Here is a 53,017-nt window from a genome sequence, read left to right on the forward strand (position 1 = left end):
TGGCCTGGATGTGCCCGTTCGGATACGGCGAGATCCACACGTTCCGCCAGGCGGGCGGGATCACCAGCTCGCGCAGGCGCACCAGTTCGTCGGCGTCGCGTACCGGCTCGCCCGTCGCGTCCAGGAAGAGCCAGCCCTTGCCGCGTCGCCGGCGCCCGTACCCGGGCCGGCCCGGGTCGCTACGCCGCAACCGCACCGGGCACCCGTTCCACCTCGGCCACCGCCGCCACCACCTCGTCGACCCCGATGGCAGCCAGAGCCGGGTGCGTTCCTACACCCGCCGGGTCCGGGACCGGTCCGGGACGCTCGGTGACGCCGAGCGCCCGGTGCCGGGGCCGGTCCGCCGGCGGGCCCCAGTGCGCCGCCGGCACCGGGCCGAACAGCACCACCGAGGCGGTGCCGTAGCCGGTGGCGAGGTGGGCCACGCCGGTGTCGCCGCTGACCACCAGCCGCGCGTCGGCGACCAGCGCGGCCAACTCGGCCAGCCCGGTCCGGCCGGCCAGCACCGCCGACGGCGGCAACCCGGCGTCCGCGGCCACCCGGGCCGCCAGCGTCCGCTCGTCCGCCGAGCCGGTGAGCACCACCCGGTGCCCGCCTGCGGCCAGCGCCCGGGCCAGGGCGACGAAGCGGTCCGCCGGCCAGCGCTTCGCCGGCACCTTGCCGCCCGCGTGCAGCACCGTCGCCCCGGCGGGTACGCCTGCCGGCGCCGGACGCCGCAACGCCAGGTCCCCCGGGTCGGCCGCCACGCCGTACGCGTCGAGCAGCCGGCACCAGCGGCGGACCTCGTGCTCGTCGCCGTCCCACACCGGGCCGTCCAGGTGGCCGGCCGACGGGTTCCGGTAGGCCAGCAGCCGCCCCGGGCGGGTGGCGGCCAGCGCCCGGTGCGACTCGGGCCCCCGGCCGTGCAGGTTCACCGCCACCTCCGGCGCCGGACCGCGCCACCCGATCCGGTGCGGCCCCGTGGTGGGCAGCAGCCGGTCGACCGCGCCGGTCAGCTCGACCAGCGGCGCCAGCCACGCCGGGGCGGCGAGCACCAGCTCCCGCCCGGGCAGCCCGGCGCGCAGGCCGCGCAGCGCCGGGACCGCGGTGGCCAGGTCACCGACGCCCAGCGCGCGCAGCACGAGGATCACGGGTACGAGGACTCCCGCTCGGCGCAGACCACCATCTCGCGGACCGCGCAACCGGGCGGCTGGGAGAGCGCGAACATCACCGCCGCGGCGGTGTCGGCCGGCTCGTTGAGCGCCGCGTCGGGACCGGGACGGTACTGCGCGTCCCGCTCGTCGAAGAAGGCGGTGCGCATGCCGCCGGGGACGAGCAGGGTCACCCCGACCGCGCCGGCCAACTCGGCGGCGAGCGCCCGGGTGAAGCCGACCACCCCGAACTTGGCCGCGCAGTACGCGGTGGCGTCGCCCACCGCCTTGACGCCGAGCGTCGAGGCGACGGTGACGATGGTGCCCCGGGACTCCTCCAGGAAGGGCAGCGCGGCCCGGATCACCGCCGCGGTCGCCAGCAGGTCCACCGTGACGATCCGCTCCCAGGTCTCCGCCGGCACGTCGGCCAACTTTCCGGGCACGTCCATTCCGGCGGCGGCGACCACGCCGTCCAGTCCGCCCGCGCGTCGCGCGAGTTCCCGGGTGGCGGACTCGGCGGCTCGGGTGTCGGCCAGGTCGCACTCCACCCACGGCACCCCGTCGGCGGGGCGCTGCCGGTCCAGCACCAGGGGCCGGCCACCGGCGGCGGCGACCGCCGTGACCACCGCCGCGCCGAGACCGCTGGATCCGCCGGTGACCAGCACGGTGGGCCCGGCGCCGGGCACGCCGGCGCTCATGCCGTGCCCGCCCGGACACGTGGTGAGTTCATCGTGCTCCCTTCGCTGTGGACCGGACGACCGTCTCCCGGGCGGTCCCCGCACCGGTCACCGTGCCGGCCGGCCAGCCGGCCCGGGCCGCCGCGATCATGTCGGTGGTGGACCGCCCGTCCAGGTACGGCACCACCACCGTGTGCCCGCCCCAGCGGGCCAGGATCTCCGACTCGGGCAGCGTCTGGTCGCCGCCGCCGCTGGCGTAGTCGCCGCCCTTGACCCAGATGTCCGGGCGCAGCCACGACAGCGCCGCGTGCGGCGTCGGCTCGTCGAAGATCAGCACCGCGTCGACGCAGCCGAGCGCGGCGAGCAGCCGGCTCCGGTCACCCTGCGGCACGACCGGACGCTCCGGCCCCTTGAGCCCGGCCACCCCGGCGTCGGAGTTGAGGCAGACGATCAGACAGTCACCGAGCTGGCGGGCCGCCTGGAGGGTCGCCACGTGCCCGGCGTGCAGCAGGTCGAAGCAGCCGCCGGTGGCCACCACGGTGCCGCCGGCCGCGCGTACCCGGGCCACCACCTCACCGGCGGCCCCGGCGCCGATCCGCTCCCCGCCGGCGGCGACAACCGCCGGGGCGACCGTCGGCGGCGGCGCCGGCAGCGCGCTGGCCACGCCCCCGCCGGCCACGTACGCCGAGGCCTCGGTGACCGCCTCCTGCACCGCCTCCGACACCAGCGCGCCCCGGGCCAGCGCGAGTGTGGCCGCGGCGGCGAACCGGTCCCCCGCGCCGCAGGTGTCCCCCTCGGCGGCCGGTGCCGGCACCACCAGTGGGGTGGAGCCGGCGTGGCAGAGCAACGCGCCGTCCCCGCCCAGGGTCACCGCGACCGCGCCGGCCTGCCAGCGCCGCCGCAGCGCCTGCGCGCTACGGGAGGCGTTCGCCAGGCGGGAGCCGCCCGGCGGCGTCTTCGCCAGCTCGCGGGCCTCCGGCTCGTTCGGGGTCGCCAGGTGCACCCCGGGGATCGCCGCGGGGCCGCGCGGGTGCGGGTCCCAGACCACGGGCGCCCGGGTGGCGGCCAGCGCCGCGCGCAGCGCGGGATGGCCGGCCACACCCCGCCCGTAGTCGCTGACCAGAATCGCGGACGCGGTGGCGAGCAACCGCAGCACCGCCTCGCTCGGCTCACCCGGCACGCCGGTCGACCCGCCCCGGTCGTGGCGCAGCAGCACCCGCCCACGCACCCGCAGCCGGATCTTCTCGGGGGTGGCGCCGGCCAACGGCAGCGCGTACAACTGCACGCCGGCGGCGGCGAGCAGGGTGCCGAGGCGGGCCCCGCCGGCGTCGTCGGCGACGGCGGTGACCAGCGCGACCTCGGCGCCCTGCGCGGCCGCGAAGACGGCGGCCAGGCCGGCGCCGCCAGGCCGGTCGACGGACGTGGTCTCGTCGAGCACCGGCACCGGGGAGTCCGGGCAGAGCCGGTTCACCAGCCCTTCGACGTCGCGGTCCAGCAACGTGTCACCGAGCACCACCACGGGTCCCGCCATGCTCGACCTCCTCATCGGGCCTGCACCTCCGGATCCGGGTCGCCGAGCACCACCTCGACACCGGCCCGCACGCCGTCGGCCGGGGCGCGGCCGGCGAGCGCCGCCGGCAGCGCCTGCTCCACGTACTCGCAGAGCACGTGCACCGCGACCAGGTGCAGTTCCTGCACCACCTGGCTGTCCGGCGAATCGACGGCGAGGGTGCCGTGGCAGAGGTCGGCCAACGGGTTGGGGGCGGGGCCGGTGAAGGCCCAGGTGCGCAGGCCGGCGTGGTGGGCGGCGGCGGCAGCGGCGCGGAGGTTGGTGCTGGTGCCGCTGGTGGACATGAGCAGGAGGAGGTCGCCGGGTCGGCCGTGGGCGCGGACCTGGCGGGCGAAGACCTCGTCGTAGCCGTAGTCGTTGCCGATGGCGGTGAGCGCGCTGGTCTCGGCGTGCAGGGCGATGGCGGAGAGGGGTTGGCGGTCGTCGCGGAGCTTGCCGACGAGCTCGGCGGTGAGGTGTTGGGCCTCGGCGGCGCTGCCGCCGTTGCCGGCCACGAGCAGCCGCCCACCCGCGGCGAGCCGGCGCGCCAGCTCCCCGCCCCAGCCCGCCAGCAGATCCTCCGCGTCGCGCAGCGGGAGCAGGGCGGCGGCCAGCCGGGTCAGGTGGTCCGCCAGCACCGTCGGACCGGGTGCGGGGGTGGCCGCCATCAGGCGACCACCCGGGTGGGCCGGCGCACGGTGGCCACCTCGCCGTAGAGCTCGGCGAGCCGCTCGGCGGCGGTGGCCCAGGAGTAGTGGGTACGGGCCCGTTCCAGGGCCGCGGTGGCGTAGGCGAAGCGGCGGATCCGGTCGCCGAGCAGGGCGCGGATGGCCGCGCCGAGCGCCGCCGGCTCGCGGGCCGGCACCAGGTCGCCGGTGCGTCCGGGCACCACCGTGTCGGTCAGCCCGCCGACCGCGGTCCCGACCACGGGCACGCCGCAGGCCATCGCCTCCAGCGGGGTGAGGCCGAACGGCTCGTACCACGGCGCCGCGACCAGCACGTCCGCCGAGCGGTACCAGCGGGCCATCTCCTCGCGCGGCACCGCGCCGACGAGGCGGACCCGGTCGGCGATGCCGAGCGAGTCTGCCAGCGCGCGCAGCCGCAGCGCGTACGGATCGGACTCCAGCAGCCCGGCCGGTGGCCCGCCGACCACCACGCACTCGGCGTCCGGCACCCCGGCGACGGCGCGGATGACGTCCTGGAAGCCCTTGCGCTCCACCAGCCGCCCGACGGTGAGGACGCGGGCCCGGCCGCCGTCGGAGTCGACGACCGGGCCCAACGGACCGAACGTGGACAGGTTCACCCCCGACGGCACGACCGTCATCCGGGACCGGGGCACGCCCAGCCGGACCAGCTCGGCCACCTCGTCCTGGCACTGGGCGACCACCCGGTCCACCGAACGGCCCAGCTCCCGCTCGTGGTCGATGCGGCCCGGCGGGCTGGTGTCCTGGGCGCCCTGGTGGCGACGCTTGACCGTGCCGAGCGCGTGGTAGGTCTGCACCACGGGTACGCCGGTGCGGCGGGCCGCGGTGAGCCCGGCCAGGCCGCTCATCCAGAAGTGCGCGTGCACCACCTCGGGCTGCCAGTCACCGGCGCCCCAGCGGTCGGCCAGCCAGTCGCCGAACGCCGGCATGTAGGGCAGGAGGTCGTCCTTGGCGACCGGCTCGGCCGGTCCGGCCGGCACGTGCACCACCCGGTAGCCGTCCCGGGTGTGGACGGTGGCCGGCAGGTCCACCGCGTCCAGTCGGGTGTAGACCCGGACGTCGTGGCCGGCGGCCGCGAGCGCGGCGGAGAGCTCGGCGACATGCGTGTTCTGGCCACCGGCGTCCTCCCCGCCGAGGACGGCGAGCGGGCTGGCGTGTTCCGAGATCATCGCGATGCGCATACTTCCTCCTCCAGCAGCCGGTCCCAGTCGGCGAGGAAACGCTCCAGGCCGTAGCGGTCACGGGCGGCGGCCCGGGCCACGGCGCCCGCCCGGCGGGCGGCCGCCGGGTCGTCCAGCAGACCCCGGGCGGCGTCGACGAGCACGTCGACCCGGGTGGAGAGCGCGCCGGCGGCCGGTGGTACCGCCTCCACCGCCTCGGTGGAGGCGAGCGCGACGACCGGCATGCCGATGGTCATCGCCTCGACGAGGCTGAGCCCCAGCGACGTCCACCGGCACAGGTGCAGATAGGCGCGCCGTCTGCCCAGCTCGGCGTGCATGGCGTGCTGGGGCACGTCGTCGTGGCTGGTGAGCCGGTCCTCGGGGAGCCCCAGGTGGGCGGCCAGCCCGGCCACCTTCATGCCGTAGACGTCCAAGGGCGCTACCGCCGCGAACCGGGCGAGCAGGTCGGTGCCGGTGACCCGCCAGCGGCGCACCGGCTCGTTGACGACCACGGCCAGCCGGTCGAGTTCGCCGGTCCACTCCACCGCCGGGTCGACGACACCGTGCTCGACGACCGTGGTGCGGGTGGTCCCGTTGTCCCAGAACAGCTCGTTGAAGTGCGTGACGTGGGTGAGGAGCAGGTCGTCGCGGTCGGCCATCGGGTGGCGGGTGTTCGGCACGTCGCCCTTCGGGGTGTTGTGCTCGACGTAGATCGCCGGCACGTCCCGGCCCACCCGGCGGCCCAGCCACTCGCCGGCCAGGTCGAACTCCTCGGGCCGTTGCAGGATCACCAGGTCGACGTCGGCGCGGGCCAGCTCCTGCGGGGTCACCTCGACGGCGTCGTCCGGCCACGGATAGGTGCGCGCCCGCCCCAGGCCGTACGGGCCCCGGTCCGGGGTGACCGGCACCAGGTAGCGGTGCTTGCCGTGCACGAAGGACGTCGTCCAGGAGCCGTGCACGTGCCACAGCAGGATGTTCATCCGACCACCCCGAGCAGACGCAACGCCTCCAGCACCCGACCCGGCTCGACCGCCGAGAGGCAGGGGTGCCCGGGGACCGGGCAGGTGGCGGCGCGGGTGTCGCGGCAGGGCGCGGCGGCGTCGCCGAGCCGGACCGTGGGCACCCGGTAGGGCCCCCACTGGCCGAACGGGACGGTCGGGGCGAACAGGCTGACCACCGGCACGCCCAGCGCGGCGGCCAGGTGCGCGGGCCCGGTGTTGCCGACCACCAGCGCGCCGGCCCGGGCGATCACGGCCGCCAGCTCGTCCAACCCGGTCCGGCCGCCCAGGTCGACGCCGCCCGCCGCGGCGACCCGGGCGGTCAGCTCCCGCTCGTCCGGCCCGCCGGTGACCACGACCCGCAGGCCGGCGGCGCCGAGCACCCGGACCATCCGGGTGGCCAGCTCGACCGGGCAGGCCCGGGTCTCCACCGAGGACCCCGGGTGCAGCACCACGTAGCCGGGCGGCCCGGCGGCGGCCGGTACCGGTGGCATCCGGTCGGTGCGCAGTCGTAGTCCGGGTTCGTCGTCGGTGGGCAGGGTGTAGCCGGCGGCGGCGGCGAGGGAGAGGGCGCGTTCGGGTTCGGGTACGCCGACGGGAACGCGGTGACGCACGTCGAGCAGGGCGCCGGGGTAGTCGTCGCTGATGGCGCTGATGCGGGGTACGCCGGCGAGGCGGAGCAGCAGGGCCAGGGGCAGGGGTGACTGGTGGAAGCTGGTGAAGACGACCGCTTCGTCGGCGTGGACGGCGGCGAGGCGGTCGGTGAGCGCGCGCATCGTGTGCGGGTCGACCGGCGGGGCGGGGGCGTCGATCCAGGGCAGTGGGCATTCGACGATCTCGTCCACGCCGGGGAGCAGTTCGGCGGCGGCGCGGCCGCGGGGGCCGCAGAGCAGCACGACCCGGTCCGCGCCGGCCGCGACCGCCCGGATGCCGGGGCCGGTCACCAGCACGTCGCCCGCCGCGTCGCTGCGGACCACCAGCACCGTGCCCCGGCCCGGCCGGTGGTTGCCGGTCGGCGCGGCCACCAGCCGCATTCTTGCCAGCACCGTGTCCACCGCGTCCGGCAGGTCGACGGCGACGGTGGGCGCGGCGGCCACCTCGACGTCGCGGGTGGCCGGTGTGGGCACCATGACGGCGGCGGCGCCGGCGGCCGCCGCGGCGGCCATGTCGGCGCCGATGTCACCGACCAGCACGCAGCGGCTCGCGGTGGTGTCCAGCGCGCGGGCGGCCGCGTGCACCATCCCCGGCGCCGGCTTGCGGCAGGCACACCGGTCGGACTCCGCGTGCGGGCAGATCTGCCAGTTGTCGAACGGCCCGAGCAGTTCCTCCACCCGGGCGTTGACGCGGCGCAGGTCGTCCGCGGTGAAGTGGCCTCGGGCCAGACCGGACTGGTTGGTCACCACCGCCAGCCGCAGCCCGGCCGCGCGCAGCCGGTCCAGCGCCTCCCGGGCGCCGGGCACCGGGCGGACCTTCTCCGGGTCGCCGTTGTAGGGCACGTCCTCCACGAGCGTGCCGTCCCGGTCGAGCAACACCGCCTGATACAGGCCGGACGGGGGCGCGTCAACCGGCTCAACCCCGGCTGACCTGCACTGATCCCGCTCGTGGTCCCGTCGCACGGGCGGCGGGTTCCCGACCCCCCGAGGAGTAAACGTCAACTTCGGATACCCGCCGTCGAAGAGAAGCTAACCCGGCCGTTGTTAGCGGGGGCCTGGGCGGGGTACCGAACTTCCTGTGGCGGTTGTGGAGAAAGTGATCGACGCGTCTCCGGCGCAGGTCTTCGAGGTGCTGGCTGACGGGTGGACCTACAGCGACTGGGTGGTGGGTACCACGCACGTGCGCGACGTCGACGACTCCTGGCCACGGGTGGGGAGCCAACTGCACCACCGGGCCGGCCCCTGGCCGCTCTCGCTGCAGGACGCGTCCACCGTGCTGGAGTGCCGGCCGTCGGAGCGACTCGTGCTACGCGCCGGTCTCTGGCCGGCCGGCGAGGCGATCGTGGCGTTCGTCCTGGAGCCGCTGCCCGACGGCCGGACCCGGGTGACCATCGGTGAGGACTTCGCGGCCGGCCCGCTGCGCTGGGTCCGGACCAAGCTGAACGACGTGGTGCTGCATCTGCGCAACAAGGAGACGCTGGCCCGGCTGTCGGACATCGCGACGCGACAGAGGCCGGAGCGGTGAGGTGCCGCTCCCGGGGCGTCACTGCGAACCCTGGGAAGCGGAGTGGCTACCCTCTCAGGTGAACCTGTCGGCCGACCGAGGAAGTCCGTGATGATCCAACCCGTGCAGTTGCCCTCTCCGTGGGCGGACGCGCGCCTGACCGTCGTCGTTCCGACCTACAACGAGGCGGGCAACCTCCCGGTGCTGGTCGAGCACCTCCTCGCGCTGCCGTTGCCGGGTCTGAAGGTGCTCGTCGCGGACGACAACTCCCCCGACGGCACCGGCGAGGTCGCCGACAAGCTGGCCATCGAGCACCCGGAGCGGGTGCTCGTGGTGCACCGCCCCAGCAAGGAGGGCCTCGGCCGGGCGTATGTGGACGGCATCGGCCGCGCGATCGAGGACGGCGCGGAGTACGTCGCCCAGATGGACGCCGACCTGTCGCACCCGCCGGAGGCGCTGCCCGGCATGCTCGGCGCGCTGCTGTCGACCCAGGCGTCCGTGGTCATCGGCTCCCGTTACGTGCCCGGCGGGGAGTTGGACGAGAACTGGCCGCTCTACCGCCGTGCGCTCAGCGGCTGGGCCAACCTCTACGTGCACACGTTGCTGCGGGTGCGGGTTCGCGACCTGACCGCCGGCTTCAAGATCTGGCGGGCCGACGCGCTGCGGGACATCGGCCTGGACCGGGTGCAGTCCAACGGCTACAGCTTCCAGGTGGAGATGCACTACCTGGCCACCAAGCTGGGCCACACCATCCTGGAGGTGCCGATCCGCTTCGAGGAGCGCCGCGACGGCGACTCGAAGATGACCACCGCCACCAAGATCGAGAGCGCGCTGATGCCGTTCAAGCTCCGCACCCGGCACCGCAACATCGACTCCTGACTCCACGCCCGGCACCCCTCGACCTGATAGAAATCACGCTGTCACTGTGACGCAGCGTGATTTGTGTGTCCCGGCGTGACTCACCCACCACGCCGCCTTTGCTCTGCAGCCATCGACGCAGCACCACCCTGAGCTGCGCCGACGAGAATCGCCGCGTCGAGCGCACGACCGCCTGATGTCACGATGGGTTACTGCTGCGTATCTGGCTGCAGAGCAAAGGCGGCGACGGGCTCTGCCGTGCCCGGCACGGCGATCACCCTCAGCCACCATCGCGCGGCGGGAACCACAACCCCCGCGGACGGCGGGTCAACGGATCAGCGGTAGACGGTGCGGTGGGCGGCGGCGATGGCGCGGGCGTACATCCCGCCGGTGACCGCCCGGTCGCGGGCCAGGGCGGCGCGGGCGGCGTTCGCGCCCGGCGCGCCGTGCACCCCGCCGCCCGGGTGGGCCGAGGCGCTGGCCAGGTAGAGCCGGTCCACCGGCGTGTCGGCGCGTCCCAGGCCAGGGACCGGCCGCAGGAACAGTTGCTGGTAGGCCGACGCGGTGCCGCCGCCCAACGCGCCGCCCACCAGGCTCGGCTCCGCGGTCTCCAGGTCGGCCGGGCCGGCCACGTGCCGCCCGACGACCGAGGCGCGGAAGCCCGGCGCGGCGGCCTCCAGCACCTCCTCCATCCGCTCCACGTGCTCGGCGATCTCCTCGGCCCGCCAGTTCCGGCGGAACGGGAGGTGGGTGTAGGCCCAGAGCGACTCGGTGCCCGGCGGCGAGTGGCTCGGATCGGCCACCGTCATCTGACCGACAAGCAGGAACGGGTCGCGTGGCACCTCACCCCGGGCCAGCGCGGCGGCGTAGGTGGTGAGCCCGTCGAGGTCCGCGCCGAGGTGCACGGTGCCGGCGCCGGCCAGGTTCCGGTTCCGCCACGGCATCGGGGCCGACAGGGCCCAGTCGACCTTGACGGTGGAGCCGTCCCACCTGAAGTGCGCCAGGTCCTCGACCAGCCGGGGCGGCAGCGCCGCCGCGCCGACCAGGTCCAGGTAGAGCGCCGGGGCCGGCACGTCGGCGAGCACCGCGCGGCGAGCCCGCCAGTCGGCGCCGTCGGCGGTCCGCACGCCCATGGCGCGTCCCCGGGCGGTGAGCACCCGCGCGACCCGGGCGTCGTACTCGATCCGGCCGCCGCGCTCGACCAGCCGGGCCACCAGCGCGTCTGTGATCCGCTGCGCGCCGCCCACCGGCACCGGCCAGCCGACCTGCTGGCCGAGCATGGCGAGCAGCCAGCCGTACACCCCGGAGCCGGCCTCCTCCGGGGACAGGTCGGTGTGCAGGGCGCAGCCGGCGAGCAACGCGGGCCCGCCCTCGCCGTCGAAGAGTTCGGCACCCAGCTTGCGCACCGGCAGCACCAGCCGGCGGGCCAGCCGCAGCGCGCCGGCAACCCGCAGCCGACGCAGCAGCCCCAGCCCGCCGCGCACCGGCGGGAACGGACTGGTGATGACGTCCAGCATCGGCTCGGCCACCTGCTGCCAGTCCGCGTACGCGTGCCGCCAGCGCTCCCCGTCGCCGGGGGCGAACGTCTCCAGCGAGGCGGCGGTGGCGTCGAGGTCGCGGTTGACCACCGCGGCACGGCCGTCCGGCAGCAGATGGGCCAGCACGTCGGGGGCATTCGTCCAGTGCAGGCCGTGGTTCTCGAGGTGCAGCCCGCCCAGCACCGGGGAGGCGTAGCCGAGGGGGTAGAAGGAGCTGTACAGGTCGCTGAGATAGCCGGGGGCGGTCACGAACGCGGAGCGCACCGCGCCGCCCGGCGCCTCGGTCGCCTCCAGCACGAGGACGTCCCAGCCGGCGTCGGCCAGCAGGTTCGCCGCCACCAACCCGTTGTGCCCGGCCCCGATGACGACGGCGTCGGCGGTGGAAGTCATCCGATCCGCCTACCCGTCCGCTGACCGGGCAAAACGCGTTTGCCTCCCCCGAACCGGGGCAAGCAGGGCCGCATGTACACGGTTGCGCAGCTCATGGGTGGGGTGTGGGGCGCCGGGGGCGCGGGCGGCGAACTGGTCGTGCACGACCCGGCCGACGGGACGCCGGTGACCCGGGCGCCGGTCGCCACCGCCGACGAGGTGGCCAAGGCGGTGGAGGCGGCCCGGGAGGCGGCGGCCGAGTGGGCGGCTACCGCCCCGGCCGAGCGTGCCGCGGCGCTGCACCGGGCGGCGGACGCGGTCGCGGCCGCCGCCGAGGAGTTGGCGCGGGCGACCACCGCGGAGATGGGCAAGCCGCTCGACGACGCCCGGGGCGGCGTGGCGGCGGGCGTGGGCACGCTGCGGCAGTACGCCGAGTTGGCTCCGGTGCGGGGCGGCCGGACGCTGCACGGCGGCCGCGACGCGCTGGACTTCATGACCCCTGAGCCGCGTGGGGTGGTCGCCGCGATCACCCCGTGGAACGACCCGGTGGCGGTCTCCTGCGGTCTGCTCGGTGCGGCCCTGGTGACCGGCAACGTGGTGGTGCACAAGCCGAGCGAACGTGCCCCGGCCACCGGCTGGCTGCTGGCCCGGGCGCTGGACTCGGCGTTGCCGGCCGGCGTGCTGTCGCTGCTGACCGGCGGCGGCGAGGTGGGCGCGGCGCTCGCCGGCCAGGACGGGCTGGACGTGGTCGCGCACGTGGGCTCCACCGCCACCGGTCGGTCGATCGCCGCCGCCGGCGCCCGCAGCGGCGCGAAGGTGCTGCTGGAGAACGGTGGCAGCGACCCGCTGCTGGTGGACGCCGACGTCGACCCGGCCTGGGCGGCCGAACAGGCGGCGACCGGGTGCTTCGCCAACGCCGGGCAGATCTGCGTCGCGGTGGAACGCGTCTACGTGCACCGCGACGTCGCCGCGGACTTCGTGGACGCGCTGGTGGCCCGCGCCGAGGCGCTCACCGTCGGCCCCGGCGCCGACCCGGACACGCGGCTCGGCCCGCTCGTCGACAGGCGGCACCGGGACCACGTGCACGGGCAGGTCACCGCCGCGGTGGCGCAGGGTGCCCGGGTACGGACCGGCGGCGCGCTGCCGGACGGGCCGGGCGCGTTCTACCCGGCCACCGTCGTCGAGGGCTGCCGCCACGAGATGGCGTTGGTCCGCGAGGAGACGTTCGGTCCGGTGGCGGCGGCGGTGGTGGTGGACTCGTTCGACGAGGGCCTGCGCTGCGCCGCAGACTCGCCCTACGGCTTGGCCGCCACCGTGCTGACCGGCTCGATGAGCCACGCCCAGCGGGCCTGGCGGGAGCTGCCGGTCGGCACTGTGAGGGTCAACTCGGTGTTCGGCGGCGCGCCGGGCGGGGCCGCGCAGCCGCGCCGGGGCAGCGGCCAGGGCTTCGGGTACGGCCCCGAGCTGCTCGACGAGTTCAGCACCGTCAAGGCGGTGCACCTGGAGGCGCCGGGCGGCGGCCACTGGTGAGGCACGCCCGCGAGCCCGGGACCGGTGGGGTCCCGGGCTCGTCGTCGTGGCGGTGCCGGATCAGCGACCGCCGCGTGCCTTGCGGGTGGCGTTGTTGTTGGCCTTTTCGATCGCCTTGACCAGCTCCGGCTTGGTCATCCGGGAGCGGCCCCGCACGTCCAGCTTCTTCGCCACCTCCATGAGGTGGTCCTTGGTGGCGTTGGCGTCGACCCCGCCCGCGGTCGGCGCGCGTCGGGCCGGTCCGCCGCCGGCGGCCTGCTTGTCGCTGGGCCCCTTGCGACCCTTGGCCTCCCAGTGGTCGCCCACCTTCTCGTACTCGTGCTTGACGGCGGCGAAGGCGACGCGGTGCGCGCGCTCGCCCTCACCGTACGTCTCGACCGCCGAGTCGTGCGTCTTCTCCCAGGTCCGCTGAGCCTTGGCCGGGGAACGCTTCAACGTGCTGGGCAACACCTCGCGCCCGGGCATCTCGTCCACCTCCGTCTCGATCGGGTGTCCCTTGTCGTTCCCGCGCGCTCCCCGGAAAAACCGACCCGCAGTTTGTCGATTTCCGCGGTGGGGTACCGCCCGCCCACGCTCCGGTGGCGCATCCGGCGCGTGGAGGAGGCGGTCATGACGGCGACGACACCACCCGCGGTCGGTGGCCGGACGCGGCCGGGCCTGCCCCGGCGGATGCGGCAGCTCAACTGGCGCACCTGGCGGGGGGTGCTGGCGCGCAGCGGTCAGGGCTTCGTGAAGGACAACTGCGCCGACTGGGCCGCCGCGCTCACGTACTACGGGGTGCTGGCGCTCTTCCCGTCCACCATCGTGGTGGTGGCCCTGGTCGGCCTGGTCTCCGACGGCCCGCGCACGGTGGACACGGTGATCGACCTGGCCCGGGAGATCGGCGCCGGCTCGGTGGTCGGCAACGACGCGTTCGTCGGCGTGGTGCGCGGCGTGGTCGAGCAGCAGGGGCCGGCCAAGGCGCTGTTGAGCTTCGGCCTGCTCGGCGCGCTCTGGTCGGCCTCCGGGTTCATCGGCGCGTTCACCCGGGCCTCCAACGCGATCTACGGGGTCGAGGAGGGACGGCCGTTCTACCGCCTGCGCCCGCTGCAGATCGGCATGGCCGCGGTGACCCTGCTGCTGCTCGCGGTGGTCGCCACCGCGCTGATCGTCAGCGGCCCGGTCACCGACGCGGTGGGCGACCTGCTGCACGCCGGCGCCCTGGCCCGGACCAGCTGGTCGGTGGCGAAGTGGCCGGTGCTGGCGCTGGTCGCGATGACGCTGCTGTCGCTGCTGTTCTGGATCGCGCCGAACGTGCGGCAGCCGCGCTTCCGCTGGCTCACCCCCGGCGGCGCGCTGGCGCTGGTGGCCTGGGTGGCGGCGTCCTTCGGTTTCGGTCTCTACGTGGCCAACTTCGCCTCGTACGACGTCACCTACGGCAGCCTCGGCGCGGTCATCGCGTTCCTGGTCTGGCTCTACCTGTCCAACTGCGCGCTGATGCTCGGCGTGCAGGTCAACGCCGAACTGCAGCGGGGTCGGGCGATGCAGGCCGGCGTGGCGGACCCGGAGGAGCCGGTGCTGCCGCCGCGCTCCCCGGCGGACTCCTGACCCGGTTTACCGCCGGCCCCCCGGGGCATCTCCCAAGACATGGAACGTGGCAGCAGCAAGCACTCGCCCAGGGTCGACGACCAGATGAGCAGCGAGGTCAGCGGCCTGGTCCAGGGCCCGGGCGCCGGTGGCTCCCGGGTCGACGAGTTCCGCCAGCCGGAGCCGGCCGGCGAGGACCAGCCCGAGGCCACCACGGCTCCGGCCGGCGACCTGCGTACCGGTTCGCCGCAGGGGATGAGCTCGGAGGACGTGGAGGCGCGCAGCCGCCTCGGCCGGTTCATCACGATGACCGCACTGCCCGGTGACCGGGACGCGCTGGTGGCGAACGCGCGGGAGAACGAGGCGCCCGCGGACATCGTCGCCGCCCTGGAGGGCCTGCCCGACGACGCCCGGTACCAGACGGTTTCCGAGGTGTGGGCCGCGCTCGGGCACAGGAATGAGACGACGCGCTGGTGAGCGGCGCGGAGCGCGGTTCGCGACCCGATCCCGGCGGAACAGGAGGAGCCCCGACATGAGCGGCGTGATGGAACACGTGGACGTGGACGTCCCGATCCGTACCGCGTACGACCAGTGGACCCAGTTCGAGGAGTTCCCGCACTTCATGGAGGGCGTGCAGGAGGTCCGACAGCTCTCCGACCGGATGACGCACTGGACCGTCGAGATCGCGGGCGTGAAGCGCGAGTTCGACGCGGAGATCACCGAGCAGTTGCCGGACGAGCGGGTCGCCTGGCGGTCCACCGGCGGCACCCAGCAGGCCGGCGTGGTGACGTTCCACCGTCTCGACGAGGGGCACACCCGGGTCACCCTGCAGATGGAGTTCGAGCCGCACGGCGTGGTCGAGCAGGCCGGCGACAAGCTCGGTGTGGTCGACCGCCGGGCCAAGGGCGACCTGGAGCGGTTCAAGCAGTTCATCGAGCGGCGCGGTCAGGAGACCGGCGCCTGGCGCGGTTCCGTCGACCGGCCGACCCCCTGAGCCTGCCCCGGGGCCCGTTTGCGGTCATCCCGCCCGGGTACGGCAGGGGAATGACCGACAACGACAGCCACGTCTGGCGCGACGAGGACCGCACTCCCCTACACGAGTTGGACCAGGCGATCGCCCGCTCGACCCTGGACGGCCAGGCCGACGACGCCACCGGCAACGACGCGGGTGAGGAGGCCGCGTTCGGCCACGGCCCGGAGGCGGTGGATCGGGGCGCCGGCGGCGAGGCCGAGCGCCGGGAGATGACCGACGCGGACCGGGCGTACCGGCCGTCGACGACCGGTCGTACCGGGCCGGACAGCATGTGAGGGACCCGACTCCGGGCGCCTCCACCGGGCGCCCGGAGCCGCGACCCGCATCAGCCGAAACGACAAAAGCTGCGGTACGGGCGGCCGGGAAAGCGGGCAGCCCATCCAGAATCGGCCGAACGGCTGACGGCACACCAGCGGTCTCGCGTAAGACTTTCGGGATGGATCAGGGCTCCTCTTTCCTCTCCACTCGTCAGCGCCGCCTCGCCTGGCTGGGCTTCCTGCTCGCCGCCGTCCAGGCGCCCGTGGCCGCCAAGTTCAGCGACGACAGCTCCTGGTTGTTCAGCGTGGTGGTGGCGCTGATGGTGGCCACTGTGATCATCGCCGACGACGGCGCCCGGCGCCGCCCGGCACAGGCCCGCTCCTCCGACTGATCACCCCTCGGCGGGGCGCGCCTCGTGCCCCGGCCGGCCCCGGCTCCGGCGTCGCTCCTTCATCTCCGCCTCGTAGAGGTGCCGGCGGCCGCCGACCAACTCGTCGCGGGCACGCCGGTCCATCTCCCGGAAGAGCGCGTGGTAGCCGTCGTCGAACTCCTCGACGAGTTGGAACGTCCACCGCCCGGCGACGACGTTGCGGCCCAGCAGGTCGCGGTCGATCCGCTCGGCGATCCCCGGGTGGCCGGCGGCGCGGAACAGCTCCACCGCCTCGTCCAGCGTCAGGTCGGCGTGGCCGATCAGCTGGTGCAGCTCGTAGAGGTGGCCGCGGGCCCGCTCGACGCACTCCAGGGCCTCACCGAGCTTGCCGAGCGCCTCGACCGTGGCGTCACTCACCCCGTCCGGGCGGCGGTGCGCCCGGTCCGGCCCGTCGACCTGGTGGGTCATCGTGTGCCTCCACGGACTCGGCTGCGTCGTCTGCGTGGTTCCCTTCTGCCCCGCGACGGGCGGCTCAATCCCGGCGACCCACGCCGCCCGCACACCCGGACGATCCGGCCATCGTCCGGTCGGCCGAGGCCACCGGTGTCCGCGCGGGGCTAGCCTCGGTCCCCATGCGCGTGCCGAACAACCGGGTCGCGACCCCGTCCGCAACGGTGGTCACGCGGTCGACCCTCACCACGCTCACCACCGCCGTCGGCACCGCCGGCCTCGCCGCCGCCGCGGCGAACCCCGGGCTGCTCGCCGCGGTCGACCAGCACGCCGCCGGGATCCGCGACAGCCTGCACGGCGACCGCCGGCCGCTGACCGTGGCGGCCCTCGCGGGTTACGCCGAGGGCCTGCGCGACGCCGCGTCGGAGCACGGCTGGACGCCCCCCGCCGGCCCGGTCGACTGGGCGGCGGCGGACTGGCTGCTCACCCGGCTGCTCGCGGTGTGTCTGCTGGCCCGCGCGCTCGACCCGCGCCACCTGGCCTGAGACACGGCGCGGGGCGCCCGCGATCGCCCCGCGGACACCCCGTCACCCCGTTCACCGTCAGCCGTTGGGCCGACGGAACTGCTGTGTCTCGTCGCCCATCTCGCCCGAGCGGTAGGTGCCCGCACCGGACATCGACGACTGCGGCGTCGCCGGGGCCGGCTGTCCGCCCCGGTCGGCCATCCGCCGCTCGTAGTCGCCGCGGCCGGTCTGCTGCCCCTGCCGTTGCTGCCGGAACGCCCGGGACTCCTCCGAGACCCGGTCCAGCCAGCCGTCCCAGCGGTTCTGCATCGGCTTGATCAGACCACCGCCGACACCGACGATCAGGATCCCCGCCACGGTGGCGAGGAACGCGATCAGCACCGGCGTGGTCACCGTGGTGGCGATGCCCACCTGGTTGAGCGCGGCGATGACACCGAGCGCCAGGATGAAGAACGCCGCCACGTCGGCCAGGATCCGGCCGTACGAGAGCCCGCCGAGCGCGCCGGACACCAACTGCCGGACGGCGTTGGCGATGGCGGCCGCGATCACCACGATGACGATCGCCACGAAGGCCCGCGGCAGCCAGGACACCACCCCGCGGATCAGGTCGCTGATCGCGTTGGGCCCCCACACCCCGAAGGCGAACTGCAGGGTGAACAGCAGGACCGCGTAGTAGGCCAGTCTGGCCAGGATGTCGCTGGCGTCGTACTTGGTGCGTTCGAGGGCGCGTTTGATCCCGCCGCGTTCCACGGCGCGGTCGAACCCGACCCGTTCCAGTGCCGCGTCCACGATTTTGAGGACGGCTCGGGCGATGAGCCAACCCACCACGAGGATCGCGATGAACGCGATGGCCCTCGGTACGAAGAGCAGCACCGACCTCCAGAAGTCGGTCCAGGCCGCACTGATGTCGACCTGGCCGACCGCGAGGGTTTTCGGCATGATGTCCCTCCTGTCGCGTGAACTGCGCCGCCCGCATACCCGGTGCTCTCGGCAGCACGCGGGTCGGACCAGGGTAATTTCCCGACATGACCCGTCGAACCGGCCCTGACCTGCCCGGACGCCCCGACCGAGGAACCGCGGACCCGGTCGCGTACGCATGATCGGAACCCGCCGGCCGCACTCCGGTTAGGCTGCGGTCATGCCAGGCACCGTCGGTCGGATTCCCACGCCGTCCGCCCCCATCCCGGGAGCGACCACCCACCCGTGGGCCGGTACGCCGCTGGGTTCCCCACAGGGCTGGGACCCGGCGGTACGCGCCGTGGCGGACGTGGTGCTGTCCTCCCCCGTACCGATGGCCCTGCTCCTCGGCGACGACCTGGTCCTGCTCTACAACGACGGCTACGCCGAGTTGATCGGCGACCGGCACCCGGACGCGCTGGGCCGCCCGGCGGCGGAGGTGTTCGCCGAGGTGTGGCGGGAGGCCGGCGCGGGCGACGCGCTGGAACGGGTGTACCGGCGGGGTGAGCCCTTCCTGGAGCGGGAGGCGGTGTTGCCGGCCGACCGGCAGGCCGAGCCGGCGGTGTTCACCCGGGGCCACTCCCCGGTCCGCGACTCCACCGGCGGCATCGTCGGCGTGCTCACCGTCTCGGCGCAGACCACCCAGCTGACCCGGCAGTTGCAGAGCCTGAGCGACTTCGCCGCGGCGCTCTCCGGCACCCTCACGCTCGACGACGTCGCCCGGGTGGCGTTGCGCTACTGCCTGCACTCGTTCGACGCCGACCGGGTCTCCTTCGCGGTGGACGAGGGTTCCGCCTGGCGGCTGGTCCGCCGGATCCGGGGCGAGCTGCTCGACGAGGCCGACGAGCGGCTGCCCCCGCTGTGGCGTCGGATGCCCGCCGACTCGCCGCTGCCCGCCGCGGTGGCCGCCCGCAGCGGCGTGGCCTCGTTCACCGTCGACGGGCAGCCGCTGCGCGACGTCGCGGCGGACCGGCACGACGAGAAGATCAGGTCGCTGGCCGCGCTGCCGCTGCGCTCGACGGTGGTCCGTGGCGCGCTCACCGTGGGCTACCAGGCGCCGCGGCCCTGGTCACCGGCGGAACGGGCGTTGCTGGCCGCGTCCGCCGAGCTGGTCGGGCAGGCCGCCGAGCGGGCCCGCCGCTTCGAGACCCAGCACGGCACCGCCCAACTGCTGCAACGCAGCATGCTGCCGGAGCAACTGCCGGATCTGCCCCGGCTGCGCATCGCCGCCCGCTACGACCCGGGTGTCGACGGCAACGCCGCCGGCGGCGACTTCTACGACGCGTTCCTGCTGCCCACCGGCGCGCTCGGGGTGGTGCTCGGCGACGTGGCCGGCCACGACGTGCAGGCCGCGGCGCGGATGGGCCAGGTCCGTGCCGCGCTGCGCGCGCTGGCGTTGTCCGACCCTCGGCCGGACGCGGTGCTCGCCGGCCTGGACCGGCTGGTGGCCAGCCTCGGCACCGAGGGCGGCACCCACGAGCTGTTCGTCACCGTGGTGTTCGGTGTGGTCGACGTCGACCGGGCGCGGATCACGCTAGCCAGCGCCGGCCATCCGGCGCCGCTGATCCGGCGCGGCCGGTCCGGTGACGGCCCGGCCGCGGCGTTCGTCGACGTGCCGCCCGGCCCGCCGCTGGGCCTCGGCGGCCGGCAGCGCACCGTGACCGTGCCGTTCCGTCCCGGCGACACGCTACTGCTCTACAGCGACGGCGTGGTGGAGCGTCGCTGGCAGGACCTGACCGCCGGGCTGGCCGGGCTGGGCGCGGCGGTGAGCGCCGCGAACGGCAGCGACCCCCGGGCGCTGTGCGCGGTGGCGACCGCCGCCGTGCCGGGCGCCACCGAGGACGACGTGGCGGTGCTGGCGGTGGAGCACGCGGTGCGGCCCAGCCGGTCGGCCGGCATGGAGGTGCCGGCCGAGCCGACCGCGCCGAGCCGGGTCCGGCACTGGATGACGGCCCAGCTCACCGAGTGGCAGGTGCCCGAGGCGGTGGTCGGCGCCGCGGTGCTCTGCACCAGCGAACTGACCACCAACGCCCTGCTGCACGCCGGCACCGCGGCCCGGGTGGAGGTGGACCTGAGCGCGGAGCGGCTGCTCGTCTCGGTCGCCGACTCGGGCACCCGGGGGCAGGTCACCCGCGCCCAGACCGACACGCTGAGCAGTCGGGGCCGGGGGTTGGGCCTGATCGAGGAGCTCAGCGACGCCTGGGGCACCGATCCGACGGTACGCGGCTCGACGGTCTGGTTCGAGATCCTCATTCCCGCCGGGTGAGCCGGGAGTCGGCGACGGCCCGCCCGGGTAGGAGGCAGTCATGGCCGACGACACGCGACACGGCGTCCTCTTCGACGCGGACGGCACCCTTGTCGACTCCACCTACCTGCACACGGTCGCCTGGTGGGAGGCGCTGCGCCAGGGCGACCACCGGGTGCCGATGGCGCGGATCCACAGGTCCATCGGCATGGGGTCGGACAAGCTCCTGGACCACCTGCTCGGCGCCGAGCGGGACACCGACGCCGACGGGCGCCTGCGGGACGCCCACGACACGCTCTACGCCGAGTACTGGGAGCGCCTCGCCCCGCTGCCCCGGGCGCGGGAACTGCTGCGCGCCTGCGCGGAGCGCGGCCTGCGGGTGGTGCTGGCCACCTCGGCGGCCGAGCACGAGGTGGCCGCGCTGCGGGCCGTGCTGGACGCCGACGACGTGATCGACACGGTCACCTCCTCCGCCGACGCGCAGGAGAGCAAGCCCGCGCCGGACATCCTGGCCGCCGCGCTGGAGCAGTCCGGGCTGGCCGCCGGGCGGGTGGTCTTCGTCGGCGACTCGGTCTGGGACGTGGCCGCCGCCGGCAAGCTGGACATCCCCTGCATCGGGCTGACCTGCGGCGGCACCGGCCGGGCGGAACTGGCGGGCGCGGGCGCGGTGGCGGTGTACGAGGACCCGGCCGAACTGCTCGACGCCCTGCCGCGCAGCGCGATCGGATCCCTCGGCTGAGCCCCGCTCGACGCCGGCCGCGTCGAAAGGCTTAGCCGGCCCCGCTTCGGGGCACTGCTGAGCACCTCCGCCCGGCCGACGGGCGGCGGAAGGATGGGGTCGTGGAACCGGTCGATGTCGCGTTCGCTCTGCTGGGCGTCGGTGCGCTGCTGGCGGGGATCCTGCCCCGGGTGCTGGAGAAGCGGCCGCTGTCCATGCCGATCGCGTTCCTCGGTCTCGGCATGCTCGTGTTCGCGCTGCCGACCGGGCTGCCCACCCCGGACCCGCTGCGGTCCCCGGAGCTGACCACCCACCTCACCGAGGTCGGGGTGATCGTCGCGCTGATGGGCGCCGGCCTGAAGATCGACAGGCCGTTGAGCTGGGCCCGCTGGTCGTCCACCTGGCGGCTGCTGGCCATCGCCATGCCGCTGTGCATCGCCGCGGTGGCGCTGCTCGGCTGGTGGTGGGCCGGGCTGGTGCCGGCGGCGGCGCTGCTGCTGGGCGCCGCGCTCGCCCCGACCGACCCGGTGCTCGCGTCCGACGTGCAGGTGGGCGAGCCGACCGACGCGGAGGACTCGGAGGACGAGGTCCGCTTCGCCCTCACCTCGGAGGCCGGCCTGAACGACGGGCTGGCCTTCCCGTTCGTCTACGCCGCCATCGCGATCGCCAGCACCAGCCTCGCCCCGTCCGACTGGCTGGGCGAGTGGCTGGCCGTCGACGTGGTCTGGAAGCTCGCCGCCGGGGTGGGCGGCGGCCTGCTCGTCGGCTGGCTGCTGGGCAAGCTGTTCTTCCGGGCGCCGAGCACGCTGCGGCTGGCCAGGCACTCCGAGGGCTTCCTCGCGCTGGCCGCGACGTTCCTCGCGTACGGGCTGGTCGAGGTGATCGGCGGCTACGGCTTCCTGGCCGTCTTCGTGGCCGCCCGGGCGATCCGGGCCGCCGAGCGCACCCACGAGTTCCACTCCGTGCTGCACGACTTCGCCGAGCAGGTGGAACGGCTGCTCACCGTGCTGTTGCTGCTGCTGTTCGGCGGCGCGGTGATCAGCGGCCTGCTCGCGCCGCTGACCTGGGCCGCGGCGCTCGTCGGTCTGGCGCTGGTGCTGGTGATCCGGCCGTTGGCCGGGTGGCTGTCGCTGCGCGGCGCACCGGGCCGCCCGGCCGAGCACTGGGTCATCTCGCTGTTCGGCATCCGCGGCGTCGGTTCGTTCTACTACCTGGCCTACGCCACCAGCGAGACCGAGTTCCCGCAGGCGGAGCTGCTCTGGGCCACGGTCGGCCTGGTGGTGGTGGTGTCGGTGGTGGCGCACGGGATCGCGGCGACCCCGATCATGCAGTTGCTGGACCGGGCCGGCGAGCGCACCCGGGACAGCGCCGAGACGGGTCGGGCCGAGCAGCCCGTACCGGCCGGCACCGCATGAGCGAACGCACCGAGCGAAGCGAGGGCCGGGAGCGCATGCCAAGGCCAGCACCGCATGAGCGAACGCACCGAGCGAAGCGAGGGCCGGGAGCGCATGCCAAGGCCAGCACCGCATGAGCGAACGCACCGAGCGAAGCGAGGGCCGGGAGCGCATGCCAAGGCCAGCACCGCATGAGCGAACGCACCGAGCGAAGCGAGGGCCGGGAGCGCATGCCAAGGCCAGCACCGCATGAGCGAACGCACCGAGCGAAGCGAGGCCGGGAGCGCATGCCGGATCAACTGAGCGGGCCGGCTCAGGAGCCGGCCAACCGGGCGGCCAGGGCGCGGCCCAGGTCGTGGCCGGAACGCCAGGCGCTCTGCACCCGGGGTCGGCCGTAGGCGTCGCCGGCCAGCCCGATCCCGTCGCGGTCCAGGTGGTAGGTGCCGCCCTCGCCGACCGCCGCCGGTCGGGCGTACGTCCAGCGGTGCACGTGGGTCGACGCGGCCGGCTCGCCCAGGCCGAGCAGGTCCCGGACGGCCTGCTCGATCGCCGCCCGGGCGCCGGTGGGTTGCAGCAGGTGCCCGGCGGCGAACTGCGGGGTGGTGTGCGCGACGAGCACCGGGGCGCCGTCGCCGCGGCGGTCGCCGTCGTCGCAGACCAGGCTCAGCACCGGGTGGTCGTTGACGAACGCGCCCCGGAAGTCGGGCCAGCGGCGCGACGGGAAGCGCAGTACCGCGGACAGCGTGGAGGACCAGCGTTGGGCGGCCACCGCGCGGGTCGCCTCGGCCAGCGCCGGATCCAGCAGCAGGGCGGCCTGCGGGCCGGGCATGGCGAGCACCACCGCCTCGGCCGTCCGCCCGTCGGCCCGGGGCCCCGGCTCGACGGTCATGACCAACCGGTCGTGCGTCACCGGCACGCCCGCGGCCAGGTGCTCGACGAGTGAGCGCAGCCCGCGCGGGGCGGCCCAGCGCATCGGCCCGCTGACCTGTTCCCGCCCCCGCGGCCCGTACGCGACGAGTGTGTCGGTCCATTCCCGGGCCAGCCCGGCGGCCTGCCAGTCCGCCACGACGGCGGCGAAGTCCGGGTCGTCCACGGTGAAGTAGGCGGCGCCCAGGTCGGCGGGGCGACCGTCGAAGCGCTTGCTGGCCATCCGTCCGCCGGTCACCCGGGCGCGCTCGCGCACCTCGACCGGGATGCCGGCCCGGACCAGCTCGGTCGCGCACGCCACCCCGGCGATGCCCGCGCCGACCACCACCACACCCGCCCGGTCCGCCGTCATCGCTCGATCGTAGGTGCCGGTCGGCATGAACCCGGCGGCGCGGGGGTACTGGCACACCTGTTCGAGGAGAGGTGATCAGCATGGCCGACCGCGCCAACGACAACCGCAACGTGAACCCGGACGCCGCCGTCAAGGATCCGGACGACTGGGTGACCGGCGACGAGCCGCCGACCGCGGCGCAGGAGTCCTACCTGCACACGCTGGCCCAGGAGGCGGGTGAGCCGGTGCCGGACGGGTTGACCAAGGCGGAGGCGTCCCGGCGCATCGACGAGTTGCAGGCCGAAACCGGCCGGGGACGCTGAACGCCCCGTCAGCGCGGGGGCAGGCGGTGCAGCTCGACCCGGTCGAGCCGCCCCGCCGCCACCCGGGCGGTCAGGTAGGTCGCGTGCGGCTGGGCCCGCCGGTCGGTGGGCGAACCGGGGTTGAGCAGTCGCAGCCCGCCGGCCGCGACGCTGTCCCACGGGATGTGCGAGTGCCCGAAGACGAGCAGGTCACGGTCGCCGTACGCGGCGGCGCAGCGTTCCTCGCGGCGCGTCTTCGGACCGGTCTCGTGCACCACCGCCACCCGCAGCCCGGCCAGGTCGACCCGGGCCACCTCGGGCAGTCGGGCACGCAGGGCCGGCCCGTCGTTGTTGCCGTACACCCCGACCAGCCGGCGCGACCGCGCCTCCAGCGCGTCCAGCAGCGCCTCGTCGACCCAGTCGCCGGCGTGCAGCACCACGTCGGCGGCCTCCACCGCGGCCCACAGCGGCGGCGGCAGGTCCCGGGCCCGCTTCGGCACGTGGGTGTCCGCCATGATGACCAGCTCCACCGCGCCATCCTCCCGCACCCGGCACGGCGGCGCCGCTCAGGCGCCCTGACCCTGGTTCTGCATCAGGCCGCCGTCCATGAAGTAGGTCGACCCGGTCACGTAGTCGGCGTCCGCGCTGGCCAGGAAGACGGCGAGCTTGGCGATCTCGGCCGGCTCCGCGGCCCGCTTCCACGGGATGCTCTGCACCTGCTCGTGGAGGTAGTCAGGGTTGTCGATCGCCTCCTGGTTGAACGGGGTGAGCACCATGCCCGGGCCGATGTTGTTCACGTTCATCCGCATCGGGGCGACCTCCAGGGCGAGGCTCTTGGCCAGCTCCAGCATGCCGCCCTTGCTGGAGTCGTAGTCGGCGCCGCCGGCGCGGGCCACCTCCTGATGGATCGACGTGATGTTGATGATCTTGCCGCCGCCCCCGGCGTCGCGGCGGTGCCGGACGAACCGCCGGCAGCAGAAGAACATGCCGTAGAGGTTGGTCCGGATGCACCGGTCCCAGGTCTCGGTGTCCAGGTCGGCGACCGGGATGCCGGAGGCGTCCACCCCGGCGTCGTTCATCAGCACGTCCAGCCGGTCGAACTCGGCCAGCGCCTCGTCGAACATCGCCTCCACCTGGTGCTCGACGCTGATGTCGCCCTGCACCACCACGGCCCGCGAGCCGGCCGCCTCGATCTCGGCCCGGGTGTGGTTCGCCCCGGCGTGGTCGTGCAGGTAGTGCACCACCACGTCGGCGCCCTCCCGGCCGAACTCGATGGCGGTCGCCTGGCCGATACCCGAGTCCGAGCCGGTGATCAGGGCGGTCTTGCCCGCCAGTCGTCCGGTCATCCGGTTGCTCCCTCCGTGCGGGCCGCGCCGGTCGGCACGGCCGGTCGGTCGGTCGTGCGCGAACCGCGCGGCGGCGTCGGTGATCCGGCCGGCGGTGTTGATCAGCCCGATGTGCGAGAACGCCTGCGGGAAATTGCCCAACTGCTCGCCGGTGACCTGGTCGATCTGCTCGGCATAGAGGCCCAGGTCGTTGGTGCGGGCGGCGAGCTGCTCGAACAGCCGCCGGGCCCGGTCCAGCTCGCCCGCCTCGGCCAGACAGCCGGCCAGCCAGAACGAGCAGATCACGAAGCCGGCCGGGTCGTCGTCCCAGCGCCGCAGCAGCCCGTCGCGGGACAGCTCCCGCTCGACCACCTCCATGGTGGCGCGCATCCGCGGGTCGTCGGCCGGCAGGAAGCCGACCAGCGGCATGGCCAGCACCGAGGCGTCCAGGTCGTCGGAGTCGAACGCCCCGGTGTACGCGCCGACGCGCTCGTTCCAGCCCCGGCTGAGCACCGCCGCCCGGATCTCGTCGCGGGCGGCCGCCCAGCGGGCCACGTCGGCCGGTTCTCCGATCCGCGGCCCGAAGCGCACCGCCCGGTCCAGCGCGGTCCAGCACTGCACCTTCGACGACACGTAGTGCCGCTCGGCGTCGCGCGCCTCCCACATCCCGGAGTCCGGCTTGCGCCAGTCGCGCATCGCCTGGTCGGCGAGCGTGCCCAGCAGGTGGCGCACCTCCGGTGACATCGGGTCCAGGTAGTGCCGCATCAACCAGGCTGCGTCGAGCACCTCGCCCAGCACGTCGTTCTGCCGCTGCCGCCAGGCGTCGTTGCCGACGAGCACCGGCCGGCTGCCGGCGTACCCGGCGAGGTGGTCGAGGTCGTGCTCGGTCAGGTCCCGCTCCCCCTCCACGCCGTACATGATCGGGGCGGGCGCGTCGCCGAGCCGGCCCATCGCCCGGGCCACCCAGGTGAACTGCCGGTCCGCCTCGTCCGGGCAGGCGGCCCGCCAGAGCGCCTGCAGGGTCAGGCTGAAGTCGCGCAGCCAGACGAACCGGTAGTCGTAGTTGCGGTCCCCGCCGAGCTGTTCCGGCAGCGCGGTGGTGGCCGCCGCGACGACCGCGCCGCTCGGCCCGTAGGTCATCCCCTGCACCACCAGCGCGCTGCGCCGGACCAGGTCGCGGTACTCACCCCGGTATTCGTGCAGGTCCGCCCAGGAGCGCCAGCCGGCGACCGCGCCGGCCACCACGTCGGCGGCGTCGGGCAGCACCGGCGCGCCGCCGGCGTACGTCGGGGCGTACCCGAGGGTGAAGTGGTGGGCGCTGCCGGCGCGGGCGGTGAACCGCCCCGCGGCGGCGCCGTCGGCGAACGTCAGCGCGACGTCGCTGCGCAGCTCCAGCCGGCACGCGCCGGCGGTGGCGCCGACCACCCCGTCCTGTTCGGTGAGGTAGGCGCCGACCCGCCCGTACTCGAAGCGGGGGGCGTAGTGCACCCGCATCGGCACCTCGCCGTCGAGGCCCTCGACCACCCGGGCCAGCACCCGGGGCGAGCGCAGGCCGATGTCGTGGCCGCGCGCGCCGGGCTCCAACGCCAGCGCGTCGGTGACGGTCACCGTCCCGGTCGCGGTGGTGAAGACGGTCCGCAGCACCAGCGTCTCGTCCAGGTAGGACCGGGTGCTGGTGAACTCCCCCTCGGGGTGGATCGCCCAGTGCCCGGCGTCGTCGTCGAGCAGCCGCCCGAAGACCGACGGCCCGTCGAACCGGGCCGGGCACCACCAGTTCACCGCGCCGGCGGTGTCCACCAGGGCGGCGCTGCGCCCGTCGGCGAGGAAGCCGTGCTCGCTGATCCGTCCGGTCCGCACGGTGGTGGCTACCCGGCCAGGGCGTCGCCATGCCTGGCCGGATCGGCGTCGGCCGCCGCGTTACCGCTCGCCGGCGGCGGGAACGCGGCGGGTTGACGAAGGAGGATGCTCATGACCAGACCCTCGACTCCGACCGCGGCCTGGCGACCCGGGATGCCGGGCAGCGACAACCTCCCGTCCGGCCCAAGCGGTCGCCCGATGCCGCCGAGCGGGGACGGGCACGGGCCGCAGGCCGGCTCGCCGACCGTCACGATCGGCTCGTACCCGGACTATCCGTCCGCCCAGCGCGTGGTGGACTATCTGGCCGACAACCGGTTCCCGGTGGAACGGACGTCCATCATCGGCACCGACCTGACCCTGGTGGAGACCGTGATGGGGCGGCTCACCACCGGCCGGGCCGCGCTGCTGGGTGCCGGCACCGGCGCCTGGTTCGGCCTGTTCATCGGGTTGCTCTTCGGGATCTTCACCGCCGGCAACTGGCTCGCGGTGATCCTGGTCGGCCTGGTGATCGGTGCGATCTGGGGCGCCGTGTTCGGCGCGGTCGCACACGCCATGAGCGGCGGGCAACGCGACTTCACCTCGGCCAGCTCGTTGCGGGCCGGCCAGTACGCGGTCACCGTGGACGCGGAACTGGCGGAACAGGCCCGGCAGATGCTGGGCCGGATGCACCTGACGCCCACCGGTGCCACCGCCCGCTGAGGCGGCCGGCACCGACACGAGGGAGGGTTCCGCCCGGGGCCCTCCCTTCCGTGTCAGTCGTGCCAGGCCCGCTCGCCGGCGCGCAACGGCACGTCCACCCGGTTCTCCGGCGGGGCGAGCGGGCAGGCCCACCGGTCGTCGTAGGCGCAACTGGGGTTGTAGAGGTAGTTGGCGTCCAGCCGGACCCGGTTCCCGGGCAGCACGGTCAGGCCCCGCCCGAACGTGCCCTTCACCGTGTCGGTGAGGTAGCGACCCCCGCCGTACGACCCGTCCCCGCAGCTCGCGTCGCGCAGCGGCACGAACAGCCCGCCGCCGTACGCGTCGATCCACCAGAGGGTGAGCGGCCCCCAGGGCGTCTCGGCGACCGCCACCCGGCGGTAGTCGACCACCCCGTCCGGGCCGCCGGTGTCGATGCTCAGCCCACCCGAGGCGGGCCGCAGCGGCGCCTCGACCACGGCCGCCGGGTCGGGCGGATACCAGCGCAGCCCGGTGAACCCGGCCCGCTCGGCGGCCGGCACCGGACTGCTCGGGTGGCTGCCGAACAGCGCGTCCCGGGCCGTGCGGAACCCACCCAGGTCGAGGTCGGACAGGTAGAGCCCGGCCACCCGCTCCCGCCAGTCCACCACGTCGAGATCGTCCACCCCCCGACCCTACCCACTCGCTCTTCCCCACCGCCCCACCTCGTCGATCTTGCGGTTTCGGCCCCACCGACGTCGGCTTCGTCCTGTTGCGCCCAGGCCGAAACCGCAAGATCGATGCCGGGGGTGGGGGGTTACGGGTCGGTGGTCAGGCGGGCGTGTAGGTGTTCGTCGTGTCGGTGGCCGTCGCCGTAGACGTGCGACTCGCGCAGGGTGCCCTCCAAGGCATAGCCGGCGCGCTCGGCGACGCGGCACGAGGCAGGGTTGGCCACCGCGTGGCACAGCTCGATGCGGTGCAGCCCGTGCTCGCGGAAGCCCCAGGCGGTGAGCACGGTCACCGCCCGGAGCGCGACACCCCGGCCGCGCGCCTCGGCCGCCGTCCAGTAGCCGATCGACGCGTTGCCGCCGCGGATCTCGTTCAGCGACACCGCGCCCAACAGCGCTCCGGCGTCATCGGTCACCGCCAGCGACAGGCGGGTGCCTGAGCTCCGGTCGGCGCGCCACCGCACCCAGTCCAGGGCCCTCGCCAGATCGGTGACACCCTGGCCGTTCCACCTGTCGATCGCGGGATCGGCGAGCGCGGCCAGCACGGCGGGGGCGTCGTCGTCATGCCAGGCGCGCAGTCGGAGACCCGGCGCGGTGAGCTTCACCTCGTCCATCCGACGGATGATGGCACGCCGCTCCGACGCATCGCGACCAGCCTTTCGCTTCAGATTTCAACGAGGCGTCTTGGCGCTCGGTCTCAAGCTTGAGTCTCGGCAGGCAGGGAGACTTGTTTAAATTTTAATTAGTGCTACTCTTCGGGGCATGACGGAGAGCCTGGACGCGGAGCGGACGGCGTGCTGGCGCGCCTACATCGAGTCGAGCCAGCGGCTGTTCACCCAACTGGAGGACGACCTGCGCGCGGACAGCGAGCTGAGCTTCGCCGACTACCACGTGCTGGTGCTGCTCTCCGAGGCGCCCGGGCAGCGGCTGCGCATGGGCGAGCTGGCCGACCGGCTGGTGTTCTCCCCGAGCCGGCTGACCTACCAGATCACCACCATGCAGAAGCGCGGCCTGGTGGCCAAGGAGTCCTGCCCGGCGGACCGGCGCGGCAGCGAGGCCGTGCTCACCGCGGCCGGCCTGCTGGCCCTGCGCGAGGCCGCGCCGCATCACCTGCGCTCCGTGCGCGCCCACCTGATCGACGATCTCGACGACGCCGAGGTCGCCTGCCTCACCCGGGTCTTCGAGCGGCTCGGCCGGCGCCTGCGCGCCGACCGCGTCGCGTCGTCCACCCCGGCCGACAAGTAAGGAGCCCGCGATGCCCGCGATCACCGTCGACGACGTCCTCGTCCTGCTCCGGCTGCCGAAGCTCGACGAGTCCACCAGCTACCGCCCGGTCCGCCGGGTCACCACCGCGCCGAGCGGCTACGAGGGTGAGGGCTTCCCGGTCCGCCGGGCCTTCGCCGGGGTCTCGATGACCGATCTCGACCCGTTCATCCACCTCGACCAGATGGGCGAGGTCGACTACGCGCCGGGCGAGCCGAAGGGCACCTCGTGGCACCCGCACCGGGGCTTCGAGACGGTGACCTACATGATCGACGGGATCATGGACCACCAGGACTCGACCGGTGGCGGCGGCACCATCACCGACGGCGACACCCAGTGGATGACGGCGGGAGCCGTCATGCGACCAGGCGCACATTAAGAATTGTGCGCGAGCCGACTTACGGGAGTGCGTGAGTCGGCTCGTGCGTGTGGCGTCTCACCCATGCTGCCCACCAACCCGCAAGCGCCCGCCCTCGGCCGCGCCCGGCTCCGCGCGAGCCTGTACGTCCGACTCAGCAAGAGCGCCGACGACGCGAACACCTCGCTAGAGAACATGATCAAGGAATGCCGCGAGCTTGTCGCCCGGGAGGGCTTCGAGGAGGTCGCCCTTCACGTGGACGACGGTATCTCGGGCGGCGTCCGCGACCGCCCCGAGTTCATCGCCTGGCTGAACGACGCCCGCCACGGCCGCGCTGACGTGCTGGTCGCTCACCACGTCGACCGCATGACCCGCGAGGGCCTGAACGTCGCCGCGATGATCCTTGACGTGCAGGAAGGTAAGGACCACGCCACCGGCCGCCAGATTCACGCGCCTGTGCGGCTCATGGACACGAAGGGCATCGACAGTAACAACGGCGTTGCCTTCCGAATCCTGTTCCTGATCAAGGCCGAGACGGCGCGCGAAGAGCGCCAGCGAATCAAGGAGCGGCAGGCCGGGCGGGCGACCCGCCTGCGGCTGGCCGGACGCTGGCCGGGTGGTGAGGTGCCCTTCGGCTATCAGATCGTGGAGGCGGCCGACGGCAAGGGAAAGACGCTCGCTCTGCTGAACAAGGAAGTTGACGCCTTGGAGGGCTGCGCCTCTCGAATTCTCGACGGGCACACCCTGAGTCGCACGGTTCGATGGATGAACACTCACGGCGTCAGGCCGCGCCGCGCGCCCGAGTGGTCACGGGTGACGCTGCGGCAGGCGCTCACCGGCGATCACATCCTGGGCCGCGTCACCATCGGCGGCGTGGTCCAGAGGGACGCCAAGGGCCGCGCCCTGACACCGTTTCCGGCCGCGCTGGACCTGCCGACCGTGGTCGAGCTGCGGAAGGCGCTCGACCCCTCCCCCGACCCGCGCAAGCGCACCGGTCGCAAGCCGGCCCGGCTCGCCTCGCGACTCATCGAGTGCTCGGGCTGCGGGCACCTGCTGACCGTCGCCCGCACGAAGACGGCCTACCGGCCCGCTGGCCGCCCGGAGGAGGTGCGCCGGTACGAGATGGTCGCCTACCGGTGCCAGCGCAAGGCAGAGGGCAAGCTGTGCGACCGCCCGGTACTCGTCTCGGCGCTGCCCTTCGAGGCACACCTAGAAGCCCGCTTCAAGGCGGACTTCGGTCACTCCCCGATGGTCGAGCGGCGGGTGATCGTGGCCGACGACGGGGCCCTGACGGCCCTAGAAGACGATGTCGCCGCTGTTCTGGCGTCCCTGGCGCAGTCGGCCACCCCGGAGAACTTCGCCCGCCTGCAAGCCCTCCAAGCCGAGCGGGACACCCTCGCCGCCGCTCCCCGTGAGCCCGACGTGCGAAAGGTGCTGCTCGGGCACACGCTCAGCGAGGAGTGGGACCTTCGCGACACCGAAGGCCGACGCGAACTGCTGGCCGAGGCGTACGCCGCGCTGATCCTGAAGCCCGGCAAGCGGGGCGGTCGCGGTCACTTCGATCCGGCCCGGCTCGTCGCGATCCCGAACGAGGGCGAGCACGACCCCGACTACTAGCGTGTAAACGCGTGATACGACTCACCAGAGACGCCCTCGGTCATCCGCCGGGGGCGTCTCGCATGTGCGCGGGGTGACGCGGGGGTGACGGGACGCGTCCGAGTCCGGCCCGAGGATGACGGAAAGACGAAAGTTTCGTCATTCCCTATTAGTGCTTCTGGAGGAGGAGGAGCCCTAGAAGCGGAATAGAGAATGACGAAACTTGCGTCACTGCGCCATCCGCCCGCCAGGAACCGTCCCGAACGTCCCCCGAGGGCGTCACCGCCCGATGCTTACGCCCTGGTAGACCCGGGTACCGGCCTGACCAGCCAACCCACCCCCGGAGGTCGCCGTGAGCGCAACCGCACTCGCCCTCGCCCTTGCCCTTTCCCCCACGCCCGCCCCGACGGACGTCCCCGGGCCGCTCGGCCGCGTGGTCAACGGTGTCACGGGCACCGTCGGGGACCTGCTCGGCGCGGAGCCCTCCACCGCCGCCCCTGCACCGTCCACCGCCGCGCCCCGGGCAACGTCCGCACCCGCCCCCGCGAAGCCGGCAGCGACCCGCACAGCGGGCACAGCACCCGCGCCCGCGAACGTCGCCCCGGCTGTCCCTGCGCCAACGCCTGAGCAGCCCGGGGCCGTTCGGCCGGAGGCCGTGAGCGTGCCCGTGCCATCCGGCGCGGCGTCGGGCGGTGCCCCGCTGCCTGTTCGCGCTTCAGCCCCGGCCCCGGAGAAGGTCACCGCGGCCTCCGGCCCGCCGCTGACGGTGGAGTCGACGCGGACGGTCTACGTCGTCGGCCTGGCCGCGCTGGCGCTGCCTGCGGGGTGGTGGGTGCTGCGCCGCCGCCAGTCGCGCGAGACGCCGTCGGCCGCCGTCTACGAAGAGGCGTACGAGCTGGGCCGCGCCGACGAGCGGGCGACGGTCGAGCAGCCGGCCGCGAAGGTGCTTCGGCTCCCGCGTCACCGCGCGTAGCCCGGACATGCGAAAGCCCCCGACGTGTGCCGGGGGCTTTCGTTCGTGCTGGGTCAGCCGACGGGGCCGATGCGCTTCGCGTAGTCCACGAAGCCTTGCCAGGTCGCCGGCTCGAATGCCAGCGCCGGCCCGGTCGGGTCCTTGGAGTCCCGCACGCCAACGACGCCGGGCAGGTTGTCCGCTACTTCAACGCAGTTACCGCCGCCGGAGCCGCTGCGGGATGACTTGCGCCAGTGAGCGCCGATCAGGTCCACGAGTTCACAACTTCCTTCATCAGCTCGATTGACTGGCGGCGGGGTAGGGCCTCGTTGCGGACCGTCTCCCACCTTGACATCAGAGTATCCACATCGGCGGGTTTCTCGACGACCACCCCGCCAAGCTGGTTCTCCATCTCCCCTAGCCACGTGTGCTCGGGCGAGCGCGCGAGGCTGAAGGGCCCGGTCAAGCCGACGTGCATGCTGATGTCGTCTGGCAGCACGTGCACACTGATGTTCGGTCGTTCGGCGAGCGCAATCAAGTGCTTTATCTGGCCGGCCATGACGTGCCGGAAGTCTTCCCGCGCCCGGCGTAGCACCGCCTCGGCGATGACCGCGATGAACTGCGGCGCGTTGCCCCCGGTCAGGATCGCTTGCCGCTCCATCCGGTCGGCAAGCCTACGGTCGACCTCTTCTTCGCTGAGGGTGTCGTCGCACCGGATGACGGCTCGGGCGTAGTCCTCCGTCTGTAGCAGGCCGGGGACGAGCGACGGTTGCCAGCATCGGAGCTGCGTCGCGGCGCGCTCCGCATCCAACCAGGGCAGGAACCACGACGGCACGCCCAGCTTCTCCACCAGGCGCTCATACATGCCCCCGTTGTTGAGCGCTCTGTCGCCGCCCTTGATGAAGTCCATGGTGAGGGCGCGCGTGCCGCCCTCCACGGCGCTGACGTGCGACGCGCTGAAGCCTGCGGCCCGCCCGAACGCTTCTTGCGTCATCCCGGCGGCACCCCGGGCCCGGCGGATCTCGCTGACGATGAACAGCGCGAGCGGGTGCGGCAAGTCAGCCATCAGCGGTCCCCAAACCTTGAGATCAACTATTCACGCCTCTACAGGTCGGCGACTCGGCCGCCCGGTCCTGCCCACCTGCGCGAAGGGCCTTCCGAGGGTAGCGACATCCACACCAGAGTGTCACTAACGGAACCGCTTGCGGAGTACGCGCCGGGGGCGGAACCGAGCGGAGCCGTCTCGGGAAGGGGCGGGGCGGCTCCGCTTTCTCACCGACACGAAGGAGGCCAGCCGTGCGACTTCGGTTCTGGCGCTGTGACCCCGATTCGCCGAAGCCCGGCCCGCGCCCAGCACCGCAGCGCCCGGCGTGGGCGACCGAACCCACCGGATTCTTCCGGCCGCTGAACAACGGCCGCGCGGGCAACCTGACGCCGGCCCAGACGTTCCGGGCGAACGGGGGCCGGTGGTGATCTCGTCCATGCTTCCGTTTCCGTCCGCAGGCCCCACCCCGAACCGGCCCCGCTACCGCACTGAGACGGCCTTGCCGCACACACCGATGCGTCCGGGGTGGGCGTGCCGGTCATGCGGCAACCCGTGGCCGTGCGCAGACGCCCGCCTTCTGCTCCGCGTCGAGTACGAGGACAACCCGCCCGGCCTGTCGATCTACCTGGCTGGCCTCATGTTCGAGGCAATGCGGGACCTGTATCACCTGAACCCGCACGACGGGCTGAGCCCGCCCGAGATGTTCGAACGCTTCGTGGCGTGGGGCCCGTTCCGGCGTTCGATCGTGGGCCGGTCCTGATGGCGCGGCCGATCCCGCCGAGGGAGCGCGGGCCGCCCGTGGAGCCTGAACCGCGCACGCAGGCTCCCAGGCTTCTCCCGTCGCGTTTCAACAACCCCCAACCCGTCTCGGTTAGGAGACGCACATGACTCCCACGAACCTCCGTAAGAAGATCGTCGCCGCAGGCGCGACGCTCGCCCTGTCGGCCGCCGGGATCGCCGCGACCGCCCAGCCGGCGGCGGCGCAGCCCTCCGTCACGCCGGGAAGCACCGTCGCCGGCATGACCTACACCGCCGGAGTGCTCAGCGGCTCGGGCACCACGAACGGTTGGAGCAAGGGCCACATCTACATCCACGGCTACCGCTACCAGCCGAACGGCGCGCTCGACGGCCAGTACGACAACGACTGCACCAACAGCACGTACTGCACCCTGCCCACGTGGGCCTTCTGCCCGGTCGTTCCGGGCACCTGGCGGTGGGTCGTGCGCGGCAGCGGACCGGGCGGCAGCGCCTCGGACAGCAGCTACGCTGTCGTCGTCTTCTGAGGTCAGCCGGCAGGAGTAGAGCATGACGCAGGTACCCCGGGTCAGCTTCACAGTGTGGGACGTGGACGAGGCTTCACCACTGCCGCCGGAGGTCTCGACCATCCGAGTTCACGCGGTCACCGTCGCCGTCGGGCTGACTCGGGGTGCCGACCCCGGCGAGGGGGCCGGCGTCACCGTCTGGTCCTTCGCTCCGCGCACGTCCGACGAGTACCCCGGCTGGTTGAAGCATCACGCGGCGATGGCCTTCGTGGCTCCGTACGCTGCCGCACTGGGTGTCAGTCAGCATGAGGCGTCCGACAGGGTCAACGTCGCCATGCGTGAAGGCGAGCCCACCACTCTCACCGTCGACGGCGCACCCGTGACCGCCGCCGTCTACCGGCTTCATGGCGATTGGCGGGTGACAGCGTCGACGGAGCCGGGCGTGCCCCTGGCCGTCGCGTCCAGTGGGCGCGAGCATCCGGCGTCCTTCCGCGCTACCTGATCCACCCCTAACAGACCGCCCGCCCTGGGCCCGTCTCCTTCCCCCGTGGGAGACGACCCGGGGCGGGCTTCGTTTTGCCCTGAACACCTCGGGTGCCGCTGGCCGACTGGCTTGATGTCCAAGCCACATCGGCCCGAGGAGGCCCCCCATGCTGAAGCCCGCTACCGCCGCGCTGGTCGAGCGTATGCACGAGGCGAACGCCGCCGACCACCCCTTCGTGAACGAGCCGGGCCTGACGCTGGCGCAGCACGAGGCCACCGCGAAGGCTCTGCACGACCTGGCGGACGCCCTGGCCGTGCTGGGCACCGACCGCCGCAGCGCCGCCCGGTTCTGCGGCATGTTGGACGCCATCGCGAGCGCGGCCACGTACGCCGCCGTTCAGGACGCCATCGCCGGGGCCGGTGACAACTGATGCGCCTTGCTCAACTGGACATCGCCGACGAGTTCGACGGCGACGACGACCTGCGCATCACGCCGGACGGCCGCTACAACGTCTATCTACACCGCGACGAGGTCCGCGAGCTGCGCGACCACCTCTCCGGGCTACTCGGCGAGGCTCCCCCTGTCGCCCCGAAGGCGCTCGCGGATGCGGTCCGGCGGGTGGGCGACGAGATGCTGACCGAGGGCAACGCGCTTGCCGCCCGGCCGTTCGTCCGGCTGGCCGCGCTGCTCGACGAGGGTCGCCTGTGATCGCCCGCGTGATGCGCGCCGTCGTGGTCGCCCTGGTCGCGAGTTTCACTCTCGCGGCGGTGCTGCTCGCCATGGCCGCCGCCTGGATCGCCGTCTTCGAGCTGTCCGGGGGTGCCGCATGACGCCTGATGAAGCCCTGATCCGTGGTCGCGAGTACGTCGCAGAGGTCGCGAAGCTCACCGACGAGCCCGCGTCGCCCGACAAGCTCGCTGACGTGGCGCTGAGCGTGGCCGCGTTCCTGGTCGAGTACGGCGAGCCCGAGGCGGACGACGAGGCCCCGGCGCAGCTCGATATCAGCGAGGCCATGCCCGCCGGCCCTGCCCGCCGGGTGATGTGCAGCGCGACGCCCGGGGACTTCGCCTACGTCCGGTCGGGCCGCGTCGGTGCCCGCCCGTTCGTGCACGTCGAGGTGCACAGCGATGGCGAGTTGGCGGCCGTGGCCCTGGCGCTGGCCGAGGCTCGCGCGTACGCCGCCGGCATCCTGGACGCCTGCGACGAGGCCGAAGGCGGGTCGCCGCTGCTGGTTTTCCAGCCTCGCCAGGAGGCCGCGGAGTGACGGCCCCGGACCCGCGTGAGGCCCGCCTACCGAGGTGGGTTCAGGACAAGCTCGTGAGCCTGCGCCGACGAGTTGCAGATGCCGAGGCCGAGCGAGACGCGGCCCGTCTCGCGACCGACCCAGAGGCGTCGTCGGCGGTGCTCGACCAGTACGCCGACATCCCGATCGGCTTGGGCCGGCACGCCCGCGTCACGTTCAAGCTGGCCGACCTGAACGTGACCATCTACCGCGATGACTGGGGCGCCCTTCAGGTCATGGGCAATCAGCCGTTCGCCGTCCACCCTTCCGCCTCCAACACCGTCGAGATCGCCCCGAGGAGTTCTGAGTGAGCAAGGTCGCCGCCGTCATCGGTTCCGCTGTCGCCCTGGTCGTCGCCGCGCTGCTGCGAGTCGCCCTGGTCGCCTTCGTCTTCATGGTCGCCGTCGGGGTGGTCCACGCGCAGTGGCTCACCGACATGCCGACCATCGGCTACGTCGGCGCGCTGGGCGTCTCGCTGGCGCTCATGCTGGTCCGGGTGGTCTTCGCCACCGGGACGGACGACAAGTGACTACCTGCGCCTGCGGCGTGGCCTGGACGGGCCTGAGCATCGCGCACTGCGGCACGTGTCACTGCACCTTCAGCGCCGTCTCGACGTTCGACCGGCACCGCACCGGAAACGTCAACACCCGGCGCTGCGTCCCGCCCGAGTCGGTCGGGCTGGCCCGCAACCGGCACGGCGTCTACCGGACACCGTCGGACCTGGAGCCGGTTTCGTGACGGACCCGCTCGCCGAGCTGGCCGCCGAGGTCGCCGAGCGGTACGCCCTGGACCCGGCCGACTTCGCCGACCGCGTCCGCCGCCAGCTCGCCCGGCGTATCGCTCGGGGCCGGCTCCCGTACAAGGCGTGCGGGGTGTGCCGCCGCGACCTGCCGGCGCGGGCGTTCGCCGAGCGACCAGACCGGCCCGACGGCCTTCGCTCCGTGTGCCGTGCGTGTGCTGCGTCCCGCGACCAGGGCCGCGAGCGGTAGCGCGGTACCAAGCTGGCCGACTTGTTAGGTGTAGGGAGAGACGCGTTTACACGCGCTCTCACCCGCACCCGCTGCTAGCCCCGTTACCTACGACCGGTGTGCCCCTGGGGACCGGCTAGGTAGCGGGGCTGTATGCGTTGAACGCCTCGGGCGCTGCGCCACCGAGGCTCTGACCTGACGCCCCGGGCGTGCGCTCCCGATTCGGTCGAGTGCCCCCGGGGCGTTCTTCGTACCCGGGGGGTGGTTGCTGTGGCATGGGAGGGCTCAGACCGCAGTGCCCGCCTCCCCTCCGACTGGGCAGTACGACGCCTGCGCATCCTGCGCCGTGACGCGTACCGCTGTCAGGTACCGCTCGAATCTGGCCCGCGCTGCCTCGCGCCCGCTGGCGAGGTCGACCACATCGAGCGTGGCGACAACCACGAACCCGAGAACCTGCGCGCCATCTGTCGCTGGCACCACGGCAAGAAGACAGCGGCCGAGGGCAACGCCGCACGCCGGCCTGCCGCGTCGCGCCGTCGTCCGCCCGAGCAGCATCCCGGATCGCTCTGATCTCACGGACGGTGACTGCCGATCGAGCCGCGAGGGGTGGGGGAGGGCCCCCGGCCCGCCGGCCCCGACACCGGGAAGGCATAGCGCCTCCCTGTGCGTACGGGCAGTGAGGTCACAACGACCCGCATCGATATCGCGCACCGTAACCACCCCGGGAAGACCCCGCGCGCCTCGCTTCGACCACTGGGAAACCGCACGGCCGGCCGACCCGGCGCAGCGGGACGAATCACCGACCGGGGTGAGAGGTGCGTTCCCGCCGAGGTGGGAGAGGCGCGCGCCCCATCTCCGTTTACACGCCCTGAGAGGAGGTCCCGCCATGGCCCGAGGCACGATGCACGCCCCGAAGCCCGACGGTCAACGCCGCCGCCGCAACGCCCCCGCCCACGGCGAGACCGTCCTTCCCCGCGATGGCGAGCTGCGCGGCCCCGAGCTGGCCGAGCTGACCGGCGGTCGGGCCTTCAGTGACGGCGTGCTCGCTTGGTATGACGTGTGGCGGCGCTCGCCGCAGGCTGCCGTCTTCGAAATGACCGACTGGCTTCGCCTGGCGCTGCTGGCGCCCATCGTCGAGGGCTACCTGAAGCGTCCCTCGGCCGCCGCGCTCTCCGAGATCCGCATGAACGAAGAGCGGCTTGGGGCGACGGTGGTAGACCGGATGCGCGCCCGGATGCGCGTCGAGGATGACGACCTGGACGAGGGCGACGAGGGCCTGCCGGCCGGCGTGACGAGCCTGGACGAGCGGCGCGGCGACATCCGCCGCCGGCTCGCGTGAAGGCCGTAACCACGATCCCCACCTTCCCCATGGACGGGTCCGTGAAGACCCTCGGGTGGGGCGTCATCGACTGGATCGAGGGGTGGCTACTTCAGCCCGACGGCGAAGAGGCCGGCGACCCCTACCGCATGACGCGGGAGCAACTGAACTTCGTCCTCTGGTTCTACGCCGTGGACGACCGAGGCCGCTTCATCTACCGCCGCGCGGTGCTGAGGAGGGCGAAGGGCTGGGGAAAAGCCCGTTCCTCGGTGCCTTGTGTCTGGCTGAACTGTGCGGCCCGGTCAGATTCTCCCACTGGGACACCGAGGGTGAGCCCGTAGGCAAGCGCCATCCGGCCCCCTGGGTCGTGATTGCGGGCGTCTCCGAGCAGCAGACGGAAAACACCATGGCCGCCATCCGGTCCATGGTCGAGGAGTCCGACCTTCCCGCCGCGATGGGCTGGCCGAAGGACGCGATCGGTAAGACGCGGATCTTGCTGCCAGGCGGCGGCAAGCTGCACCCGATCACCGCGTCTTCGAGCAGCCAAGAGGGCGCTCGGCCGAGCTTCGCCGTGATGGACGAGACGCACCACTGGACAGCGTCCAACGGCGGGCACGCCCTCGCGAAGGTGATCCGGCGCAACCTCGCCAAGAGCCGCGACGGCATGGCCCGCGCGATCGAGACGACCAACGCGCACGCCCCCGGTCAGGACACCGTCGCCGAGATTTCCTATCTCGCGTTCCTGTCGATGACCGAGAAGCGGACGCGCGGCAAGGGCCTGCTCTACGACTCCCGCGAGGCCCCGGGGCATGTCGAGCTGGCCGACCGCGATCAGCTCATGGCCGGACTGGCTTGCGCCTACGGCGATTCGAGCTGGGTCGACTTGGAGCGCATCGCTGAGGAGGTCTACGACCCGGCGACGCCGCCGGAGGAGGCCCGGCGCTTCTATCTGAATCAGATCGTCGCGGCGGCCGATAGCTGGGTCGCCCCTCACGAGTACGACGCGAACCTGCGCGAAGACCTGGCCCCGCTCGCCGACGGCGACACGGTGACGCTCGGATTCGACGGAGGTCGTACGGACGACTCGTCCGCGCTGGTCGCGGTCCGCGTGTCCGACGGGGCCCCGTTCCTGCTCGGCCTCTGGGAGCGCCCGGAGGGCCCGGCGGGTCTGGGCTGGGAGGTCAATCAGGACGCCGTCCGGGACATGGTCGACAACGCGTTTACACGCTTTGACGTGGTCGCGTTCTTCAGCGATGTCGCGCTCTGGGAAACGGACGTGGACCGCTGGCGCGAGCTGTACGGCGAGCGGCTGCTGATCAAGGCGACCACCCGGCACGCCGTGGCCTGGGACATGCGCGGCCACCAGGCCGACACAGTCCGGGCCGTCGAGGCGCTACACCGCGCGTTCATCGACGGCGAGGTGCCGCACAACGGCGACCAGGCGCTACGCCGACACGTCCTGAACGGCCGCCGCCGGCCGAACCGCTGGGGCGTGAGCTTCGGCAAGGAGACGCGCGAGAGCACGAAGAAGGTCGACGCCTTGGCCGCCTTGGTGCTGGCCCGCATGGCGCGAGGTCGCGTGCTCGGCGAAGGCGTGCTCTCCAAGCGCCGCAAGCGCACCGGCCGTCTGTACGGCTTCTGACCACTACCCGCCTTCGAGGAGGCCCCGTGTCCGTCGTCGGCCTCGCCGAAGACCTGATCAGCCAACACGCCGCGCTCACCAGCGACCCGAACAAGGGAAACGGCTACGTCGCCCGCTACCTGCGCGGCGAGCACGATCCGCCGTACGCCCCTCGGGGCGCGAAGGCCGAATACAAGGCCCTGGCGCGGAAGAGCATCACCAACTGGCTACCGCTGATCAGCGAGACGTACGTCAAGGGTCTGTTCGTCGACGGCTACCGCCCGGCGAAGTCGACCACGAACGCCCGGCCGTGGGAGTTCTGGCAGGCGAACCGGCTCGACGCTCGGCAGACGATCGCGACGCGGGGCGCGCTGGAATTCGGCGCGTCCTACGTGCTGGTTCTGCCTGGCGAGCCGGCCCCGCTGATCCGGCCGCTGTCGCCGCTGAAGACGATCGCCTTCTACGAAGACGACGACGACGAATGGCCGGTGCACGGGCTCCGCATCAAGGGCCGCTCGGCGGACGGCGCGCAGCTCTTCGAGGTCTACGACGACCAGGCCGTGCACCTGCTCGCCCGGCCGAAGGACCGGAGCCGGCTCACGCTGATCCGCTCCGACGCGCACGGACTCGGCGTGTGCCCGCTGGTCCGCTTCCGCGACCGGCTCGACGGCGAGAACCGGGGCGTGATCGCCCCGCTGATCGTCCTTCAGGACCGGATCAACGAAGCGGTCTTCGCCCTGATGATCGCGCTTCAGTACGCGTCGTTCCGCCAGCGCTGGGCAACGGGCCTGTCGATTCCGATCGAGGAAGACGAAGACTCGCCCCTGTTCGGCCAGCCGATCGAGCCGTTCCAAGCGGCCATTGACCGGCTCTGGGTTTCGGACAGCCCTGACGCCAAGTTCGGATCGTTCGATCAGACCGACGTGACTGGGCATCTGGAAACGTACGGTTCCGGCGTCCGCACCCTGGCCGCCATCGCGCAGCTCTCCCCTCACGTGCTGCTCGGCGACCTGGTCAACCTGAGCGCGGACGCGCTCGCCGCCGCCGAGGCCGCGACGCAACGGAAGATCGGCGAGTACGAGACGATCTTCGGTGAGAGCTGGGAGCAGACGCTTCGGCTCGCCGCCCTCGCGGCGGGTGACCAGCGGTCCGCGCTGGATCTGTCCGCGCAGGTGCGTTGGCGCGACACCGAGGCCCGTTCGCTGGCCGTCGCCGTGGATGCCCTCGGAAAGATGGTGACCATGCTCGCCGTGCCGGCCGAGGCCGCATGGGAGCGCATCCCGGGTGTCACCGATCAGGACATCGAGCGCTGGCGCGGCATGGCGTCGTCTGCGGACGGCCTGGCGCAACTCGCCGACGCCCTCACCCGCCAGTCCGCAACCCCCGCCCTGCCGGCCGAGCCGGCGCAGCCCGCGATCGGAGCGTGATGATGCGTGGCGGCCCCGCTGACAACCGACGCCCTTGCCGAGAGCTACCGGGTAGGTCAGGCGAAGGTCGCGAGCGAGGCCGCCGCACAGCTCACCTTGGCGTTCCGCACGCTGCTGAACCCGGGCAACCTGGATAAGACCTTCCCGGTCTACGTCACCGCGGCGTCGAGAATTCTCGATGAGGCCCGCCGGAAAACGGCCGGACTAGGCGGAGCGTTCTACCTGGCCCACCGGCAAGCGTCGGGCGTGCTGGGCGCGCTGCCTGAGATCGCGTGGGCGGGCAGCCTTCCGCCGGCGCAAGTCGCTACGTCGCTGCTCGTCACGGGCCCCGTCGCCGTGAAGCGCGCTATCCGCATGGGCGCGACGGTGCCGCAGGCGCTCGCGTCGGCCGAGGTGAAGGCCGCCGGCATGGCTTACCGCCACGCGGCGGACGGTGGCCGGGCGACGATTCAGGGCAGCGTCTACCGCGACAAGAAGGCGCTCGGCTGGGCCCGCTTGAGCGACGGCCGGCCTTGCTACTTCTGCGCGATGCTCGCCAGCCGGGGCCCGGTCTACAAGTCGGCGACGACCGCCGGCCTACGTGACGGGGTCGCGAAGTATCACGACAAGTGCGGGTGCTTCGTCGTCCCGGTCTACGACATGGCCGACCCGTGGCCGGGCATCGGGCCGCAGCTCCAAGACCTCTGGACCGAGGCCACCGCCGGCAAGTCGGGGCCCGAGGCCGTGCAGGCGTTCCGCAAGGCGTACGACGCCAAGCATCCGATCGGCACGAACCCTTCCGAGGCCATCGCGCACGCGCAGGAAGAGGCCGTGAAGGCGTTCGCCGCGAAGGCCCGCGCTGCTGCCGCCGAGGCGGTCGCCCGCGCTGCCGCTGACGCCGCGAAGGCCGCTGAGCAGGCCGCCGCCGAGGCCGAGGCCATCGCCGCCGCCGAGGCCGCCAAGGTCGCTGAGGAGGCCGCCGCGAAGGCAGCCGCCAAGGAGGCCGCGAAGGTCAAGAAGTGGCAGGGCAAGCCGGCCCCGGCCGCCCCGAAGAAGCCCGAGCCGCCGCAGGTCGACGGCGCGCGGTTCTTTGATGGGTGGTTGGCGAAGGTCCACGCCCGCTATGACGCGCTGGGTACGGCCAAGAAGCTCGATGCGAGCTTCAACTACTCGTACGTCCGGCAGGTCATCGAGTCGCACGACTTGGCCGCGCTGGACTACCTGAAGGCGAACAAGTACGTCGATCAGGCGCTGTTCGACGAGGCGAAGGGCCTGTTCGGCAAGGTTGCCGACGCGAAGGCCGCCGCCGAGGTCGACCCGGCGTACCTGAAGGCGCTCCGCTCGTACCGGAACCTGAGCACGCGGCACAAGCGGTATCTCTCCGAGTGGCGCGAGGTCAACGGCGTCACGGCGCAGCTTCAGGGCATGGACGCGGACGCGATCCGGCACGCCTCACACGAGGCCGGCCGGGAGTGGGCCGACCGGGCGCTGCCGGTGCCGACGGCGAAGCAGGCCGCCGCGATCACGAAGTACAGCGGCAACGACTTCGGGCCCTGGAACGAAGCCCTTCGCGCGCACGCCGACGGGCACACGCTGCCGCCGGGTAGCTGGGGCAAGTGGACCGCGCAGGCCGACGAGGCGTTTACGCCCGTCCCCGAAGACCTGTTCGTTCACCGGGGCTCTACCTTCATGGAGTTCGAGCTACCGGGCGGGGGCCGCACGCACTCGATGCCGCCGCCGGACCCGCGCGAGCTGATCGGCACAGTGCAGGTGCAGCACGGCTACATGTCGACCTCGGTCGGGCATCGCTCGGCGTTCAGCTCCAAGCCGGTGCAGCTCGTCATCCGCGTTCCAAAAGGCCACAAGGCGGCGTGGGTCATGCCCATCTCGCAGTTCGAGACTGAGTACGAGGCGCTGCTTCAGCGCTCCACCTTCACCTTCGTGCACGACGTTTATCAGTCGGACGGGAAGTGGGTGGTGGAGTTGGAGGTTCTGCCGGACGGCGTCGACCCCGAGTCGTTCAAGGGCTTGACCCCGATGCCCCGCGAGGCGAAACCGACGGTGAGCTACAGCGCCTGGTAGGTGCGTGATACGCTTCGCGGATCTAAGGAGGTGCGATGCCCTGGCATGAGCAGCCGATGGAGCTGGCCTACGCCCCGAGGCGCTACCCGACGCACGACTACTCGGGCGAAGGCGAGATCGTGACGATACGCGTCGGTCCCGAGGTGGTCGGCCATCTGTCCCGCAAGGGCTGGGCGGAGGTTGGTTGGCTACCCCGGCCCGACCTGAGCCAGGCGGCCGACACGGTCCGCGTGATGGTGAACGACATCCTTCACGAGGGCGCGGCGGACGGCGTCGAGCTGGTCACGGCGTGGGCCGAGATCCTGAACCACACGCAGCACGACGCACCGAAGACGGCACCGCTGGACGGACTCCGCGGTGACTAGCTAGCCCCCCGAAACACCCCTGAGAGGCCCTGAGAGCGCTTGGCGCACTCGGGGCCTTTCTCGTACCCACACCCGATGCGTGAGACGGCCTACGGGCCTCTGACGGGGGGTGCAACACCCGTGCGGCAAGGCCCGCACACCTCTACCGACCTCAGGAGGTCACAGAGTGCCCGAGCACGAGAACGAGCCGCAGAACACCAACGCCGGCAACGGCGAGGGCGGCACTGGCACCACCCCGCCCGCCCCGGCGGACAAGGCTCCGAAGTGGGAGGGCGAGTACGACCCCGAGAAGGCCGCCCGGCTGGTCGCGAATCTCCGCGCCGAGCTGGACGGCGTCAAGGGCAAGCTGAAGACCCGCGAGGACGCCGAGAAGAGCGAGCTTCAGCGGGCGATCGAGCGCGCCGAGGCGGCCGAGGCCGAGGCCGGCAAGCTCCGCACCGCGAGTGCCATCACCGAGGCCGTCAAGGCGCACGGACTGCCGGCGCAGCTCGCGAAGTACGTCACCGGCGCGACCGAAGACGAGATCAACGCGAGCGCGAAGGCCCTTGCTGAGGACTTCGGCGTGAAGGCCGAGCAGACGACCGAGCCCATCCCGGGCCGCCCGAAGCCGCGCCTGGTCCCCGGCCACGCCACCAGCGGCGATGAGGGCTTCGACCCGAACGCCGTCATCAAGGCCGTTCGCGGCACCTACTGACCTTCTGAGAACGGAGTAACAACCACATGGCTACTGCCACTCCGCACGAGTTCCTGATCCCGGAGCAGGTCCTTCGGACCGCCCTGGGCCTGATCCGCGATGACCTGTTCATCGCCGCAACCTTCAACCGCGATTACGAGTCCGACTTCGGCGGCGGCAAGGGCGCCAGCGTGAACGTCCGCATCCCGGCCGTGCTGAAGGCCCGGCGGCGGACCCTCGCCGAGGCCGGCACGCCGATCGTCGTGGACAAGCTGAAGGAGTCCACCGTCGCGGTCAAGATGACCCACATGATCTACTCGGCGGTCGACCTGACCGACGAGCAGATGACTTTCAGCATCGAGGACTTCACCCGGCAGGTCACCGCGCCGCAGCTCGTCGCGATGGTCGAGGACATCGAGAACTTCTGCGTCGAGACAATGCAGGCGCTCCCCGAGTCCGTCGGCATCGCCTACGACCCGGCCGCCCCGGAGCTGACCTTCACTCGGGCCCGGAAGACCCTGCGCGACCTCGGCCTGCCGGCTGACGGCCTCTGGGCTGCGTGCGGCACTGGCGTCTACGCGAACCTGGTCGACGCGAAGGCAATCTCCGACGCCTCGCAGTCCGGCTCGACCGAGGCCCTGCGGAACGCGGGCGTCGGTAAGGTGCGCGGCTTCAACACCGTCGAGTCGAACCGCCTGGACGACGACGAGATCGTCTTCTACGGCCGCGACGCCTTCACCCTGGCGATCCGGGCCCCGAAGGTCCCGGCAGGGGCCGCCAAGGGCGAGAGCCGCAGCGAGAACGGCTTCGCCATGCGGTGGGTTCAGGACTACGACTCCAACATCCTCGCCGACCGGTCGATCTTCTCCACCTTCATCGGTGCGCAGGCGCTGAAGTACCCGCGCCTGGACAAGAACGACCCGGACGGCTTCACCGAGATCGTGCCGGCCCTGCGCGTGAAGACCGGTACCCCGGTCGCCTGAGCCAATGCGTGAGACGACACGCGGAAGGAATGACGCATGAGCTTGCCCCCGCTCGCGACGGTCGCGGAGATGGAGAAGCGCCTCGGCCTGGCCCCGGGCGCGATCACCGGTAACGACCTGGTCCGGGCGGGGGCGGCGCTCGATGACGCGTCCGCTCTCGTCCGCGCCGAGGCCGGCACGGATTGGGTCGCCGACGACGGCCTCACCGTGACGGCCCCGGCGGTCGTCCGCACGGTCACGGTCGCTGCGGCCCTGCGCGCCTACCGCAACCCTGACGGCTACCAGGGTGAGACGGTCGGCCCGTATTCCTACCAGTACGCGCAGGGCACGGCGACGCTCTACTTGCTGGCCGCCGAAGCGACGATCGTCAAACGGGCCGCCGGCATGGCGGGCGGGGGTAGGGGCGTTTACACGGTCCGTACCCCCTCGGCCTACGAACCCCCGGTGCCGCGTGGCCTGCTCTGGGAGCTGCTGTGAGATACCCCGATGCGGTCACGATCCTGCGCCGTTCAGGCGTGGACGAGTACGGCAACCGCGACGGCTCATGGCGCGATCCGCTCGCGCTGCCGGCCGTCGGCTTCCTGTCTGGCACGACCGTCTTCATGCCCGCTGGTGCCGACGTGCGCCGAGGTGACCGCCTGCGCATCGCCGCGACGACCTACGACATCGAGGGCGACCCGGAGCTACTTCGCTCGCCCTCCCGCGACGTGCTGACCCTCGTCACCGTCCGCGCGATAAGGAGCTGACTATGGCCGCGAAGATCCGGCTCGACCACCGAGGCATCCTCGCGGTGCTGAAGTCGAGCGAGGTAGCGGCCGAGGTCGGCAGCCTCGCCGAGACGATCCGGGGCGCGGCGGCGGCGCACCCGTCGGTCGTCGAGCACGAGATGCACGTCAAGGTCAGCACCTACACGACCGACCGGGCGGCGGCGGCCGTCGACATCGCCCACCCTGGCGGCGTCGGCGTGCAGGCGAAGCACGGCGTATTGACGCAGGCGGCGGGCGCGGCGGCCTTGGAGGTCCGCGAGACGTGATCACGTTCCCTGACGCCATGCTCGCGACACTCGCGGTGCTGCGGCCGGCGCACCCGGAGGTGACCTTCGGGACGAAGACGCCGGACAGCTTCGATGGCGGCGACGCGCCACCCACGCCGTACGCCATGGTCCGCACCGACAACACCGCCATGCGCTATCCCGTTGCAGCTACGTCCACGGTCCGCGTGACCGTCTGGGCCGAGTCCGAGGCCGCCGGGGTCGCGCTGGCCTTCCGCATTCTCGCGACCCTGCTCGACTACCCGGGCGGCCCGGCGGTTCGCAGCTTCGGCCACTACACCGGCCCGCTTCCGACGACGGACCCGGACAACGGGCGGCCCGTCGCGTCCATCACCGTAGGCGCTCGCCTGCGGCCTATCAGCATCTAAGGAGCACGCATGGCGGGCGACCCGACCAAGGCCGACCTCTGGGGCGGCGCAGACGTTTACATCGCCGACGTGGGCACCGTCGAGCCGAGCGACCTCATCACGCCGTGGAGCGTGGATTGGGAGCCGGTCGGCATTCTCGACGGCGAAGAGGGCTTCACCTGGGAGCGCGACGAGGATTCGTCGGAGTTCTACGGCTGGGGCGGCATCCTCATTCGGAAGACGCGGTCCAAGCACAAGCGGACCGTGAAGTTTACGGCGCTGGAAGACAACGAGGTTGTCTTCGAGCTGGCGAACCCGGGCAGCACCCGGAGCACTACCGCCGGCCTGGTCACGGCGAAGATCAAGGTTCCGCAGAATCGGGACTTCGCGATCGGCTTCGAGCTTCGCGACGGCGACAAGCGCATCCGCCGGACGGTCAAGCGGGCGACCGCTGACGTTGACGGCGAGGTGAAGGAGTCGGAGACCGAGCTGACCGCCTACAACTTCCTGGTCACCCTCTACCCCGAGGGCGACGGCACGCTCTACACGGAGCTTTCCGGCCTGGTCACGCCGTAGTGCGTGAGTCGACTTACTGATCTACCCGGGGCCCCGGGGCGCAGCGCGGACGCCTCCGGGGCCTCTCTTCCGCGCCCATCCGCGCCGCAGCTCTTGGAGGAGCACCCATGACTACCGCCCGCGACGCCGCGAAGGCCGAGGCCACCGGTTCCACCGTCACCTTCGAGTTCGACGGCGAGTCGTACGAGATCGAGCCGTCGCTGACCTGGGATCTCGACGCCATGGAGGCGTACGAGGAAGGCAACCTCGTCACCTGCGTCCGGCTGATCCTCGGCCCCGCGCAGTACACGAAGTTCAAGCCGAAGGGCGCGAAGCGCACCGTAGGCGACCTGGGCCGGCTCTTCAACGCCATTCAGGAGGCGGGCGGGGCGGGAAACTGACCGCGCTCGTCGCCCTGGTCCGCGACCACGCCGACGCCGTAGAGGCCGACCTTCAGCGGTACTACGGCGTCGAGCTGGCGGGCCTCTGGCGCGGCGAGCTGTCCTGGCGACGCCTGCGCGTCCTGGTCGACCACCTACCGCCCGGCTCCGCTGTCTGGGCGCTTCAGCACAGCGTGCCGTACGGCACCACCCCTACCGATGTCCTGCTCGCCGATGTGTACGGCGCGCTGACCGGTGAGCCGCACCCGCTGCGGCCCAAGCCCGAGAAGGCCGCCACGACGGCCGGTGACCCCGACATGTTCGCGCGCCTTCGCGCGGCCCGTGACCGCATCCGCCGCGAGAGGGAGGCCCATCAGTGAGTACGCGCGTCGGGTGGGCAACCCTTCAGGTCATCCCGTCCGCGAAGGACTTCGGGAAGAACCTCTCCAAGGATGTCGACCCGCAGATGGGCGCGGCCGGCCGGAAGACCGGCGGGGCGTTCGGCGGGGCGCTGCTGGCGGGGGCGGGCCGGTTCGCTGGCCCGCTCGCGGCGGTCTTCGCGGGCGCTCAGGTGGGGTCCTTCCTGAAGGACGCCATCACGCAGGCGTCCGACCTCGGCGAGGCCGCGAACAAGCTGAAGACCGTCTTCGGCTCCGCGACCGATCAGGTAATGGCCTTCGCCGGTAAGGGCGCTCAGCAGCTCGGCCAGTCGAACCTAGCCATTCAGAACGCCGCCGCGACCTTCGGCGTGTACGGCAAGGCCGCCGGCCTGGCCGGCAAGGAGAACGCCGCCTTCTCGACGCAGCTCGTGCAGCTTTCGACCGACCTCGCGTCGTTCTACAACACCGACCCGTCGCAGGCCATGGAAGCCATCGCGGCGGGACTCCGCGGTGAGTCCGAGCCGCTGCGGCAGTACGGCGTGCTGCTCGACGACGCGACCCTGCGGAACGAAGCCCTCCGCCTGGGCCTGATCAAGACGACCAAGCAGGCGCTCACCCCGCAACAGCGGGTGCTCGCCGCGCAGGCCGCGATCATGAAGCAGACGAAGGTAGCGCAAGGCGACTTCGCGAAGACCTCCGGCGGGCTGGCGAACCAGCAGCGCATCTTGACGGCGCAGTGGGAAGACGCCAAGGCCAAGCTCGGTCAAGCGTTCCTGCCCGCCGTGACCAGCGTCGTTCGGGCCCTTAACTCGGGCCTCGGCCCCGCCGTCAAGGCCGTCATGGGCGGGCTCGACAAGGCGGGCCCGACCTTCAGCAAGGCGGGCGACGCCGCGAAGTTGTTCTTCGGGTCCTTCACCGGTCAGGGCGCAGATGTCGACCTGGGCAAGTGGACGAACCCGATCATCGACGCGGGCGCAGCCTTCCGAACCGCGTTCGACGGCGCGAAGACCTACGCCGCCTCCCTCATGCCCACCCTGAAGGGCATCGGCGCGGTCTTCGCCGACCTCGGCCAGTTCGCCGCGAAGTTCTTCCGCGAACAGCTCTTGCCTATGTGGCAGTGGATGGCGACCACGGCGATGCCGCTCGTCGGCCAGCTCGGCGACTTGCTGAAGACCGGCTTCGAGGCGGCCCTGCCGGTGCTGCGCGTGCTGGGAACGGTCCTAAAGGCCGTCTTCGGCTTCCTCGGCCCGGTCCTGATCGCCACCGTGAAGCCGATCTTCAAGGGCATCGTCGGCATCATCTCCGGCGCTATCCAGACGATCAAGGGCGTCTTCCAGATCATCAAGGGCATCTTCACGCTCGACTGGCCGCTGATCTGGACGGGCGTAAAGAACGTCTTCGGCGGCGCTTGGAAGATCATCCTGTCGACCCTGAAGGGTGTCGCGGGCGGCATCTGGGCGCTGATCAAGGGCCTGTTCGGCGACATCGTTTCTTGGATTGGCTCCAAGCTGGCGCAGGCCGGTCGGGCGGTCGCCTCCTGGGCGGCGTCGGTGGGCCGCTGGTTCGCCAGCATGGGCAGCAAGATCCGCTCGACCGTTTCGGGCTTCGCCTCAGCCGTCGTGTCGTTCTTCGGCTCGATGATGTCCCGTGCCCGCTCGGCGGTGACTTCCGGCATCTCCCGCCTCATCTCGGCCTTCACCGGCATGAAGAACCGGGTGATCGACACCGTGAAGGGGCTCGCGTCCCGCTTCGTGTCGATCGGCTCTGACGTGATCTCGGGCTTCATCCGAGGCATTCAGAACAGCGCCGGCCGGATTATCGGCGCGGTCCGTTCGGCGATCACGGACAAGCTCCCCGCGTTCGTGAAGGACGCCCTCGGCATCCATTCGCCGTCGCGGGTCTTCATGGCCCTCGGCCGCTTCGTGTCGACCGGTATGGCCTACGGCATCCGTCAGAAGGCCGGCGAGGTCACGAAGGCCGTATCGGCGCTCACGAAGATCCCCGACGCGACGACGGTCAACGTCGGCGCTGTCTCGGCTCGCGCGCTGTCCCCTGCGATGGAGGCGGCGGGCCCGACCTCCTATCACCTCCACGACTCGCAGGCCACGATCGCGCAGCTCCGCGCCCTTCAGGAGCGGCAGGCGATCACGGCGCGCATCGGAAGGGCTCGCTAAATGCCGCTGATCATCGGCGGGCAGGTTGTCCAGACCCCCACGTCTGACGACCTGCCCGCCTACGTCCCCGCCCCGCGTGAGCGCATCGAGTCGGACCTTCGCCGGCCGCAGGCTGTCTACGTCGACCCGATCGGCCGCGAGTGGCCGCTGACTGAGCCGGCGCTCGGCTGGGCGACGATCGACCAGGTAGGCGGGCTCGGCGCGGTCGAGGTGGAAATGACCACCGACGCCCACCCGCGCGGCGGCGCTCGCGTGCGGCACATTCAGCCGCAGGCCCGCGTCATCAACTGGCCGCTACTGGTCTTCGGCCAAACGCACACCGAGTTCATCGAGCGGTGGCGGGCACTGGTCCGGGCATTCACGATGACCCGCCGTCTCGGCCCCGGCCGCCTCCGGGTGAGCCGGCCGGATGGCTCGTCCCGCGAAATCCTGGTGACCTACCAGGGCGGTTTAAACGGGGAGGCCGGGCAGGGCTTCACCCACGACACCGCCGTTGTCTCCCTCTACTGCGAAGACCCGTACTGGCGGGCGACCGAGCAGCTTGTCACCCGCTACTCCTTCGCCACGCTGCGGCCGTTCCTGCGGCCGTTCCCGTCGCTGTCGTCCGGCCGGGTGCTCGGCGAAGTCGAGATCGTCAACCCCGGCGAGGCCGAAGCCTGGCCCACCTGGACGATCATCGGCCCGGCAACGGGCCTGGTCGCGACGAACTACACCACCGGCCAGTCGTTCACGCTCTCCTACAGCCTGGCCGCCGGGCAGACGATCACCGTCACCACCGACCCGCCGACCGTGCGGGGCCCCTCGGGCGAAGTCCTGACGTGGGCGCTCAACTGGCCCGGCGCGGTGCTCTGGGGCCTGGAGCCGGGCTTGAACGACGTGAACTTCTCCGTCCCCGGCGCTGGCCCCGGCTCGGCCGTGGACCTGGCCTACGTGCCGCGCTACGAAACGGCTTAGGCGATGTCCTTCACGATCCTTGTCACCGGCCGAAACCTGAACGTGATCGGCGACCCGATCACCCGCTGGACGAATCTCGACATCACCCTGAAGTTCAACGAGCCCGACGTGGCGACCCTGACCGTCCCCACGGACGGCCTGTCCGTCGCGCAGCTCGCCCCCGGTAACCGCCTGGTCGTCATGCGCGACCCGGCCCCGGCACTGGGCTACCCGGGGGAAGTCGTCATCGCCGGTCCGATCGAGCAGCCCGGCGCGCAGAAGTGGTCCATCGACGGCGCGGACACGGGCAGCGGCACGACGACGATCGCGTGCGCTTCCGACCTCGCGTCGATCGTCGCGGAGGTCGCCTACCCGGACCCGGCACACGCCATCACAGCGCAGGCCACGGGACGGCGCACCTTCGCCGCGACGAAGGCCGAAACGATGATGCGCCAGCTCGTCAGCGAGAACGTCGGCCCGTCGGCCATCGCGGCGCGGCGTATCCCGGGGCTGACCCTGGCGGCCGACGGGGGCCGGGGCGCGAGCGTCACCGCCGGCTTCCGGCTGGACCCGCTCGGCGACGCGCTTCGGTCCGTCGCGCTGGCTGGTGGGGGCCTCGGCTTCCGCACCCGGCAAGCCACGGTCGGCGCGTCAGTCGTCTTCGAGGTCTACCAGCCGCGCGACCTTCGCGGGCAGGTGCGTTTCTCGCGGGGCCTGAGCAACCTGCTCAGCTACTCCTACACGCCGGCCGCCCCGACGGCCACGGTCGCGATCGTCGGCGCGCAAGGCGAAGGCGTAGACCGCAACTTCACGGAGGTCGTGTCGGCGGCGGCGTCGACCTGGGGCCGCATGGTGACCCTGGTCGACCGGCGCGACACCGACGACCCGACCGAGACGACGCAGGGCCGCCGCCGAAGCCCTCACGGAGGGCGCGGAGTCGGCGCAGCTCGAAACGGTCACCGTCGACACCCCGACGCAGCGCTTCGGCGTGCATTACGGCCTGGGCGATCTGGTGTCGATCGAGCTGAACACGGGCGTAGTCGTCGCGGACATCGTTCGCGCCGTGAACATCACCGCTACGCCGACCTCGGGCGAGCTTGTCACCGCCGTCATCGGCACCCAGAGCGCCAGCACCGACCCGGATTGGGTCCGGTCGCTGCGCCAGATTTCGCGCCGGCTCTGGCGCTTGGAGGCTGTCTAAGTTGGCACAGGAGTCCCCCATGAGCGCCA

At 72.6% G+C, this 53,017-nt stretch carries 67 protein-coding genes and 2 pseudogenes (2 of these 69 running past the window's edge); 48 read left to right on the top strand and 21 right to left on the bottom strand.

The features are described 5' to 3' along the window. The 8 genes in view from O7618_RS14020 to O7618_RS14055 are tightly spaced (at most 28 nt apart) and all read right to left on the bottom strand, a layout consistent with a single transcriptional unit that may run on beyond the window. Window positions 1-196: the 5' end (the start) of a DNA topoisomerase IB gene (locus O7618_RS14020; protein ID WP_278106525.1), read on the bottom strand. It extends 794 nt beyond the left edge of the window; the window shows 196 of its 990 coding nt (coding positions 1-196); it begins with the start codon at window positions 194-196; the stop codon falls past the left edge of the window. Beyond that, window positions 180-1,130 (bottom strand): glycosyltransferase family 9 protein, encoded by a 951-nt coding sequence (locus O7618_RS14025; protein ID WP_278106526.1) that lies wholly within the window; start codon window positions 1,128-1,130, stop codon window positions 180-182. Before O7618_RS14025 ends, O7618_RS14020 begins: the two co-directional genes overlap by 17 nt. Then, a complete protein-coding gene (locus O7618_RS14030; RefSeq protein WP_278106527.1) occupies window positions 1,127-1,828 on the bottom strand; it encodes an SDR family oxidoreductase in 702 nt (233 codons plus the stop codon). Before O7618_RS14030 ends, O7618_RS14025 begins: the two co-directional genes overlap by 4 nt. Window positions 1,829-1,856: 28 nt before the next feature. Further along, on the bottom strand, window positions 1,857-3,338 hold the full coding sequence (locus tag O7618_RS14035; protein WP_278106528.1) for a PfkB family carbohydrate kinase: 1,482 nt from the start codon (window positions 3,336-3,338) through the stop codon (window positions 1,857-1,859). 11 nt (window positions 3,339-3,349) lie between these two features. After that, on the bottom strand, window positions 3,350-4,024 hold the full coding sequence (locus tag O7618_RS14040; RefSeq protein WP_278106529.1) for an SIS domain-containing protein: 675 nt from the start codon (window positions 4,022-4,024) through the stop codon (window positions 3,350-3,352). Next, entirely contained in the window at window positions 4,024-5,241 is a 1,218-nt protein-coding gene (locus O7618_RS14045) for a glycosyltransferase (protein WP_278106530.1), read from the bottom strand. The genes O7618_RS14040 and O7618_RS14045 overlap by 1 nt, the downstream gene beginning before the upstream one ends. Continuing rightward, the gene (locus O7618_RS14050; RefSeq protein ID WP_278106531.1) at window positions 5,226-6,200 is read right to left on the bottom strand and encodes a glycosyltransferase; all 975 of its coding nucleotides are present in this window, start codon (window positions 6,198-6,200) and stop codon (window positions 5,226-5,228) included. Before O7618_RS14050 ends, O7618_RS14045 begins: the two co-directional genes overlap by 16 nt. Beyond that, complete coding sequence (locus O7618_RS14055; protein ID WP_347405375.1) at window positions 6,197-7,750, bottom strand: HAD-IIIA family hydrolase; 1,554 nt, start codon at window positions 7,748-7,750, stop codon at window positions 6,197-6,199. Before O7618_RS14055 ends, O7618_RS14050 begins: the two co-directional genes overlap by 4 nt. Before the next feature lie 199 nt (window positions 7,751-7,949). Here O7618_RS14055 and O7618_RS14060 point away from each other — a divergent pair, with 199 nt between their 5' ends. Beyond that, window positions 7,950-8,396: an SRPBCC family protein gene (locus O7618_RS14060; protein ID WP_278106532.1), complete on the top strand. Its 447-nt coding sequence runs from the start codon at window positions 7,950-7,952 to the stop codon at window positions 8,394-8,396. A 90-nt stretch (window positions 8,397-8,486) separates the two neighbouring features. Beyond that, a complete protein-coding gene (locus tag O7618_RS14065) occupies window positions 8,487-9,254 on the top strand; it encodes a polyprenol monophosphomannose synthase (protein ID WP_278106533.1) in 768 nt (255 codons plus the stop codon). 314 nt (window positions 9,255-9,568) lie between these two features. Here O7618_RS14065 and O7618_RS14070 read toward each other — a convergent pair whose 3' ends face one another. Continuing rightward, window positions 9,569-11,161, bottom strand: coding sequence for an NAD(P)/FAD-dependent oxidoreductase (locus tag O7618_RS14070; RefSeq protein ID WP_278106534.1), 1,593 nt, complete (start codon window positions 11,159-11,161; stop codon window positions 9,569-9,571). Window positions 11,162-11,233: 72 nt separating this feature from the next. On the opposite strand from O7618_RS14070, the gene O7618_RS14075 reads away from it, so the two are divergent. Further along, a complete protein-coding gene (locus tag O7618_RS14075; protein WP_278106536.1) occupies window positions 11,234-12,670 on the top strand; it encodes an aldehyde dehydrogenase family protein in 1,437 nt (478 codons plus the stop codon). 60 nt (window positions 12,671-12,730) lie between these two features. Here O7618_RS14075 and O7618_RS14080 read toward each other — a convergent pair whose 3' ends face one another. Beyond that, the gene (locus O7618_RS14080; protein WP_278106537.1) at window positions 12,731-13,135 is read right to left on the bottom strand and encodes a ChaB family protein; all 405 of its coding nucleotides are present in this window, start codon (window positions 13,133-13,135) and stop codon (window positions 12,731-12,733) included. 144 nt (window positions 13,136-13,279) lie between these two features. Between O7618_RS14080 and O7618_RS14085 the strand changes: the two genes are divergently transcribed. The 5 genes from O7618_RS14085 (at window position 13,280) to O7618_RS14105 (ending at window position 15,918) form a co-directional block, all read left to right on the top strand. Beyond that, window positions 13,280-14,257: a YihY/virulence factor BrkB family protein gene (locus O7618_RS14085; RefSeq protein WP_278106538.1), complete on the top strand. Its 978-nt coding sequence runs from the start codon at window positions 13,280-13,282 to the stop codon at window positions 14,255-14,257. Window positions 14,258-14,296: 39 nt separating this feature from the next. Beyond that, a complete protein-coding gene (locus O7618_RS14090; RefSeq protein ID WP_278106539.1) occupies window positions 14,297-14,713 on the top strand; it encodes a DUF2795 domain-containing protein in 417 nt (138 codons plus the stop codon). A gap of 55 nt (window positions 14,714-14,768) precedes the next feature. Then, window positions 14,769-15,230 (top strand): SRPBCC family protein, encoded by a 462-nt coding sequence (locus tag O7618_RS14095; protein ID WP_278106540.1) that lies wholly within the window; start codon window positions 14,769-14,771, stop codon window positions 15,228-15,230. Window positions 15,231-15,280: 50 nt separating this feature from the next. Then, complete coding sequence (locus O7618_RS14100) at window positions 15,281-15,544, top strand: hypothetical protein (RefSeq protein ID WP_278106541.1); 264 nt, start codon at window positions 15,281-15,283, stop codon at window positions 15,542-15,544. Between the two features lie 161 nt (window positions 15,545-15,705). Continuing rightward, on the top strand, window positions 15,706-15,918 hold the full coding sequence (locus tag O7618_RS14105) for a hypothetical protein (protein ID WP_091067529.1): 213 nt from the start codon (window positions 15,706-15,708) through the stop codon (window positions 15,916-15,918). Here O7618_RS14105 and O7618_RS14110 read toward each other — a convergent pair whose 3' ends face one another. Next, window positions 15,919-16,365, bottom strand: coding sequence for a hypothetical protein (locus tag O7618_RS14110; protein WP_278106542.1), 447 nt, complete (start codon window positions 16,363-16,365; stop codon window positions 15,919-15,921). A gap of 164 nt (window positions 16,366-16,529) precedes the next feature. Here O7618_RS14110 and O7618_RS14115 point away from each other — a divergent pair, with 164 nt between their 5' ends. Further along, a complete protein-coding gene (locus O7618_RS14115; protein WP_278106543.1) occupies window positions 16,530-16,892 on the top strand; it encodes a DUF6401 family natural product biosynthesis protein in 363 nt (120 codons plus the stop codon). Between the two features lie 57 nt (window positions 16,893-16,949). Here O7618_RS14115 and O7618_RS14120 read toward each other — a convergent pair whose 3' ends face one another. Then, window positions 16,950-17,810: a hypothetical protein gene (locus tag O7618_RS14120; protein WP_278106544.1), complete on the bottom strand. Its 861-nt coding sequence runs from the start codon at window positions 17,808-17,810 to the stop codon at window positions 16,950-16,952. A 199-nt stretch (window positions 17,811-18,009) separates the two neighbouring features. Here O7618_RS14120 and O7618_RS14125 point away from each other — a divergent pair, with 199 nt between their 5' ends. The 3 genes from O7618_RS14125 to O7618_RS14135 all read left to right on the top strand — a co-directional run bounded on the left by O7618_RS14125 (window position 18,010) and on the right by O7618_RS14135 (window position 22,206). Further along, complete coding sequence (locus O7618_RS14125; protein WP_278106545.1) at window positions 18,010-20,094, top strand: SpoIIE family protein phosphatase; 2,085 nt, start codon at window positions 18,010-18,012, stop codon at window positions 20,092-20,094. Window positions 20,095-20,134: 40 nt separating this feature from the next. Further along, on the top strand, window positions 20,135-20,812 hold the full coding sequence (locus tag O7618_RS14130) for an HAD family hydrolase (protein WP_278106546.1): 678 nt from the start codon (window positions 20,135-20,137) through the stop codon (window positions 20,810-20,812). Window positions 20,813-20,913: 101 nt separating this feature from the next. Continuing rightward, a complete protein-coding gene (locus O7618_RS14135; protein WP_278106547.1) occupies window positions 20,914-22,206 on the top strand; it encodes a cation:proton antiporter in 1,293 nt (430 codons plus the stop codon). Between the two features lie 292 nt (window positions 22,207-22,498). On the opposite strand, the gene O7618_RS14140 is transcribed toward O7618_RS14135, so the two are convergent. Next, complete coding sequence (locus O7618_RS14140) at window positions 22,499-23,464, bottom strand: FAD-dependent oxidoreductase (protein WP_278106548.1); 966 nt, start codon at window positions 23,462-23,464, stop codon at window positions 22,499-22,501. Between the two features lie 80 nt (window positions 23,465-23,544). Between O7618_RS14140 and O7618_RS14145 the strand changes: the two genes are divergently transcribed. After that, on the top strand, window positions 23,545-23,766 hold the full coding sequence (locus tag O7618_RS14145) for a DUF3072 domain-containing protein (RefSeq protein ID WP_278106549.1): 222 nt from the start codon (window positions 23,545-23,547) through the stop codon (window positions 23,764-23,766). An 8-nt stretch (window positions 23,767-23,774) separates the two neighbouring features. On the opposite strand, the gene O7618_RS14150 is transcribed toward O7618_RS14145, so the two are convergent. The 3 genes and pseudogenes from O7618_RS14150 to O7618_RS14160 form a co-directional block, all read right to left on the bottom strand. After that, window positions 23,775-24,275 carry a metallophosphoesterase gene (locus O7618_RS14150; protein ID WP_278106550.1) on the bottom strand — a complete coding sequence of 167 codons (501 nt, stop codon included), beginning with the start codon at window positions 24,273-24,275 and terminating at the stop codon, window positions 23,775-23,777. 36 nt (window positions 24,276-24,311) lie between these two features. Next, on the bottom strand, window positions 24,312-25,091 hold the full coding sequence (locus tag O7618_RS14155; protein WP_278110009.1) for an SDR family oxidoreductase: 780 nt from the start codon (window positions 25,089-25,091) through the stop codon (window positions 24,312-24,314). Between the two features lie 75 nt (window positions 25,092-25,166). Then, window positions 25,167-26,927, bottom strand: a pseudogene (locus tag O7618_RS14160) (glycoside hydrolase family 15 protein); the annotation flags it as partial. A 111-nt stretch (window positions 26,928-27,038) separates the two neighbouring features. Between O7618_RS14160 and O7618_RS14165 the strand changes: the two are divergent. Next, on the top strand, window positions 27,039-27,626 hold the full coding sequence (locus tag O7618_RS14165) for a general stress protein (protein ID WP_278106551.1): 588 nt from the start codon (window positions 27,039-27,041) through the stop codon (window positions 27,624-27,626). A gap of 53 nt (window positions 27,627-27,679) precedes the next feature. On the opposite strand, the gene O7618_RS14170 is transcribed toward O7618_RS14165, so the two are convergent. Further along, window positions 27,680-28,267: a DUF1684 domain-containing protein gene (locus O7618_RS14170; protein WP_278106552.1), complete on the bottom strand. Its 588-nt coding sequence runs from the start codon at window positions 28,265-28,267 to the stop codon at window positions 27,680-27,682. A 131-nt stretch (window positions 28,268-28,398) separates the two neighbouring features. Continuing rightward, window positions 28,399-28,923, bottom strand: coding sequence for a GNAT family N-acetyltransferase (locus tag O7618_RS14175; RefSeq protein ID WP_278106553.1), 525 nt, complete (start codon window positions 28,921-28,923; stop codon window positions 28,399-28,401). A gap of 148 nt (window positions 28,924-29,071) precedes the next feature. On the opposite strand from O7618_RS14175, the gene O7618_RS14180 reads away from it, so the two are divergent. The 4 genes and pseudogenes from O7618_RS14180 to O7618_RS14195 all read left to right on the top strand — a co-directional run bounded on the left by O7618_RS14180 (window position 29,072) and on the right by O7618_RS14195 (window position 32,499). After that, window positions 29,072-29,554 (top strand): MarR family transcriptional regulator, encoded by a 483-nt coding sequence (locus O7618_RS14180; protein ID WP_278106554.1) that lies wholly within the window; start codon window positions 29,072-29,074, stop codon window positions 29,552-29,554. A gap of 10 nt (window positions 29,555-29,564) precedes the next feature. After that, a pseudogene (locus O7618_RS14185) lies at window positions 29,565-29,927 on the top strand (pirin family protein); the annotation flags it as partial. Window positions 29,928-30,014: 87 nt separating this feature from the next. Then, window positions 30,015-31,547 carry a recombinase family protein gene (locus tag O7618_RS14190; RefSeq protein ID WP_278106555.1) on the top strand — a complete coding sequence of 511 codons (1,533 nt, stop codon included), beginning with the start codon at window positions 30,015-30,017 and terminating at the stop codon, window positions 31,545-31,547. Window positions 31,548-32,187: 640 nt separating this feature from the next. Further along, window positions 32,188-32,499 carry a hypothetical protein gene (locus tag O7618_RS14195; RefSeq protein ID WP_278106556.1) on the top strand — a complete coding sequence of 104 codons (312 nt, stop codon included), beginning with the start codon at window positions 32,188-32,190 and terminating at the stop codon, window positions 32,497-32,499. Between the two features lie 53 nt (window positions 32,500-32,552). On the opposite strand, the gene O7618_RS14200 is transcribed toward O7618_RS14195, so the two are convergent. Both O7618_RS14200 and O7618_RS14205 read right to left on the bottom strand, forming a co-directional pair. Next, the gene (locus O7618_RS14200; RefSeq protein ID WP_278106557.1) at window positions 32,553-32,753 is read right to left on the bottom strand and encodes a DUF397 domain-containing protein; all 201 of its coding nucleotides are present in this window, start codon (window positions 32,751-32,753) and stop codon (window positions 32,553-32,555) included. Further along, on the bottom strand, window positions 32,744-33,544 hold the full coding sequence (locus O7618_RS14205) for a helix-turn-helix transcriptional regulator (protein ID WP_278106558.1): 801 nt from the start codon (window positions 33,542-33,544) through the stop codon (window positions 32,744-32,746). The genes O7618_RS14200 and O7618_RS14205 overlap by 10 nt, the downstream gene beginning before the upstream one ends. Before the next feature lie 415 nt (window positions 33,545-33,959). Here O7618_RS14205 and O7618_RS14210 point away from each other — a divergent pair, with 415 nt between their 5' ends. The 25 genes from O7618_RS14210 (at window position 33,960) to O7618_RS14330 (ending at window position 48,321) form a co-directional block, all read left to right on the top strand. After that, window positions 33,960-34,283 (top strand): hypothetical protein, encoded by a 324-nt coding sequence (locus O7618_RS14210; protein WP_278110010.1) that lies wholly within the window; start codon window positions 33,960-33,962, stop codon window positions 34,281-34,283. Between the two features lie 124 nt (window positions 34,284-34,407). Then, window positions 34,408-34,806 carry a hypothetical protein gene (locus O7618_RS14215; RefSeq protein ID WP_278106559.1) on the top strand — a complete coding sequence of 133 codons (399 nt, stop codon included), beginning with the start codon at window positions 34,408-34,410 and terminating at the stop codon, window positions 34,804-34,806. A gap of 22 nt (window positions 34,807-34,828) precedes the next feature. Further along, entirely contained in the window at window positions 34,829-35,287 is a 459-nt protein-coding gene (locus tag O7618_RS14220) for a hypothetical protein (RefSeq protein WP_278106560.1), read from the top strand. A 148-nt stretch (window positions 35,288-35,435) separates the two neighbouring features. After that, window positions 35,436-35,699 (top strand): hypothetical protein, encoded by a 264-nt coding sequence (locus O7618_RS14225; RefSeq protein WP_278106561.1) that lies wholly within the window; start codon window positions 35,436-35,438, stop codon window positions 35,697-35,699. Beyond that, the gene (locus O7618_RS14230; RefSeq protein ID WP_278106562.1) at window positions 35,699-35,977 is read left to right on the top strand and encodes a hypothetical protein; all 279 of its coding nucleotides are present in this window, start codon (window positions 35,699-35,701) and stop codon (window positions 35,975-35,977) included. Before O7618_RS14225 ends, O7618_RS14230 begins: the two co-directional genes overlap by 1 nt. Beyond that, window positions 35,974-36,099 carry a hypothetical protein gene (locus O7618_RS14235; RefSeq protein WP_278106563.1) on the top strand — a complete coding sequence of 42 codons (126 nt, stop codon included), beginning with the start codon at window positions 35,974-35,976 and terminating at the stop codon, window positions 36,097-36,099. Before O7618_RS14230 ends, O7618_RS14235 begins: the two co-directional genes overlap by 4 nt. Next, entirely contained in the window at window positions 36,096-36,533 is a 438-nt protein-coding gene (locus O7618_RS14240; protein ID WP_278106564.1) for a hypothetical protein, read from the top strand. Before O7618_RS14235 ends, O7618_RS14240 begins: the two co-directional genes overlap by 4 nt. Window positions 36,534-36,586: 53 nt before the next feature. Continuing rightward, window positions 36,587-36,862 carry a hypothetical protein gene (locus O7618_RS14245; protein WP_278106565.1) on the top strand — a complete coding sequence of 92 codons (276 nt, stop codon included), beginning with the start codon at window positions 36,587-36,589 and terminating at the stop codon, window positions 36,860-36,862. Next, window positions 36,859-37,080 (top strand): hypothetical protein, encoded by a 222-nt coding sequence (locus O7618_RS14250; RefSeq protein ID WP_278106566.1) that lies wholly within the window; start codon window positions 36,859-36,861, stop codon window positions 37,078-37,080. Before O7618_RS14245 ends, O7618_RS14250 begins: the two co-directional genes overlap by 4 nt. Next, the gene (locus O7618_RS14255; protein WP_278106567.1) at window positions 37,077-37,289 is read left to right on the top strand and encodes a hypothetical protein; all 213 of its coding nucleotides are present in this window, start codon (window positions 37,077-37,079) and stop codon (window positions 37,287-37,289) included. Before O7618_RS14250 ends, O7618_RS14255 begins: the two co-directional genes overlap by 4 nt. Further along, entirely contained in the window at window positions 37,286-37,540 is a 255-nt protein-coding gene (locus tag O7618_RS14260) for a hypothetical protein (protein ID WP_278106568.1), read from the top strand. Before O7618_RS14255 ends, O7618_RS14260 begins: the two co-directional genes overlap by 4 nt. 249 nt (window positions 37,541-37,789) lie before the next feature. After that, a complete protein-coding gene (locus O7618_RS14265) occupies window positions 37,790-38,089 on the top strand; it encodes an HNH endonuclease signature motif containing protein (RefSeq protein WP_278106569.1) in 300 nt (99 codons plus the stop codon). A 316-nt stretch (window positions 38,090-38,405) separates the two neighbouring features. Next, the gene (locus tag O7618_RS14270; RefSeq protein ID WP_278106570.1) at window positions 38,406-38,858 is read left to right on the top strand and encodes a hypothetical protein; all 453 of its coding nucleotides are present in this window, start codon (window positions 38,406-38,408) and stop codon (window positions 38,856-38,858) included. Window positions 38,859-39,243: 385 nt separating this feature from the next. Next, window positions 39,244-40,479 carry a terminase gene (locus O7618_RS14275; protein WP_278106571.1) on the top strand — a complete coding sequence of 412 codons (1,236 nt, stop codon included), beginning with the start codon at window positions 39,244-39,246 and terminating at the stop codon, window positions 40,477-40,479. A gap of 26 nt (window positions 40,480-40,505) precedes the next feature. Next, window positions 40,506-41,885 (top strand): phage portal protein, encoded by a 1,380-nt coding sequence (locus O7618_RS14280; protein WP_278106572.1) that lies wholly within the window; start codon window positions 40,506-40,508, stop codon window positions 41,883-41,885. A gap of 6 nt (window positions 41,886-41,891) precedes the next feature. Continuing rightward, entirely contained in the window at window positions 41,892-43,946 is a 2,055-nt protein-coding gene (locus tag O7618_RS14285; RefSeq protein WP_278106573.1) for an ADP-ribosyltransferase, read from the top strand. Between the two features lie 35 nt (window positions 43,947-43,981). Continuing rightward, window positions 43,982-44,311, top strand: coding sequence for a hypothetical protein (locus O7618_RS14290; protein ID WP_278106574.1), 330 nt, complete (start codon window positions 43,982-43,984; stop codon window positions 44,309-44,311). Between the two features lie 166 nt (window positions 44,312-44,477). Further along, on the top strand, window positions 44,478-45,005 hold the full coding sequence (locus O7618_RS14295; protein WP_278106575.1) for a hypothetical protein: 528 nt from the start codon (window positions 44,478-44,480) through the stop codon (window positions 45,003-45,005). Between the two features lie 26 nt (window positions 45,006-45,031). Beyond that, window positions 45,032-45,967, top strand: coding sequence for a P22 phage major capsid protein family protein (locus O7618_RS14300; RefSeq protein WP_278106576.1), 936 nt, complete (start codon window positions 45,032-45,034; stop codon window positions 45,965-45,967). Window positions 45,968-46,003: 36 nt separating this feature from the next. Beyond that, window positions 46,004-46,444 (top strand): hypothetical protein, encoded by a 441-nt coding sequence (locus tag O7618_RS14305; RefSeq protein WP_278106578.1) that lies wholly within the window; start codon window positions 46,004-46,006, stop codon window positions 46,442-46,444. 38 nt (window positions 46,445-46,482) lie between these two features. After that, on the top strand, window positions 46,483-46,713 hold the full coding sequence (locus O7618_RS14310; RefSeq protein ID WP_278106579.1) for a hypothetical protein: 231 nt from the start codon (window positions 46,483-46,485) through the stop codon (window positions 46,711-46,713). A 2-nt stretch (window positions 46,714-46,715) separates the two neighbouring features. Beyond that, window positions 46,716-47,000 (top strand): hypothetical protein, encoded by a 285-nt coding sequence (locus O7618_RS14315; RefSeq protein ID WP_278106580.1) that lies wholly within the window; start codon window positions 46,716-46,718, stop codon window positions 46,998-47,000. A 17-nt stretch (window positions 47,001-47,017) separates the two neighbouring features. Further along, a complete protein-coding gene (locus tag O7618_RS14320; protein ID WP_278106581.1) occupies window positions 47,018-47,386 on the top strand; it encodes a hypothetical protein in 369 nt (122 codons plus the stop codon). A gap of 9 nt (window positions 47,387-47,395) precedes the next feature. Further along, the gene (locus O7618_RS14325) at window positions 47,396-47,941 is read left to right on the top strand and encodes a hypothetical protein (protein ID WP_278106582.1); all 546 of its coding nucleotides are present in this window, start codon (window positions 47,396-47,398) and stop codon (window positions 47,939-47,941) included. A gap of 107 nt (window positions 47,942-48,048) precedes the next feature. After that, complete coding sequence (locus O7618_RS14330) at window positions 48,049-48,321, top strand: hypothetical protein (RefSeq protein ID WP_278106583.1); 273 nt, start codon at window positions 48,049-48,051, stop codon at window positions 48,319-48,321. On the opposite strand, the gene O7618_RS14335 is transcribed toward O7618_RS14330, so the two are convergent. Beyond that, window positions 48,294-48,455: a hypothetical protein gene (locus O7618_RS14335; protein ID WP_278106584.1), complete on the bottom strand. Its 162-nt coding sequence runs from the start codon at window positions 48,453-48,455 to the stop codon at window positions 48,294-48,296. The genes O7618_RS14330 and O7618_RS14335 overlap by 28 nt on opposite strands. 39 nt (window positions 48,456-48,494) lie before the next feature. Between O7618_RS14335 and O7618_RS14340 the strand changes: the two genes are divergently transcribed. The 5 genes in view from O7618_RS14340 to O7618_RS14360 are tightly spaced (at most 3 nt apart) and all read left to right on the top strand, a layout consistent with a single transcriptional unit that may run on beyond the window. Continuing rightward, window positions 48,495-48,680, top strand: a complete 186-nt coding sequence (locus tag O7618_RS14340; RefSeq protein ID WP_278106585.1) for a hypothetical protein — start codon at window positions 48,495-48,497, stop codon at window positions 48,678-48,680. Beyond that, window positions 48,677-50,854 (top strand): hypothetical protein, encoded by a 2,178-nt coding sequence (locus tag O7618_RS14345; RefSeq protein WP_278106586.1) that lies wholly within the window; start codon window positions 48,677-48,679, stop codon window positions 50,852-50,854. Before O7618_RS14340 ends, O7618_RS14345 begins: the two co-directional genes overlap by 4 nt. Next, window positions 50,855-51,808: a phage tail domain-containing protein gene (locus tag O7618_RS14350; RefSeq protein WP_278106587.1), complete on the top strand. Its 954-nt coding sequence runs from the start codon at window positions 50,855-50,857 to the stop codon at window positions 51,806-51,808. 3 nt (window positions 51,809-51,811) lie between these two features. After that, complete coding sequence (locus tag O7618_RS14355; protein WP_278106588.1) at window positions 51,812-53,011, top strand: hypothetical protein; 1,200 nt, start codon at window positions 51,812-51,814, stop codon at window positions 53,009-53,011. Then, window positions 53,008-53,017: the start of a hypothetical protein gene (locus tag O7618_RS14360; RefSeq protein WP_278106589.1), read on the top strand. 866 nt of this gene lie beyond the right edge of the window; the window shows 10 of its 876 coding nt (coding positions 1-10); it begins with the start codon at window positions 53,008-53,010; its stop codon lies off the right edge, out of view. The genes O7618_RS14355 and O7618_RS14360 overlap by 4 nt, the downstream gene beginning before the upstream one ends.

Origin of the sequence: Micromonospora sp. WMMD980 (genome assembly GCF_029626035.1) — a bacterium.
Classification (GTDB): domain Bacteria; phylum Actinomycetota; class Actinomycetes; order Mycobacteriales; family Micromonosporaceae; genus Micromonospora.

Bases quoted from the DNA above. Each gene is read 5' to 3' on its own strand.
- O7618_RS14030 (WP_278106527.1), bottom strand. From the start codon at position 1,828: ATGAGCGCCGGCGTGCCCGGCGCCGGGCCCACCGTGCTGGTCACCGGC.
- O7618_RS14035 (WP_278106528.1), bottom strand. From the start codon at position 3,338: ATGGCGGGACCCGTGGTGGTGCTCGGTGACACGTTGCTGGACCGCGAC.
- O7618_RS14040 (WP_278106529.1), bottom strand. From the start codon at position 4,024: ATGGCGGCCACCCCCGCACCCGGTCCGACGGTGCTGGCGGACCACCTG.
- O7618_RS14045 (WP_278106530.1), bottom strand. From the start codon at position 5,241: ATGCGCATCGCGATGATCTCGGAACACGCCAGCCCGCTCGCCGTCCTC.
- O7618_RS14050 (WP_278106531.1), bottom strand. From the start codon at position 6,200: ATGAACATCCTGCTGTGGCACGTGCACGGCTCCTGGACGACGTCCTTC.
- O7618_RS14065 (WP_278106533.1), top strand. From the start codon at position 8,487: ATGATCCAACCCGTGCAGTTGCCCTCTCCGTGGGCGGACGCGCGCCTG.
- O7618_RS14070 (WP_278106534.1), bottom strand. From the start codon at position 11,161: ATGACTTCCACCGCCGACGCCGTCGTCATCGGGGCCGGGCACAACGGG.
- O7618_RS14075 (WP_278106536.1), top strand. From the start codon at position 11,234: ATGTACACGGTTGCGCAGCTCATGGGTGGGGTGTGGGGCGCCGGGGGC.
- O7618_RS14080 (WP_278106537.1), bottom strand. From the start codon at position 13,135: ATGCCCGGGCGCGAGGTGTTGCCCAGCACGTTGAAGCGTTCCCCGGCC.
- O7618_RS14085 (WP_278106538.1), top strand. From the start codon at position 13,280: ATGACGGCGACGACACCACCCGCGGTCGGTGGCCGGACGCGGCCGGGC.
- O7618_RS14090 (WP_278106539.1), top strand. From the start codon at position 14,297: ATGGAACGTGGCAGCAGCAAGCACTCGCCCAGGGTCGACGACCAGATG.
- O7618_RS14095 (WP_278106540.1), top strand. From the start codon at position 14,769: ATGAGCGGCGTGATGGAACACGTGGACGTGGACGTCCCGATCCGTACC.
- O7618_RS14100 (WP_278106541.1), top strand. From the start codon at position 15,281: ATGACCGACAACGACAGCCACGTCTGGCGCGACGAGGACCGCACTCCC.
- O7618_RS14105 (WP_091067529.1), top strand. From the start codon at position 15,706: ATGGATCAGGGCTCCTCTTTCCTCTCCACTCGTCAGCGCCGCCTCGCC.
- O7618_RS14110 (WP_278106542.1), bottom strand. From the start codon at position 16,365: ATGACCCACCAGGTCGACGGGCCGGACCGGGCGCACCGCCGCCCGGAC.
- O7618_RS14115 (WP_278106543.1), top strand. From the start codon at position 16,530: ATGCGCGTGCCGAACAACCGGGTCGCGACCCCGTCCGCAACGGTGGTC.
- O7618_RS14120 (WP_278106544.1), bottom strand. From the start codon at position 17,810: ATGCCGAAAACCCTCGCGGTCGGCCAGGTCGACATCAGTGCGGCCTGG.
- O7618_RS14125 (WP_278106545.1), top strand. From the start codon at position 18,010: ATGCCAGGCACCGTCGGTCGGATTCCCACGCCGTCCGCCCCCATCCCG.
- O7618_RS14130 (WP_278106546.1), top strand. From the start codon at position 20,135: ATGGCCGACGACACGCGACACGGCGTCCTCTTCGACGCGGACGGCACC.
- O7618_RS14140 (WP_278106548.1), bottom strand. From the start codon at position 23,464: ATGACGGCGGACCGGGCGGGTGTGGTGGTGGTCGGCGCGGGCATCGCC.
- O7618_RS14145 (WP_278106549.1), top strand. From the start codon at position 23,545: ATGGCCGACCGCGCCAACGACAACCGCAACGTGAACCCGGACGCCGCC.
- O7618_RS14155 (WP_278110009.1), bottom strand. From the start codon at position 25,091: ATGACCGGACGACTGGCGGGCAAGACCGCCCTGATCACCGGCTCGGAC.
- O7618_RS14165 (WP_278106551.1), top strand. From the start codon at position 27,039: ATGACCAGACCCTCGACTCCGACCGCGGCCTGGCGACCCGGGATGCCG.
- O7618_RS14175 (WP_278106553.1), bottom strand. From the start codon at position 28,923: ATGGACGAGGTGAAGCTCACCGCGCCGGGTCTCCGACTGCGCGCCTGG.
- O7618_RS14180 (WP_278106554.1), top strand. From the start codon at position 29,072: ATGACGGAGAGCCTGGACGCGGAGCGGACGGCGTGCTGGCGCGCCTAC.
- O7618_RS14190 (WP_278106555.1), top strand. From the start codon at position 30,015: ATGCTGCCCACCAACCCGCAAGCGCCCGCCCTCGGCCGCGCCCGGCTC.
- O7618_RS14205 (WP_278106558.1), bottom strand. From the start codon at position 33,544: ATGGCTGACTTGCCGCACCCGCTCGCGCTGTTCATCGTCAGCGAGATC.
- O7618_RS14210 (WP_278110010.1), top strand. From the start codon at position 33,960: ATGCTTCCGTTTCCGTCCGCAGGCCCCACCCCGAACCGGCCCCGCTAC.
- O7618_RS14215 (WP_278106559.1), top strand. From the start codon at position 34,408: ATGACTCCCACGAACCTCCGTAAGAAGATCGTCGCCGCAGGCGCGACG.
- O7618_RS14220 (WP_278106560.1), top strand. From the start codon at position 34,829: ATGACGCAGGTACCCCGGGTCAGCTTCACAGTGTGGGACGTGGACGAG.
- O7618_RS14225 (WP_278106561.1), top strand. From the start codon at position 35,436: ATGCTGAAGCCCGCTACCGCCGCGCTGGTCGAGCGTATGCACGAGGCG.
- O7618_RS14230 (WP_278106562.1), top strand. From the start codon at position 35,699: ATGCGCCTTGCTCAACTGGACATCGCCGACGAGTTCGACGGCGACGAC.
- O7618_RS14240 (WP_278106564.1), top strand. From the start codon at position 36,096: ATGACGCCTGATGAAGCCCTGATCCGTGGTCGCGAGTACGTCGCAGAG.
- O7618_RS14270 (WP_278106570.1), top strand. From the start codon at position 38,406: ATGGCCCGAGGCACGATGCACGCCCCGAAGCCCGACGGTCAACGCCGC.
- O7618_RS14275 (WP_278106571.1), top strand. From the start codon at position 39,244: ATGGCCGCCATCCGGTCCATGGTCGAGGAGTCCGACCTTCCCGCCGCG.
- O7618_RS14290 (WP_278106574.1), top strand. From the start codon at position 43,982: ATGCCCTGGCATGAGCAGCCGATGGAGCTGGCCTACGCCCCGAGGCGC.
- O7618_RS14300 (WP_278106576.1), top strand. From the start codon at position 45,032: ATGGCTACTGCCACTCCGCACGAGTTCCTGATCCCGGAGCAGGTCCTT.
- O7618_RS14305 (WP_278106578.1), top strand. From the start codon at position 46,004: ATGAGCTTGCCCCCGCTCGCGACGGTCGCGGAGATGGAGAAGCGCCTC.
- O7618_RS14315 (WP_278106580.1), top strand. From the start codon at position 46,716: ATGGCCGCGAAGATCCGGCTCGACCACCGAGGCATCCTCGCGGTGCTG.
- O7618_RS14320 (WP_278106581.1), top strand. From the start codon at position 47,018: ATGCTCGCGACACTCGCGGTGCTGCGGCCGGCGCACCCGGAGGTGACC.
- O7618_RS14325 (WP_278106582.1), top strand. From the start codon at position 47,396: ATGGCGGGCGACCCGACCAAGGCCGACCTCTGGGGCGGCGCAGACGTT.
- O7618_RS14330 (WP_278106583.1), top strand. From the start codon at position 48,049: ATGACTACCGCCCGCGACGCCGCGAAGGCCGAGGCCACCGGTTCCACC.
- O7618_RS14350 (WP_278106587.1), top strand. From the start codon at position 50,855: ATGCCGCTGATCATCGGCGGGCAGGTTGTCCAGACCCCCACGTCTGAC.
- O7618_RS14355 (WP_278106588.1), top strand. From the start codon at position 51,812: ATGTCCTTCACGATCCTTGTCACCGGCCGAAACCTGAACGTGATCGGC.